General features: G+C 61.1%; 51 protein-coding genes and 2 pseudogenes (1 of these 53 running past the window's edge). 23 read left to right on the top strand and 30 right to left on the bottom strand.

Annotated features, from left to right (window positions below; all coding sequences use genetic code 11):
* Positions 1-673, top strand: partial view of an MFS transporter gene (locus tag KGB29_RS11710; protein WP_154910325.1) — the 3' portion only. The gene continues 608 nt to the left of window position 1, outside the view; only the last 673 of its 1,281 coding nucleotides appear in the window; the start codon falls outside the window, past its left edge; its stop codon occupies positions 671-673.
* Here KGB29_RS11710 and gspM read toward each other — a convergent pair.
* The 24 genes and pseudogenes from gspM to KGB29_RS11590 form a co-directional block, all read right to left on the bottom strand.
* A complete protein-coding gene (gene gspM / locus KGB29_RS11705; RefSeq protein WP_154861175.1) occupies positions 666-1,097 on the bottom strand; it encodes a type II secretion system protein GspM in 432 nt (143 codons plus the stop codon). The genes KGB29_RS11710 and gspM overlap by 8 nt on opposite strands.
* Complete coding sequence (gspL, locus tag KGB29_RS11700; RefSeq protein ID WP_154910324.1) at positions 1,094-2,200, bottom strand: type II secretion system protein GspL; 1,107 nt, start codon at positions 2,198-2,200, stop codon at positions 1,094-1,096. Before gspL ends, gspM begins: the two co-directional genes overlap by 4 nt.
* A complete protein-coding gene (locus KGB29_RS11695; protein WP_150811949.1) occupies positions 2,197-3,048 on the bottom strand; it encodes a type II secretion system protein GspK in 852 nt (283 codons plus the stop codon). The genes gspL and KGB29_RS11695 overlap by 4 nt, the downstream gene beginning before the upstream one ends.
* Positions 3,045-3,587, bottom strand: coding sequence for a type II secretion system protein GspJ (locus KGB29_RS11690; RefSeq protein WP_154910323.1), 543 nt, complete (start codon positions 3,585-3,587; stop codon positions 3,045-3,047). Before KGB29_RS11690 ends, KGB29_RS11695 begins: the two co-directional genes overlap by 4 nt.
* A complete protein-coding gene (gspI, locus tag KGB29_RS11685; protein ID WP_057712337.1) occupies positions 3,580-3,963 on the bottom strand; it encodes a type II secretion system minor pseudopilin GspI in 384 nt (127 codons plus the stop codon). The genes KGB29_RS11690 and gspI overlap by 8 nt, the downstream gene beginning before the upstream one ends.
* Positions 3,956-4,423, bottom strand: coding sequence for a type II secretion system minor pseudopilin GspH (gene gspH / locus KGB29_RS11680; protein WP_154910322.1), 468 nt, complete (start codon positions 4,421-4,423; stop codon positions 3,956-3,958). Before gspH ends, gspI begins: the two co-directional genes overlap by 8 nt.
* Before the next feature lie 3 nt (positions 4,424-4,426).
* Positions 4,427-4,882 (bottom strand): type II secretion system major pseudopilin GspG, encoded by a 456-nt coding sequence (gene gspG / locus KGB29_RS11675; protein ID WP_057712339.1) that lies wholly within the window; start codon positions 4,880-4,882, stop codon positions 4,427-4,429.
* Between the two features lie 3 nt (positions 4,883-4,885).
* Positions 4,886-6,091, bottom strand: coding sequence for a type II secretion system inner membrane protein GspF (gspF, locus tag KGB29_RS11670; protein WP_150811953.1), 1,206 nt, complete (start codon positions 6,089-6,091; stop codon positions 4,886-4,888).
* A gap of 3 nt (positions 6,092-6,094) precedes the next feature.
* Positions 6,095-7,567, bottom strand: a pseudogene (gspE, locus tag KGB29_RS11665) (type II secretion system ATPase GspE).
* A 4-nt stretch (positions 7,568-7,571) separates the two neighbouring features.
* Complete coding sequence (gene gspD, locus KGB29_RS11660; protein WP_154910321.1) at positions 7,572-9,491, bottom strand: type II secretion system secretin GspD; 1,920 nt, start codon at positions 9,489-9,491, stop codon at positions 7,572-7,574.
* A gap of 8 nt (positions 9,492-9,499) precedes the next feature.
* The gene (locus KGB29_RS11655; RefSeq protein ID WP_154910320.1) at positions 9,500-10,042 is read right to left on the bottom strand and encodes a hypothetical protein; all 543 of its coding nucleotides are present in this window, start codon (positions 10,040-10,042) and stop codon (positions 9,500-9,502) included.
* A 4-nt stretch (positions 10,043-10,046) separates the two neighbouring features.
* Entirely contained in the window at positions 10,047-10,595 is a 549-nt protein-coding gene (locus KGB29_RS11650) for a cytochrome b (protein WP_154910319.1), read from the bottom strand.
* Between the two features lie 77 nt (positions 10,596-10,672).
* The gene (gbpA, locus tag KGB29_RS11645) at positions 10,673-12,139 is read right to left on the bottom strand and encodes an N-acetylglucosamine-binding protein GbpA (RefSeq protein WP_154910318.1); all 1,467 of its coding nucleotides are present in this window, start codon (positions 12,137-12,139) and stop codon (positions 10,673-10,675) included.
* A gap of 290 nt (positions 12,140-12,429) precedes the next feature.
* The gene (hemE, locus tag KGB29_RS11640; RefSeq protein ID WP_057712346.1) at positions 12,430-13,497 is read right to left on the bottom strand and encodes a uroporphyrinogen decarboxylase; all 1,068 of its coding nucleotides are present in this window, start codon (positions 13,495-13,497) and stop codon (positions 12,430-12,432) included.
* A 253-nt stretch (positions 13,498-13,750) separates the two neighbouring features.
* A complete protein-coding gene (locus KGB29_RS11635) occupies positions 13,751-15,169 on the bottom strand; it encodes an FAD-dependent oxidoreductase (RefSeq protein WP_007997363.1) in 1,419 nt (472 codons plus the stop codon).
* Positions 15,170-15,201: 32 nt separating this feature from the next.
* Positions 15,202-19,647, bottom strand: coding sequence for a glutamate synthase large subunit (gltB, locus tag KGB29_RS11630; protein ID WP_090452683.1), 4,446 nt, complete (start codon positions 19,645-19,647; stop codon positions 15,202-15,204).
* A 349-nt stretch (positions 19,648-19,996) separates the two neighbouring features.
* Complete coding sequence (locus KGB29_RS11625) at positions 19,997-21,598, bottom strand: AAA family ATPase (protein WP_090452681.1); 1,602 nt, start codon at positions 21,596-21,598, stop codon at positions 19,997-19,999.
* Between the two features lie 10 nt (positions 21,599-21,608).
* Positions 21,609-22,709, bottom strand: coding sequence for a 3-dehydroquinate synthase (aroB, locus tag KGB29_RS11620; protein WP_057712349.1), 1,101 nt, complete (start codon positions 22,707-22,709; stop codon positions 21,609-21,611).
* A 151-nt stretch (positions 22,710-22,860) separates the two neighbouring features.
* Positions 22,861-23,379, bottom strand: coding sequence for a shikimate kinase AroK (gene aroK / locus KGB29_RS11615; protein ID WP_057712350.1), 519 nt, complete (start codon positions 23,377-23,379; stop codon positions 22,861-22,863).
* Between the two features lie 4 nt (positions 23,380-23,383).
* The gene (gene pilQ / locus KGB29_RS11610; RefSeq protein WP_154861180.1) at positions 23,384-25,453 is read right to left on the bottom strand and encodes a type IV pilus secretin PilQ; all 2,070 of its coding nucleotides are present in this window, start codon (positions 25,451-25,453) and stop codon (positions 23,384-23,386) included.
* A gap of 13 nt (positions 25,454-25,466) precedes the next feature.
* Positions 25,467-25,994 (bottom strand): pilus assembly protein PilP, encoded by a 528-nt coding sequence (locus KGB29_RS11605; RefSeq protein WP_150811961.1) that lies wholly within the window; start codon positions 25,992-25,994, stop codon positions 25,467-25,469.
* Entirely contained in the window at positions 25,991-26,614 is a 624-nt protein-coding gene (gene pilO / locus KGB29_RS11600) for a type 4a pilus biogenesis protein PilO (protein WP_154910316.1), read from the bottom strand. Before pilO ends, KGB29_RS11605 begins: the two co-directional genes overlap by 4 nt.
* Positions 26,611-27,177, bottom strand: coding sequence for a PilN domain-containing protein (locus tag KGB29_RS11595; RefSeq protein ID WP_150811963.1), 567 nt, complete (start codon positions 27,175-27,177; stop codon positions 26,611-26,613). The genes pilO and KGB29_RS11595 overlap by 4 nt, the downstream gene beginning before the upstream one ends.
* Positions 27,177-28,241, bottom strand: a complete 1,065-nt coding sequence (locus KGB29_RS11590; protein WP_057712355.1) for a pilus assembly protein PilM — start codon at positions 28,239-28,241, stop codon at positions 27,177-27,179. The genes KGB29_RS11595 and KGB29_RS11590 overlap by 1 nt, the downstream gene beginning before the upstream one ends.
* A gap of 217 nt (positions 28,242-28,458) precedes the next feature.
* On the opposite strand from KGB29_RS11590, the gene KGB29_RS11585 reads away from it, so the two are divergent.
* Positions 28,459-30,897: a penicillin-binding protein 1A gene (locus tag KGB29_RS11585; protein ID WP_411566949.1), complete on the top strand. Its 2,439-nt coding sequence runs from the start codon at positions 28,459-28,461 to the stop codon at positions 30,895-30,897.
* 265 nt (positions 30,898-31,162) lie between these two features.
* Here KGB29_RS11585 and KGB29_RS11580 read toward each other — a convergent pair whose 3' ends face one another.
* From KGB29_RS11580 to rpmE, 3 genes are all read right to left on the bottom strand, one after another.
* Positions 31,163-32,431: a malic enzyme-like NAD(P)-binding protein gene (locus KGB29_RS11580; protein ID WP_008047852.1), complete on the bottom strand. Its 1,269-nt coding sequence runs from the start codon at positions 32,429-32,431 to the stop codon at positions 31,163-31,165.
* A gap of 183 nt (positions 32,432-32,614) precedes the next feature.
* Positions 32,615-33,403, bottom strand: a complete 789-nt coding sequence (locus KGB29_RS11575) for a thermonuclease family protein (RefSeq protein WP_154861186.1) — start codon at positions 33,401-33,403, stop codon at positions 32,615-32,617.
* Positions 33,404-33,438: 35 nt separating this feature from the next.
* Positions 33,439-33,657 carry a 50S ribosomal protein L31 gene (gene rpmE / locus KGB29_RS11570; RefSeq protein ID WP_008047849.1) on the bottom strand — a complete coding sequence of 73 codons (219 nt, stop codon included), beginning with the start codon at positions 33,655-33,657 and terminating at the stop codon, positions 33,439-33,441.
* A 294-nt stretch (positions 33,658-33,951) separates the two neighbouring features.
* Here rpmE and KGB29_RS11565 point away from each other — a divergent pair, with 294 nt between their 5' ends.
* From KGB29_RS11565 to KGB29_RS11520, 10 genes are all read left to right on the top strand, one after another.
* On the top strand, positions 33,952-36,171 hold the full coding sequence (locus KGB29_RS11565) for a primosomal protein N' (RefSeq protein ID WP_090452665.1): 2,220 nt from the start codon (positions 33,952-33,954) through the stop codon (positions 36,169-36,171).
* A 251-nt stretch (positions 36,172-36,422) separates the two neighbouring features.
* Positions 36,423-38,159: an arginine--tRNA ligase gene (argS, locus tag KGB29_RS11560; RefSeq protein WP_102672218.1), complete on the top strand. Its 1,737-nt coding sequence runs from the start codon at positions 36,423-36,425 to the stop codon at positions 38,157-38,159.
* 1 nt (position 38,160) lies between these two features.
* A complete protein-coding gene (locus KGB29_RS11555) occupies positions 38,161-38,874 on the top strand; it encodes an SPOR domain-containing protein (protein ID WP_057712359.1) in 714 nt (237 codons plus the stop codon).
* 233 nt (positions 38,875-39,107) lie between these two features.
* A complete protein-coding gene (gene hslV / locus KGB29_RS11550; RefSeq protein WP_007975582.1) occupies positions 39,108-39,638 on the top strand; it encodes an ATP-dependent protease subunit HslV in 531 nt (176 codons plus the stop codon).
* A 54-nt stretch (positions 39,639-39,692) separates the two neighbouring features.
* On the top strand, positions 39,693-41,030 hold the full coding sequence (gene hslU / locus KGB29_RS11545; protein WP_150811968.1) for an HslU--HslV peptidase ATPase subunit: 1,338 nt from the start codon (positions 39,693-39,695) through the stop codon (positions 41,028-41,030).
* A gap of 213 nt (positions 41,031-41,243) precedes the next feature.
* Positions 41,244-41,615: a gamma-butyrobetaine hydroxylase-like domain-containing protein gene (locus KGB29_RS11540; protein WP_057712361.1), complete on the top strand. Its 372-nt coding sequence runs from the start codon at positions 41,244-41,246 to the stop codon at positions 41,613-41,615.
* Positions 41,616-41,874: 259 nt separating this feature from the next.
* Entirely contained in the window at positions 41,875-43,554 is a 1,680-nt protein-coding gene (gene phaC / locus KGB29_RS11535; protein ID WP_150811970.1) for a class II poly(R)-hydroxyalkanoic acid synthase, read from the top strand.
* Positions 43,555-43,710: 156 nt separating this feature from the next.
* Positions 43,711-44,565: a poly(3-hydroxyalkanoate) depolymerase gene (gene phaZ / locus KGB29_RS11530; RefSeq protein WP_057712363.1), complete on the top strand. Its 855-nt coding sequence runs from the start codon at positions 43,711-43,713 to the stop codon at positions 44,563-44,565.
* Positions 44,566-44,680: 115 nt separating this feature from the next.
* A complete protein-coding gene (gene phaC, locus KGB29_RS11525; protein ID WP_154910315.1) occupies positions 44,681-46,363 on the top strand; it encodes a class II poly(R)-hydroxyalkanoic acid synthase in 1,683 nt (560 codons plus the stop codon).
* A gap of 59 nt (positions 46,364-46,422) precedes the next feature.
* A complete protein-coding gene (locus KGB29_RS11520) occupies positions 46,423-47,043 on the top strand; it encodes a TetR/AcrR family transcriptional regulator (protein ID WP_057712365.1) in 621 nt (206 codons plus the stop codon).
* Between the two features lie 192 nt (positions 47,044-47,235).
* Here KGB29_RS11520 and KGB29_RS11515 read toward each other — a convergent pair whose 3' ends face one another.
* The 3 genes from KGB29_RS11515 to KGB29_RS11505 all read right to left on the bottom strand — a co-directional run bounded on the left by KGB29_RS11515 (position 47,236) and on the right by KGB29_RS11505 (position 49,024).
* Entirely contained in the window at positions 47,236-48,072 is an 837-nt protein-coding gene (locus KGB29_RS11515) for a phasin family protein (RefSeq protein ID WP_154861190.1), read from the bottom strand.
* 10 nt (positions 48,073-48,082) lie between these two features.
* Positions 48,083-48,505 (bottom strand): phasin family protein, encoded by a 423-nt coding sequence (locus KGB29_RS11510; RefSeq protein ID WP_057712367.1) that lies wholly within the window; start codon positions 48,503-48,505, stop codon positions 48,083-48,085.
* A 243-nt stretch (positions 48,506-48,748) separates the two neighbouring features.
* The gene (locus KGB29_RS11505) at positions 48,749-49,024 is read right to left on the bottom strand and encodes a polyhydroxyalkanoic acid system family protein (protein WP_150811973.1); all 276 of its coding nucleotides are present in this window, start codon (positions 49,022-49,024) and stop codon (positions 48,749-48,751) included.
* A gap of 155 nt (positions 49,025-49,179) precedes the next feature.
* On the opposite strand from KGB29_RS11505, the gene ubiE reads away from it, so the two are divergent.
* The 11 genes and pseudogenes from ubiE to KGB29_RS28850 all read left to right on the top strand — a co-directional run bounded on the left by ubiE (position 49,180) and on the right by KGB29_RS28850 (position 57,368).
* Positions 49,180-49,950, top strand: a complete 771-nt coding sequence (gene ubiE / locus KGB29_RS11500) for a bifunctional demethylmenaquinone methyltransferase/2-methoxy-6-polyprenyl-1,4-benzoquinol methylase UbiE (RefSeq protein WP_007975568.1) — start codon at positions 49,180-49,182, stop codon at positions 49,948-49,950.
* Positions 49,950-50,573 (top strand): SCP2 domain-containing protein, encoded by a 624-nt coding sequence (locus KGB29_RS11495; protein ID WP_057712368.1) that lies wholly within the window; start codon positions 49,950-49,952, stop codon positions 50,571-50,573. Before ubiE ends, KGB29_RS11495 begins: the two co-directional genes overlap by 1 nt.
* Positions 50,570-52,174 (top strand): ubiquinone biosynthesis regulatory protein kinase UbiB, encoded by a 1,605-nt coding sequence (gene ubiB, locus KGB29_RS11490; protein ID WP_154910313.1) that lies wholly within the window; start codon positions 50,570-50,572, stop codon positions 52,172-52,174. Before KGB29_RS11495 ends, ubiB begins: the two co-directional genes overlap by 4 nt.
* 81 nt (positions 52,175-52,255) lie before the next feature.
* Positions 52,256-52,657 carry a phosphoribosyl-AMP cyclohydrolase gene (gene hisI / locus KGB29_RS11485; protein WP_007989281.1) on the top strand — a complete coding sequence of 134 codons (402 nt, stop codon included), beginning with the start codon at positions 52,256-52,258 and terminating at the stop codon, positions 52,655-52,657.
* On the top strand, positions 52,650-52,982 hold the full coding sequence (locus KGB29_RS11480) for a phosphoribosyl-ATP diphosphatase (protein WP_007975564.1): 333 nt from the start codon (positions 52,650-52,652) through the stop codon (positions 52,980-52,982). The genes hisI and KGB29_RS11480 overlap by 8 nt, the downstream gene beginning before the upstream one ends.
* A gap of 25 nt (positions 52,983-53,007) precedes the next feature.
* On the top strand, positions 53,008-53,280 hold the full coding sequence (locus tag KGB29_RS11475) for a twin-arginine translocase TatA/TatE family subunit (RefSeq protein WP_057712370.1): 273 nt from the start codon (positions 53,008-53,010) through the stop codon (positions 53,278-53,280).
* Positions 53,281-53,290: 10 nt separating this feature from the next.
* Positions 53,291-53,734: a Sec-independent protein translocase protein TatB gene (gene tatB, locus KGB29_RS11470; RefSeq protein WP_150811974.1), complete on the top strand. Its 444-nt coding sequence runs from the start codon at positions 53,291-53,293 to the stop codon at positions 53,732-53,734.
* Positions 53,731-54,525 (top strand): twin-arginine translocase subunit TatC, encoded by a 795-nt coding sequence (gene tatC / locus KGB29_RS11465; RefSeq protein ID WP_057712372.1) that lies wholly within the window; start codon positions 53,731-53,733, stop codon positions 54,523-54,525. The genes tatB and tatC overlap by 4 nt, the downstream gene beginning before the upstream one ends.
* The gene (locus KGB29_RS11460) at positions 54,522-55,229 is read left to right on the top strand and encodes a 16S rRNA (uracil(1498)-N(3))-methyltransferase (protein WP_102672209.1); all 708 of its coding nucleotides are present in this window, start codon (positions 54,522-54,524) and stop codon (positions 55,227-55,229) included. Before tatC ends, KGB29_RS11460 begins: the two co-directional genes overlap by 4 nt.
* A gap of 222 nt (positions 55,230-55,451) precedes the next feature.
* Positions 55,452-56,513: pseudogene (locus KGB29_RS28855) on the top strand (methyl-accepting chemotaxis protein); the annotation flags it as partial.
* The gene (locus KGB29_RS28850) at positions 56,496-57,368 is read left to right on the top strand and encodes a methyl-accepting chemotaxis protein (RefSeq protein WP_371918066.1); all 873 of its coding nucleotides are present in this window, start codon (positions 56,496-56,498) and stop codon (positions 57,366-57,368) included. The pseudogene KGB29_RS28855 and the gene KGB29_RS28850, both read left to right, overlap by 18 nt.
* Positions 57,369-57,671 lie beyond the last annotated feature (303 nt).

Raw genomic sequence — 57,671 nt, 5'->3', positions numbered from 1 at the left:
GATTGCCGCGGCGGTGTTCTGGAAAATCCTCCCCGAATCGCGCAACTTCCGCGCCCGCTCGCTGCATCCGCGCAGCCTGCTCGACGGTTTCACCATGCACTTTCGCGACGCCGGTCTGCCGCTACTGTTTCTAGAAGCCTTTGTGCTGATGGGCGCGTTCGTCACGCTGTTCAACTACATCGGCTACCGCCTGCTGGCCGCGCCGTACAACATGGAACAGGCCTTCGTCGGGTTGCTGTCGGTGGTGTACCTGTCGGGCATCTACAGCTCGGCGAAAATCGGCTCGCTGGCCGACAGACTCGGCCGCCGCAAAGTGCTCTGGAGCACCATCGCGCTGATGATCGGTGGTCTCGCCCTGACGATGTTTACGCCATTGCCGCTGGTGATCATCGGCATGCTGATCTTTACCTTCGGCTTCTTCGGCGCCCACTCGGTGGCCAGCAGCTGGATCGGTCGCCGCGCCACCAGGGCCAAGGGGCAAGCATCGTCCTTGTACCTGTTCAGCTACTACGCCGGGGGAAGCATCGCCGGTACGGTGGGTGGCGTGTTCTGGCACCTGGGCGGCTGGAACGGGATCGGGTTGTTCATCGGCACGCTGCTGGTGATTGCGCTGCTGATCGCGTTGAAGCTGGCGAAGTTACCGTTGTTGCCGCAGAACACCTCGGCTACTTGAGCACCACCCGCGCCTCCAGGGCATCGTCACGCTTCTCCAGCGTCAGGGTTTGTAGCGCGACGCCATCGCGCTCGATCCCATCGAGCCACTGCATCAAGGGTTGCGCGTTGCCATTGAGGGTCACGCGAAGCAGATCGATTTCACTCTCCATCTGACGGATTTCCAACCCCGCCGCCGTAGCGCTTTCGCTGATGCGCAGCGATAGCGGTTTTTCGCTGTCGACGGGGACATGGCTGCGCGGTAACGCCCGCTGCAGTTGCGCGGCCAGCCCTGCCTGCTGTTGATACTGTCGCTCGACTGTTTCCAGCCGCTGCCGGGTCGGTTGCCAGATCAGGCTGAAAGCCACAACCGCCAACAAAAAAGCCCCCGATACCTGCAGCAGCCGCTGTTCGCGCACGGAAATGCGCCGCCATGCCTGCTTCATGCCTCGTCCTCCACGGTGAGGGTGGCGTGCACCCGGTCAGCGGCTTTGTTCGCGCTGTCGAGCCGGACGGGCGTGCCTTGTTGTCGCCCGCGTTCCCGCAACTGCTCCAGCTCGGTAAAGCCGCTGGAGGTCAGCTGGATTTTCCAGCCTTCGCCTGCTCGAAACTCGATGCGCTGGACCTCGACCGGGCTAGCGCCAATCACCTGCTCAATCAACCGGACCAGCCCGGCAATGCGGGTGTTTTGCGATTCGACAGGCTGGCTTTGCAGGGCCTTGAGTTGCGCGGCCATGTCGACGATGCGGCTCTGTTCAGGGTAGAGCGCCTTGAATCGCAGTTCATTCTGGATTGCGAGGCGGCTGGCTTCGCTGTCAAGTAAGCGGATCCGCGTTTCGCTGGCACCCCAGGTCAACAGCGCCAGCATCAACAACGCCCACCCGCCGGCACGCCAGGGCAGACGCTTGCCCTGTGGGGCGAATGCGCCTTGCAGCAGGTTGATGGCCCGGGTCGGGCGCTGAGTCAGGCATTGGTCGATGACGGCGGGGGACTCACGCTCATCCAGCCATTGCATGTCGTTGGGCAATGACGGAGTGAGCAGCGTCAGGTCGTCTTGCGACATCGCCAGGCGCGCCGACAGGCCTGCACCCAACAACCAGCGCCCGAACCACCAGGCGCCGCACGGCTGATCGCCGGACAACAGATCGGCATCGACGAACACCCCGCGCACCTCAATACCCGCCTCGCGCAGCAAGTCGAGCACGGTGGCCAACCGTTCGCGACCAATGACCATGACCGGGTAGCAGCCGTCACTATCACGAGCGCCAACGCTCAGATGCACAACTTCCAGCGCTTCACTCAGTTGATCTTCCACGGCGTAAGCCATGGCCTGGGCTTCGGGCCTGCGTCGCGAAGGCCATGGCTCGCTGCGAACCCAACTGCACAGTTCCATGGGCAGCAGCACATCGACCGCCTGCCCCTGCAATGCCGAGGCCGCCTGATTCAGTGGCATCGGCTGACGTTGACAGGTTGGCGACCACAGGACGCAGGGCCAGAGGCCGGATGGCGCGTCCTGCCCCTCGGCGGTCAGGTAAAGCCAAGTGTTCATCGCGGTCTCTCGTGGCTACTCATGGGAAGAAAACGTCGTTGCAGCACCGTCAGCTGTCGAGCCTTGGGGTCGTGCCCGACATCCGTGGCCAGGCGCAGTTCGCGCCCGTCCCGGGTCACCTGCACCCTTATCCGATACCAGCGGCTTTGGGTACCAAGTCCGTGATTGCTCAGGCCCTGCCCGGAGAGCAGCGGGTCCTGGGTAAACGCCTGGACGCTCGCCCAGGGCGTGGTTGCCGCCTGATGCGCCAGCGCATCGGCGGTCGCGGCGTCCACCTCGCCGAGTGTTCTCAACAGCAGCGCCGGCGCAGTGTTGATGTTCAAGGCGGTTTCGGTGGGCAGCAGTGCCACCCAGGGCTCCAGCCGCTGCAGCAGGCGAGCGTCAATGCCAGGCAGCAAGCGCAGCTGGCTCAGTTCCTCCAGCGGTCCCACCTGGCTCAGTTGCAGAGGAGGCAGTTCGAGCAGTTCGAGCAGACGCGCCCAACGGTTGAGGGTGACCTGATCCACCTGCCCCTGGCGTAACAACGCATTGAGATTGAAGCGCCCGGCGAGATCATCGATATCGATTCGGATCTGCGCATCTTCAACGTCGAAACCTGGCGCCATGGCCGTCCAGCCTTGAAACCGCTCGACGGGTTTTTCCGCGTCCTGTAACGCGTCGCGCAACAGCAACAACGCCCAGGTTTCCCCGTCCGATGCGAGCTGCCGCAGCTGCATCTGCAGCAACTGTTGCCCACTGCTTTGCAGCGAAAGGTGATGGCTGCGCAACAAGCCGCCGGTGATCAGCAGCGCCAGGCTCATGACCAGCAATACACTGATCAACGCAATGCCGCGTTGGCGCCCGTTCATGGCAATGCACCCGGCATTGGCAACACCCGACGAATCGATTTGAAGCGCCCGGCCGAGATTTGCACCTCCAGCGCCATGAGCGCCTTCGTATCCTGCCCGGCCGACCAATGAGCGACCCAGCCGGACTGGCTGTCGAACAAACGCCAGCGCAACTCACGAACGCCTTCGAGCAGTCTTTGCCGTTGCACGAACTCCGTACCTTCGCCCTGGCTTTCGCGCCACAGCACGCTGCCTTCGAGTCGATAGGTCAGTATCTGGCGCTCACTGCGCGGTTGGTCCAGAGGATTGCGCCAGTGACTGCGCTGGAACTGAAAAAGCGGCGGTGCGAGCACCATCGGCTGCGCAGCGACGTGCAGCAGATCCCGCTCGATCACCGCCATCGCTCGTTGCAGGTTCCTCAGCTCTCGCTCGTGGGCCGCCGTGCCCTGTTGCACTCGCAGCACGCTATCGAACAAGCCCCAACTGGCCAGCCCCAGCACGGCGAAGATGGCCATGGCGATGACCAGCTCCAGCAAGGTGAACCCACACTGCCTACTCATGGCTCGCGGGTATCCAGCCACTGGCACGATACAACGCGTGCGCACTGTTCGCCGGGCTGACCTGAATGTCGACCTGGAGTAAACGCAGATCGCGGGTGACGCTGATGTGCTGTTGCAGCACCCAGTCGCGCTGATCCATGGACACGACCTGTTGTTGCTGGCCGGCCGTCAGGCCGGATTGCAGGCGTAGCTCGTTCAACCGGTTATCCGCCAGCCACGCCGCGAACAGCCGTGTCTCGACGGCGTTGCGCTGTTTCACCGCATATTGACTGGCCGACAGCACGGCTGCCGCCAGTGTCGCGAAGACCGCCAGGGCCACCATGATTTCCAGCAGCGTGAAGCCTCCCATGGACGACAAGGATGACCGGCTAGCCATCGATCGCCACCTCGCCGATGCCATCGCCGGACAGGCTCAACCAGGTCCTGTTGCCGGACTCGAATGTCAGCGTGAAGGCACTGGTTTCATCGTTGCTGAGCAACAGCAACTGCGGCGGTCCTTCTTCGGCGTCCAGCCCTACCGCATAGCCGTCCTGCTGCAAACGTACTCGCACGCTCAGGGGCCAGTCAGTCAGTTCCTTCACCGGCTCCCACCCACGAACTCCCAGATGCATCAGCCGGTAGCCACGGGCACTCAGCCGCAAGCCATACTCCTGGCCCTCGAACACCGCACGCTCACGCAACTGATGAATCACCTGAACCATCGCTTCGGCTTCCTGCCTGACCTCGCGCGCGGGACTGCCCCCACCGACAAAGCTCACCATGCCCAGCAAGACGCCAACCACGACAATCACGATCATCAGTTCCAATAACGTAAACCCCCGACAGCGGTAACCCACGGATCAATGGCCCCAATTGCCGATTTCGGCGGCAAACCCTTCGCCGCCCGCTACGCCATCGGCGCCCAGGGAATACAGGTCGTAAGTGCCGTCTACCGACCGTACACCCGGGTTGAGGTACTGATAAGGCGTGTTCCACGGGTCGACCGGCATGCTCTTGAGGTAGCCCTGAGGGTTCCAGCCACGCGCCACGGGCAGTCCGGAGGGGCGCTTGACCAGCGCTTCCAGGCCTTGCTGGGTCGATGGGTAATGGGCGTTGTCGAGGCGATACATTTCCAGGGCTGTGGCGATGGCCTGAATATCGATTCTGGCGGCAGTGACCTTGGCTTGATCGGGGCGACTCATGAACTGTGGCACCACGATAGCCCCCAGCACGCCGATGATGACTACCACCACCATGATTTCGATCAGGGTAAAACCGCGTTGCGCGCGGGAAAGGTTTTTGCGGACAGGTTGCATGGATCAATTCACCAATTGGTTGAGGCTGAGAATCGGGAGCAGGATGGCCATGACGATCAGCAGCACGACGCCGCCCATCAACACCAGCATGGCCGGCTCGAAGAGGCCCACCACCAGCGCAATGCGCGCGGCGAGGCTGTTTTCCTGTTGTTCGGCGGCCCGGGCCAGCATGCGGTCGAGTTCGCCGGCACGTTCGCCGCTGGCGATCATGTGCAGCATCATCGGCGGGATGTCACCGCTCAGCTCCAGGCCACGGGTGAGCGTTGCGCCTTCGCGGACCGAGCGGGCGACATCGACCATCCGCGCGCGGATGGTCAGGTTGCCGATGACCGCGGCAGCAATTTCCAGGGCGTCCACCAACGGCACGGCACTTTTGCCGAGGATTGCCAGGGTGCTGGCAAACCGTGCGGCTTCCATGGCACGCAGCACTTCACCGAGGACTGGCGCATTCAGCACCCAACGATGCCAGCGCAGACGCCACTGCGGCTGCTGCCAGCTCCAGCGCCACAGGCCGAACAGCGTCGCCAGCACGCTCATCAACAACAGGAAATGGTTGCGCAGGCCGTTGCTCACGCCAATCAGCGCCCGGGTCAGCCAGGGCAACGGCTGTCCGCTGTCGACGAAGATCTTCACCACATCCGGTACCACATAACCAAGCAGAAAACCGACGATTGCCAGGCTGGCCAACATCAGGATCAACGGGTACACCAGGGCCATCTGGATCTTTTGCCGCGAGGCCTGGCGGGCCTGGGTGTAGGCCGCCAGTTGCTCCAGCACATGGCCCAGATGCCCCGAGCGTTCCCCGGCGGCCACGGTGGCGCGAAACAACTCGGGGAAGGCCCTGGGAAACTGCCCCAATGCCGAGGCCAGTGCGTGGCCTTCCATCACCCGGCTCCTGACCGCCCAGAGCAAGCTCGCAACCTTGCGCTTCGAGCTCTGCTTCGCCACCGCATCGAGCGCTTCCTCCAGGGGCAGTCCGGCCTGAACCAGCGTTGACAGTTGCAACGTCAACAACGCCAGATCAGCAGCACTCAGGCGTCCACCTCGCGACTGCTGACCCGCACCGCCGCCCCTGACCTCGGTCAAGACACGCGGCCACAAACCACGTTCACGCAACAACTGTCGCCCATGGCGGGGCCCATCGGCCTCCAGCCGTCCCTTGCAGGATCGTCCCTGGGCATCGCGGGCGCGGTAGTCGAAGGTCGGCACCGGTCAGTTCTCCTGGGTCACACGCAGCAACTCATCGAGACTGGTCAATCCTTCCAGCACCCGCTGGCGCCCGTCCTGGAACAGGCTGCGCGAGACCTTGCGCGTTTCGTCGACGAGGATTTGCTCGCTGGCGCCCTGATGGATCAACGCCGAGACGGCGGGTGTGACGCTGATCAGTTCATAAATCCCGATGCGTCCGCGTTAACCGTGCTGGCACTGTTCACAGCCCGAGGCCTTGAACAGGGTGTGCGGCGTGCTCGTGTCGAGCCCAAGACGCTGGCAGGCCGCCGCATCGGCGAGGTACGAAACCTTGCAATGGGGGCACAAGGTGCGCAACAGACGCTGGGCCAGAACGCCCACCAGCGAGGACGCCAGCAGATAGGCATCGACGCCCATGTCTACCAGCCGCGTGACCGCGCCGGCCGCGCTGTTGGTGTGCAAGGTCGAGAGCACCAGATGCCCGGTCAAGGACGCCTGGACAGCGATTTCGGCTGTTTCGCGGTCACGGATTTCGCCAACCATCACCACGTCCGGGTCCTGGCGCAAGATCGCCCGCAGGCCCCGGGCGAAGGTCATGTCGACCTTCGGATTGACCGGCATCTGGCCGACACCCGGCAGGTGGTATTCGATCGGGTCTTCGACCGTCAGGATGTTGCGGGTCTGGTCGTTCAGGCTGCTCAGGGCGGCGTACAGGCTGGTGGTCTTGCCGGAACCGGTCGGCCCGGTCACCAGCACAATACCGTGGGGCTTGCCCAACAGATGGCGCAGGGCCGCGAGGATATCGTCCGGCATGCCCAGCCGGTGCAGATCCAGGCGCCCGGCCTGCTTGTCGAGCAAACGCAGTACCACCCGTTCGCCGTGGGCCGAAGGCAGCGTCGAGACCCGCACATCGACTTCATGCCCGGCCAGGCGCAAGGCCATTCGCCCATCCTGGGGTACGCGTTTTTCCGCGATGTCCAGGCGCGCCATGACCTTGATCCGCGACACCAGCAGTGTCGCCAGTTCGCGCTTGGGCCTGAGCATTTCACGCAGTTGGCCATCCACCCGCATACGCACCGACAGGTACTGTTCGAAGGTTTCCAGGTGCACATCCGAGGCATGCTCACGCACCGCTTCACCGAGCAGCGCGTTGATCAGGCGAATGATCGGCGCGTCGCCCTGTTGCTCCAGCAGGTCGGCGGTTTGCGGAACCTGATCGACCAGGCTGAGCAAGTCCAGTTCTTCGTCCAGCCCTTGGGCAACTTGCTCCACCGCACTGCGCCCCTCGCGATAGGCCGCCGCCAGGCGCGAGGCGTACTCATCGGCCCCGACGATTTGAAATGGCAACGCCCGTCCGCACACCCGGCGCGCTTCCGCCAATGCGGTGAGCGGCGCATCACTACGCAGGGCAAGGCGCAGGGCGTCGCCGTCATGCTCCAGCAACACGCCAAAACGCCGGGCGAAGCCGAAGGGCAATTGCTCGCAGAGTTCGCTCATGGATTCACTGCGCCTTGCCGCGCAAATCGAATATTGGCGCGTCGGTGGCCGGTTCGAACAACCCGCGCGCCTCGGATGGCAGCAACAACGAGTTGTTTTCCCCTGCCCCTGATTTGCTCAAGTCACGCAGCGCGTTGTAACGCTGCTGGCTGACCTGGGACAGGTCTTCCTTGCTGCGCACGATGGTCGGGCGCAAGAACACCATCAGGTTGCTTTTGGTCTGGGTGTCGCGGCTCCAGCGGAAGATCGCGCCGAGGTAGGGAATGTCCCGCAACAGCGGCACGCCGCTTTTCTGGGTACGCACGCTGTCCCTGATCAGGCCGCCGATCACGATGATTTCGCCATCGTCGGCGAGGATGGTGCTCTTGAGCGCTCGCTTGTTGGTGATCAGGTCCGAGGAATCAATGCCCGACACCGAAGGCGCGATGTCCGACACCTCCTGCTCGACCTCCAGGCGTAACGTCGAGCCTTCGTTGATGTAAGGCTTGATCTTCAGGCTGATGCCGACGTCCTTGCGCTCGACGGTGGTGAACGGATTCTCCGCGCCGTTGCTGTTGGTGGCATAGGAGCCGGTCTTGAACGGCACGTTTTGGCCGACGATGATTTCGGCTTCCTGATTGTCCAGGGTCAACAGGCTTGGCGTGGACAGCAGGTTGCTGTGGGTGTTGCTGGCCAGGGCCGAAACCAGCGCACCGAAGCGGTCGCCGCCCAGTTGCAGGATCGCCCCTTCCGGCGCCGATCTTTTCTCGTCGAACTTCAGCCCGCCGATGATCGGAATGTCGGTGCCGGGAAAGTTGATGAAGCCCTTGGCGTCACCCGTGTTGAGGTTCCACTGCACGCCGACGGCCTCGGCGATGTCGCCGGAGATTTCGACGATGGCGGCATGGATCAACACCTGGGCCCGTGGCTGGTCCAGCTGACGCACGATGTTTTCGATGGTCCGCACCTGCGCGGGTTCGGCGATCAGCACCAGCGCGTTCTGGCTTTCGTCGGCCTTGATCATGAAGCTTGCACCGCCAGACGTGTCCTTGGCGCTGCCGACGACGGAAGTCTGCTTTCTGCCCTGCCCCATCGACTCCAGAATCTCGGCCAACTGCTTGGCATCGCTGTGACGCAGGCGAATCACCCGGGCATTGTCGAGGGTCGTGGTGGCCGGCGTATCGAGACCTCGGGCCAGCTCGATCAAGCGCTGGCGGACGACCGGCGGACCGATGAAAATCAGGCGATTGGTCCTGGTGTCGGCCAGCACCTGTATGGCTGACTCGGCATTGCGCTTGCCCATGGTGGCCTCGATTACCGGCGCGACATCGCCCGCCTGGGCATGCTTGAGCTGAACCACCGCATGCAGGTTGTTCTGACCGGAATCCAGCTCACGGATCACCCGGGCGATGCGCTTAACATTGGCAGCCGTATCGGTCAGTACCAACGCGTTGGCCGACACCGAGGGGCCAACATAACCATTGGCAGAGACCAATGGCCGCACCAACCCGGCAATATCGGTGGCGCTACCGGTGTTCAAGCCGATGACTTCGGTTACGAACTGCGACGCCGTGGTGGTTTTTACCGTGCCCTGGCCGGCCCGTGTCCTGGCCTCGGCAACCGGGGTGATGAGAATCCGGTCGCCCTCATCGATCACTGTGAAGTTATGGGCATCGAGCACCGAATAGAACAACCGGCGCACCCCTTCACGATCGAGGGCCTGCCGGGACATGACGGTGATTCGACCGGAGACTTTGGGGTCCAGTACCACGGTGGTCCCCAGAATGTTGGAGATCTCTTCGACGATGTCGCGCAGCTCTGCGTTGTTCATCGCCAGTTGCCATTTTTCTTCCTCGGCCTGAAGTGTGCCGTGGGAAAGCGTTAGCGCCATGGCGACGAAAAAAAGCACCGGTCGCAGTGCTTGTGCACCGAGAAAGCTATTCATGAAGTTGATCACTCTGTCGGCCCGGCAAGCGGGCTAAAAAAACGCGGAGAAACGTTCGGCACTTGCGGCTTGCCGTGGGGGGCGAGCCGTTGCAGGAAACCCGTGACGGGAGGCTGGAGCGTCAACAATGCCTCTCGGCCCTTGCTCCACAACACCGCGTGATCGGGCTCAACGCGACGCAAGATGCTGCCACCGGGCAAGCGCTCGCCGACCTGGTAGATGCGCGCGCCTTGCGAGTCTGCCAGCAACACCCGGGACAAGCCGTGAGTGACGACGAAGCTTGCCTTCAAGGTCAGCGGTTCCGCGCTCGGCAGCAATTCGGCACCCGTCGTCAGACCGAGCACCGTTGCAACCGCCGTTGCGTCGAGCGCTTGACGGGGTACGGGAGCGGTTCGCGAGGTTTCGACCGGTGCTGGCAGCACCAACTGTTCGCGATAGCGCCACTCCTGCCAGCCCAGGAACGCCCCATAGGCCAGCGGCACAACCAGCAGGCTCGCCTTGCTCAAAAGCAAGGCAAGTCCGGTCAAGCGTTCGCGCGAAAACATCACCATGGCCTCACTCAAGTCGCCCGGACCCAGGCTTGCCACACAGGCGCAAAGACATCCGTCGCAGCACCCGGTGGTTGCAGGCCTCATGCACGATGACGGCGCCGATGTGCGCGACCAGCAGCAGCGACAGCACCACACATACCCACGTGTGAACCGTGACGAACAGAGCGATCAGTTGTGGATCGCTTAACGGCTGATCGATCTCGATCACCCCGAATACATCGATCGGGCGATCCATCATCAACACGCCGGTCACCAGAACGGCACCGACGAAGAGGTAAATCAATGCGTGGGCAAACAATGCGAGCACTTCGACAAGCGACAACGACTTCATGCCCGAAAAACGGGTATGAGTGAAAAACAGAAACAGGCGCCACAGGTAAAACGGTATGAACACTGTCGTCAGCGAAACATTGAAGAACGCAACCGACTCCTTGATGTGCGCTGACACCTCGAAACCGGCCACAAGAAAACCAGACAGCAAGGTCCACAGGATCACCGCGGCAGACAACCAATGCAGCAGCACGCGCTGTCTGGAATAACCCGAAACAGTCATTTTCAACTCGATCAACGTCAGAAGAATAAAGCTTCAGGCGATCGGCTACCGATCGCCTGAAGTGCTACAAGGGGGACTTACAACTTGTTCCACGCCATGTGCCAGTGAGCACCGACACCTGGTTCAAAACCGTTGGCTGTGGGGCTGTACTGCTTGCAGTAACCCGACTCGGGGAATGGCTTGCACTCAAAGACTTCGTTGGTCTTCGGTTGCAGAACCTTGGTACCGGCGGTGTAGTCGCCGAGGCCTTCAGGGAACACGAAATCGTATTCGACGCCGGCACCTTCGCCAGTCAGTTGGGTGGTCTGGGTGTCCTGACGGGTGGTGCGGCCATCCAGGGTGGTGCCGACCAGGGTCAGGGTGTGCGCACCCGGGTTGCTGCGTACATCCATGGACAGCCAGGTGGAGCCGCTGGCCACTTGTGCCGACGTGGTGCCTACCGGCTTGTTGTTCTGGTCGAGCAAGGTCGCTTCGACGTTCATCGGACGGTTCGAGGTCATGCTGAACTCGACCTTGGCCCGGCCTTTATCCAGAACGTATTCGGCTTGCTGCGAGGCCACCGACATGCGCGCAGCGGCGTCGTCCTTCATGTCCAGCTGCACTTCGTAGCGGACTACCCCGCTTTCTTTTTGTGCGTAAAGGCTGTTGGCGCCTTTGACCGGCTCGACATTACCGCTCTCGTCACGGATACCGGCGCGAACGAGGGTGTGGGTCTGGTTGATTTTTTCTGCCAGCTTGAACGACCAGTTTTGCGGCGACCCTTCTTCAGCGTTGTCGATGCTGATTTCGACGCTATAGTCCGGGCTCTCGCCATTGGCGGAGAACGCGCGGGCCTTGACCTTGTCGCCCACCAGCAACGCGGCTGATGGTGCAATGCTGCCCACTGAGGACCAGCCACCCGGCAGATCCGGTTCGGCCAGGATGTTCACGTCTGCCGCGTTGTAAAACGCTGCATCGGTGTCACCGACAGTCCAGATGGCCAGGACGACGTGATGGCCGGACTTGTCTGCCGGTAGGGTGCAGTTGTGCTTGTCACTGGACTCGGGACGCTGATTGCCGCCGTCGACGGTGCAGAACGGCGTGCTTTCAAAGGTGGCGCGCTTGAGCGACTCATTCGGGTTCCAGCCGTTGCGGGTAATGAAATACTCGTGCTTGGTGGCTGGGTGAACCGCGGTGTAACGCCATTGGAAATCGATGTTGCGGTCCTTGATTTCCGTCAGGTGCCAACGGGTGGCGGACTGCGCATCCATGGCAGAGAACAGCGAGTGACCACCGCTGGCGATCTTGCCATCGACCGGTCCCTGCAAGGGAGCACCGCCGACGCCGGCCGGAAAGCCTTTGAAGGTTTCACCAACACTCTGCGGCTCGTACTGGGCGCCACCGCAGTTGGTGTTCAAGCCTTTCTGGCAAGCCAGCGCGCGCGAAGGCGGCACTTCCAGATAGCCATGGGCGGAAACGGTTTGAGAGGCCAGCATTGCCGATAACAGGATCATCGATGAAGTGCAGGCGGTTAATGCACTTCTCTTTTCAAACTTGATTTTCATGATGTATTCCAGACTGCTTATCGAAAACAGGGCGCCTTGTGGGCGCCCCTGTTCACTTCGTGATTGTTCGGCGATACGCCGGACAAGGGCCTGGAACCTTACGGGGGTGGAAGAAAATTCTATGTAGGAGTAATCGCCGAACGAGGCAGGAACAGTCTCTCCATTCCTCGATCCGACAAAGAAAGAAAACATTCTTACAACAAGTGATGCTTTATCGATTGAGCTTTTGAACGGCACAAAAAAACCTGTCCGGCACGAGGCGGGACAGGCTTTGTCGAAACGGGCAATCGCTATTCGTGATACTGCGCCGACAACTCATGCACCGCGCGCAGGAAGGCGCCAGCGTGTTCCGGATCGACTTCCGGCGTGATGCCATGGCCGAGGTTGAACACATGGCCGCTGCCCTTGCCGTAGCTGGCCAGAATACGCCCGACTTCCGCGCGGATGGCTTCCGGCTTGGCGTAGAGCACGGTCGGGTCCATGTTGCCTTGCAGTGCGACCTTGTCGCCGACACGGGCGCGGGCGCTGCCGATGTCGCAGGTCCAGTCCAGGCCCAGTGCATCAGCACCAGCGTCGGCGATGCTTTCCAGCCACAGACCGCCGCTCTTGGTGAACAGGATCACCGGCACCTTGCGGCCTTCGTGCTCGCGGATCAGGCCGCTGACGATTTTCTTCATGTAGGCCAGGGAGAACTCCTGGTACGCCGCCGCCGAGAGGGCGCCGCCCCAGCTGTCGAAGATCTGCACCGCTTGCGCACCGGCCATGATCTGGCCGTTGAGGTAGCTGGTGACCGTCTGCGCGAGCTTGTCCAGCAGCAGGTGCAGGGCTTGCGGATTGTCGTAGAGCATGGTTTTAGTCTTGCGGTAGTCTTTCGACGAACCGCCTTCGACCATGTAGGTGGCCAGTGTCCATGGGCTGCCGGAGAAGCCGATCAGCGGCACACGGCCGTTCAGTTCGCGGCGGATGGTGCTGACCGCGTCCATCACATAGCCCAGGTCTTTGTGCGGATCAGGAATCGGCAGGGCCTCGATGTCGGCCAGGGTGCTGACGACTTTCTTGAAGCGCGGACCTTCACCGGTTTCGAAGTACAGGCCTTGGCCCATGGCATCGGGGATGGTCAGGATGTCGGAGAAGAGAATCGCCGCGTCCAGTTGTGGATAGCGGTCGAGCGGCTGCATCGTGACTTCGCAAGCGAACGCCGGGTTCATGCACAGGCTCATGAAATCACCGGCCTTGGCACGGCTGGCGCGGTATTCAGGCAGGTAGCGACCGGCCTGACGCATCATCCACACGGGGGTGACGTCTACGGGTTGCTTGAGCAGGGCGCGCAGGAAACGGTCGTTCTTCAGGGCAGTCATGTCGGCATCCGGAAAAAAAGTGAGGGCATTTTCTCAGAGCGCGACGCAAAAGGCACGGATGCAGGTCAGCCTTTTGTCTATCAGGTCAATTTGTCGCAATGTAAACGCGGTTTTCGCAATACCACGAAACAACTGTGGGAGCGGGCTTGCTCGCGAATGCGGTGTGTCAGGCAACAAAACTGTCGACTGACACTCCCTCTTCGCGAGCAAGCCCGCTCCCACATTTGGACTGCATTCCATTTCTGGAAAGTGGTTACACGCCCAGATAATCCAGGATCCCTTCAGCCGCATTGCGGCCTTCGAAGATCGCCGTCACCACCAGGTCAGAACCGCGAACCATATCGCCACCGGCAAAGATCTTCGGATTGCTGGTCTGGTGCTTGTACTGACCTTGCTCAGGCGCCACCACGCGGCCCTGGCTGTCGGTCTGGATTTCGAACTGTTCGAACCACGGTGCCGGGCTCGGACGGAAACCGAAGGCGATAACCACGGCGTCGGCCGGGATGATCTCTTCGGAGCCCGGGATCGGCTCGGGGCTGCGACGGCCACGGGCATCCGGCTCGCCGAGACGGGTCTCGACCACCTTCACGCCTTCGACCTTGTCTTCACCGACAATGGCGATCGGCTGGCGGTTGTAGAGGAACTTCACGCCTTCTTCCTTGGCGTTCTTCACCTCTTTGCGCGAGCCCGGCATGTTCGCTTCGTCACGACGATAGGCGCAGGTCACCGACTTGGCGCCCTGGCGGATCGACGTACGGTTGCAGTCCATCGCCGTGTCGCCGCCGCCGAGTACCACAACCTTCTTGCCTTTCATGTCGACGAAATCTTCCGGCGACTTTTCAAAGCCAAGGTTGCGGTTGACGTTGGCGATCAGGAAGTCCAGGGCGTCGTACACGCCCGGCAGGTCTTCACCGGCAAAACCGCCCTTCATGTAGGTGTAGGTGCCCATGCCCATGAATACGGCATCGTATTCTTCGAGCAGTTGCTCCATGGTCACGTCCTTGCCCACCTCGGTGTTGAGGCGGAACTCGATGCCCATGCCGCTGAAAACTTCGCGACGATTGCTCAGCACGGTCTTTTCCAGCTTGAACTCGGGGATACCGAAGGTCAGCAGACCGCCGATTTCCGGGTTCTTGTCGAACACCACCGGGGTCACGCCACCGCGCACCAGCACGTCGGCACAACCCAGGCCCGCCGGGCCCGCACCGATGATCGCGACACGCTTGCCGGTCGGCTTGACCTTGGACATGTCCGGGCGCCAGCCCATGGCGAACGCGGTGTCGGTGATGTACTTCTCCACCGAACCGATGGTCACCGCGCCGAAGCCGTCGTTGAGGGTGCAGGCACCCTCGCACAGACGGTCCTGCGGGCACACCCGGCCGCAGACTTCCGGCAGGGTGTTGGTCTGGTGCGACAGCTCGGCGGCCTGGAGGATGTTGCCCTCGGCCACCAGTTTCAGCCAGTTGGGAATGAAGTTGTGCACCGGGCACTTCCATTCGCAATACGGGTTACCGCAACCCAGGCAGCGGTGGGCCTGGTCGGCCGACTGCTGGGGTTTGAAGGGTTCGTAGATTTCCACGAACTCTTTCTTGCGTTGACGCAACAGTTTCTTCTTCGGATCCTTGCGCCCGACCTCGATGAACTGGAAGTCATTATTCAGACGTTCAGCCATTTTAAAACCTCATCAAACTCTTCAGGCGCATATCACTGCGGGTTGGCACGGGTGCTGGAAAGCAACGTTTTCAAGCTGGCAGCCTTCGGCTTGACCAACCAGAAACGGCGCAGGTAATCATCGAGGTTCTCGGCGAGTTCACGACCCCACTCGCTGTCGGTTTCCTCGACGTACTCGTTCAGCACGCGTTGCAGGTGGCTACGGTAGGCTTCCATCGCCTCGCCGCTGATCCGCTGGATTTCCACCAGTTCGTGGTTGACCCGGTCAACGAAGGTGTTGTCCTGGTCGAGCACGTAGGCGAAACCGCCGGTCATGCCAGAGCCGAAGTTGTAACCGGTCTTGCCCAGTACGCAGACGAAACCACCGGTCATGTACTCGCAGCAGTGATCGCCAGTGCCTTCCACGACGGTGTGGGCACCGGAGTTACGCACGGCGAAACGCTCGCCCGCGGTGCCGGCGGCAAACAGCTTGCCGCCAGTGGCGCCGTACAGGCAGGTGTTGCCAATGATGGCACTGTCCTGAGTGCGGTAGACACTGCCCTTCGGCGGAACGATCACCAGCTTGCCGCCGGTCATGCCCTTGCCGACGTAGTCGTTGGCATCGCCTTCGAGGTACATGTGCAGGCCGCCGGCGTTCCACACGCCGAAGCTCTGCCCGGCCGTGCCTTTGAAGCGGAACGTGACCGGCGCGTTGGCCATGCCCTGGTTACCGTGCTTGCGCGCGATTTCGCCGGAGATCCGCGCGCCGATGGAACGGTCGCAGTTGCAGATATCCAGGTCGAATTCGGCGCCGCTCAGGTCGTTGATCGCCGAAGTGGCCATGTCGACCATTTTCTCGGCCAGCAGGCCCTTGTCGAACGGCGGGTTGCGTTCAACGCCACAGAACTGCGGCTTGTCCGCCGGCACGTGGTCGCTGCCCAGCAATGGAGTCAGGTCCAGGTGATGCTGCTTGGCGGTCTGGCCTTCGAGGACTTCCAGCAGATCGGTACGGCCGATCAGTTCTTCGAGGGAACGCACGCCCAGCTTGGCCAGCCACTCACGGGTTTCTTCGGCGACGTAGGTGAAGAAATTCACCACCATGTCGACGGTACCGATGTAGTGATCCTTGCGCAGCTTCTCGTTCTGGGTCGCGACGCCGGTGGCGCAGTTGTTCAGGTGGCAGATGCGCAGGTATTTGCAGCCCAGGGCGATCATTGGCGCAGTGCCGAAGCCGAAGCTTTCAGCGCCGAGGATTGCCGCCTTGATCACGTCGAGGCCGGTTTTCAGGCCGCCGTCGGTTTGTACCCGGACTTTGCCGCGCAGGTCGTTGCCACGCAGGGTCTGGTGGGTTTCGGCCAGGCCGAGTTCCCACGGAGCGCCCGCGTATTTGATCGAGGTCAGCGGCGATGCACCGGTACCGCCATCGTAACCGGAGATGGTGATCAAGTCCGCGTAGGCCTTGGCCACGCCGGCGGCGATGGTGCCGACGCCCGCTTCCGCTACCAGCTTCACCGAGACCAGCGCCTGCGGGTTGACTTGTTTCAGGTCGAAAATCAGCTGCGACAAGTCTTCGATCGAGTAGATGTCGTGGTGCGGCGGCGGCGAAATCAGGGTCACGCCCGGCACTGCATAACGCAGCTTGGCGATCAGGCCGTTGACCTTGCCGCCTGGCAGTTGACCGCCCTCGCCTGGCTTGGCGCCTTGGGCAACCTTGATCTGCAGTACTTCAGCGTTGACCAGGTATTCCGGGGTTACACCGAAACGACCGGTCGCCACCTGCTTGATTTTCGAGCTCTTGATGGTGCCGTAACGCGCCGGGTCTTCGCCGCCTTCGCCGGAGTTGGAACGCGCACCGAGGCGGTTCATGGCTTCGGCCAGGGCTTCGTGAGCTTCCGGCGACAGGGCGCCCAGGGAGATACCGGCGGAGTCGAAGCGCTTGAGCACCGATTCCAGCGGTTCGATCTCGCTCATATCCAATGGAGTGTCGAGGGTTTTGACTTTCAGCAGGTCGCGGATCATCGACACCGGACGGTTGTCCACCAGCGACGTGTATTCCTTGAACTTGCTGTAGTCGCCCTGCTGCACAGCGGCTTGCAGGGTGTTGACCACGTCCGGGTTGTAGGCGTGGTACTCGCCACCGTGGACGAACTTCAGCAAACCACCCTGCTGGATCGGCTTGCGCGGGCTCCAGGCTTCGGTGGCCAGCGCTTTCTGCTCGGCTTCGATGTCGACGAAACGCGCACCCTTGATGCGGCTCGGCACGCCCTTGAAGCTCAGGTTGCAGACTTCCTCGGACAGGCCGATCGCTTCGAACAGTTGTGCTCCGCGATAGGAGGTGATGGTCGAGATGCCCATCTTCGACAGGATCTTGAGCAGGCCCTTGGTGATGCCTTTACGGTAGTTCTTGAACACCTCGTAGAGGTCGCCCAGCACTTCACCGGTACGGATCAGGTCGCCCAGCACTTCGTAGGCCAGGAACGGATAAACGGCAGAGGCGCCGAAACCGATCAACACGGCGAAGTGGTGCGGATCGCGAGCGGTCGCGGTTTCCACCAGGATGTTGGAGTCGCAACGCAGGCCTTTCTCGGTCAGGCGATGGTGCACGGCGCCGGTAGCCAGGGAAGCGTGGATTGGCAGCTTGCCCGGAGCAATGTGACGGTCACTCAGCACAACCTGGGTGCGACCGGCGCGCACGGCTTCTTCAGCCTGATCGGCCACGTTGCGGATTGCCGCTTCGAGGCCGACGCTTTCGTCGTAGTTGAGGTCGATGATCGCGCGCTCGAAGCCTGGGCGATCGAGGTTCATCAGCGAGCGCCACTTGGCCGGAGAAATGACCGGCGAGCTGAGGATCACGCGCGAGGCGTGTTCCGGCGACTCCTGGAAGATGTTGCGCTCGGCACCGAGGCAGATTTCCAGCGACATGACGATGGCTTCACGCAGCGGGTCGATCGGCGGGTTGGTCACCTGCGCGAACTGCTGGCGGAAATAGTCGTACGGCGTGCGCACGCGCTGGGACAGCACGGCCATCGGCGTGTCGTCGCCCATCGAGCCTACGGCTTCGTAGCCTTGCTCGCCGAGCGGACGCAGCACCTGATCGCGCTCTTCGAACGTGACCTGGTACATCTTCATGTATTGCTTGAGCTGATCGACGTCGTAGAACGCCGAACCGTGGTCGTTGTCTTCCATGGTCGCCTGGATGCGCAGGGCATTCTTGCGCAGCCATTGCTTGTACGGGTGACGGGACTTCAGACGGTTGTCGATCGCATCGGTGTCGAGGATCTGACCGGTTTCGGTGTCCACGGCAAAGATCTGGCCCGGGCCAACGCGGCCCTTGGCGATCACGTCTTCAGGCTGGTAGTTCCAGACGCCGATTTCCGAAGCCAGGGTGATGAAACCGTTCTTGGTGGTGACCCAACGCGCCGGACGCAGACCGTTACGGTCGAGCAGGCACACCGCGTAGCGACCGTCGGTCATTACCACGCCGGCCGGGCCGTCCCACGGTTCCATGTGCATCGAGTTGTATTCGTAGAACGCACGCAGATCCGGGTCCATGGTCTCGACGTTCTGCCACGCAGGCGGAATGATCATCCGCACGCCACGGAACAGGTCGATGCCACCGGTGACCATCAGCTCCAGCATGTTGTCCATGCTCGAGGAGTCGGAACCGACGCGGTTGACCAGCGGGCCGAGTTCTTCCAGGTCCATCAAGTCGTTGGTGAACTTGGTGCGACGAGCCACGGCCCAGTTGCGGTTGCCGGTGATGGTATTGATCTCGCCGTTGTGCGCCAGGAAGCGGAACGGTTGAGCCAGTGGCCATTTCGGCAAGGTGTTGGTGGAGAAGCGCTGGTGGAACACGCAAATCGAGGTTTGCAGGCGCTCATCGCTCAGGTCCGGATAGAAGGCGGTCAAGTCCGCCGGCATCATCAGGCCTTTGTAAATGATGGTCTTGTGGGAAAAGCTGCAGACGTAGTGGTCGGTGTCGGCGGCATTGGCCACGGACGAGCGACGACGGGAGGTGAACAGCTTGACGGCCATGTCCTGATCGCTCAGGCCTTCACCACCGATGAACACTTGCTCGATCTGCGGCAGGCGCTCAAGGGCGAGGCGACCGAGGACGCTGGTGTCGATCGGCACTTTGCGCCAGCCGACCAGTTGCAGACCGGCGGCCAGGATCTCGCGGTTCATGTTCTCGCGAGCGGCTTCGGCCTTGACTGGGTCCTGGTTGAAGAAAACCATGCCCACAGCGTATTGCTTGGGCATTTCGACGCCGAAGGTTTCCTGGGCGATGGCTCGCAGGAACACGTCCGGCTTTTGAATCAGCAGACCGCAACCGTCACCGGTCTTGCCGTCGGCATTAATCCCACCGCGGTGGGTCATGCAGGTCAGGGCCTCGATGGCCGTTTGCAAAAGGGTATGACTGGGCTCGCCCTGCATATGGGCAATCAGGCCGAAACCGCAGTTATCCTTGAATTCATCTGGTTGGTACAGACCTGCTTTCATAGACACTTTCTCACCAGGCTGCTTCTCGCGAAGCAAATTTCTTTTCAATTCAACCACTTACCAACCGCGCCGAACGTACGCCGGCTTTGCGGGGGCAAAAGGGAGGTCATTGTACACACCGACACAGAGGCTCACAAATTTGACGACGAAATGTCGCAAATCTATGTCGCATTTGTGAAAGGTTTAAAGCGATCTGCTGTGCTAGTCAAAACTTTTTTTAATTCTGACCGCAACGACTCAAAGACTACTGTGACGCAGACACCACAAGGCACGCAGCCCGGAAGGTTGCGCGCACTTGTAGAAATTTTGAGGTGCTTGGAGAGGCGGCCTGGGTAAGGCCGCCGAATCTTCAGCGAGTTGTTGCCAGTTCCTGTTGGACGCTGGCGACAGTGCGAGGCCAAGGTTTACCAGCCTGAACCTTCGCTGGCAAGGCCTTGATGGCGGAAACGGCTGCATCACGATTGGCGAAGTTGCCGTAGGTGATCACGTAGAGCGGCTTGCCATTGAGGACTTTCTTGAAATAACGGTACTCGCCGCCCTGCTCCTTGACGAAGCTTTGTGCGGCGGTTTCGGAGCTGGTGCCGAGGATTTGCACTACATAGTTACCCGGTGCCTGTCCGGCGTACCAGGTGCCGCCAGCGGCCTTGGCCGCCGGAGCCGGTTTCTCGGCAGGCTTGGCCGCCGCAGCAACGGCTGGCTTGGCTGGCGCTGGTGCAGGCTTGGCCACTGGAGCAGGCGCTGGTACAGGCGCTGGCTTGGCGGTGGCGACCTGAGTCGGCGCAGGCGTCGGCTTGGCCGCTGGTGTCGGCGCAGGGCCGGCAGGAACGCCCACAGGCGGCGCAGTGGTGGTCACGGTCGGCGGAGTGGCGCTGGAGCCTTCAACCGGCACCCCGTCGTCACCTTCGGTAATGCCACCTGCCGCTTCAGCCAGCGGACCGCGCATCACCGGTTGCGAGTTACCGACCAACGGCAATGGCATCGGCTGCGTGTTGCCAGCGAATTCTACGGCCGGAGCGCCGCCATTCGCTGTTGGCTGACCCTGGCCAAGCGGCAGTTGCGCCTGTTCATTGGCCGGCGCACCGGTGGTCGGTGCCTTGTTGCGACCTGGAATCAACCAGGCGGCAGCTACCGCGACCACGACCACGGCGGAAATCGCCAACACGTGTTTCTTCGGCATATTGAACCCCATTTTTGGACGCTTGACCGCTGAGCGGCTGGCGATCATGGCTTCGATCATTGCATCGCGGGCGACCTGATTGATGCTGCCAGGCCAACCTTCGGAGCTTTCGTGAATATCAGAGATCTGATCCGCGGTGAAAAGTTCGATACCGCGACCAGCGCCTTCGAGCCGCTGCTCCAGATATTCGCGGGTTTCCTCTTCGGTGTAGGGCTGTAACTCGATGACGTGGAAACGCTCTTCCTCGAGATGCAAAGCCTCAAGCTGAGCAATCAGCGAGGTCTCACCGAACAGGAACACATGCGGGCGGCCTTCCGGCGCACCGGCAGCCAGGACCATCAGAGCCTCAAGGGCGGACTCGTCGAGTTGTTCGGCGTCATCGACCAGCAGATAGACTTCCTGCCCGGTCAGTGCAAGCTGCACCACCTGGGCCAGAATAGCGTCGGCATCAGCCTGGCCGACGTTCAACGCCTGGGCCACCTGACGCAATACCCCGGCCGCATCGCCGGCACCGCGGGCAGAAACCACCACGCTTTGTACCGATTGCTTGTTGGTGCTGGCGACCAGAGCCTGACGCAACAGGGTCTTGCCACTGCCTTCTGGGCCAGTGACCACCAGCAGCAACTGACTGTAACGGGCCAGGTGATGCAGTTGTCCCAGCACGGGTTTGCGCTGGGCCGGGAAAAATTTGAAGCCAGGCACCCGTGGAGCAAAAGGGTCATGACTCAACTGGTAATGGCCGAGGAAGGCCTCGTCGGCATGCAAACTAGTCATTGTGTTCTTATTAACCTTTAAGCTGAGCCAGGGCGCGGTAGTCTGCCCCCAGCGTGGCCTGTAGAACCTCTTTCGGATAATCGTCGGTCACCACCGCTTCACCCATGTGGCGCAGCAGCACCAGGCGTAAACGACCGTCGATCACTTTTTTGTCAATGGACATATGTTCGAGGAAATCGGCTTCTGTCATTTCTTCTGGCGGAACGACCGGCAGCCCCGCACGCTGGAACAGACGAATGCCGCGATCGCGTTCCTGCTCGCTGATCCAGCCGAGGCGCGCGGACATTTCCAGCGCCATTACGGTGCCAGCAGCCACTGCCTCACCATGAAGCCACACACCATAGCCCATGTGGGTTTCAATGGCGTGGCCAAAAGTGTGGCCTAGGTTCAGGGTGGCACGAACGCCTGTCTCTTTCTCATCGGCACCGACCACTGCCGCCTTGGCCGCACAGGAACGCTCGATGGCATAGGTCAGGGCTTGCTGGTCCAGATTGCGCAGGCGATCGACATTGTCTTCGAGCCAGGTCAGGAACGGCTCATCACAGATCAGCCCGTACTTGATGACTTCGGCCAGCCCGGCGGACAGCTCGCGCGCCGGCAGGGTATTGAGGCTGGCGGTATCGATCAGCACCACGTTCGGCTGATAGAAGGCGCCGACCATGTTCTTGCCCAGCGGATGGTTGATCCCGGTCTTGCCGCCCACCGAGGAGTCGACCTGCGACAGCAGCGTGGTCGGAACCTGGATGAAATCGACGCCGCGCTGGTAGCAGGCGGCGGCAAAGCCGGCCATATCACCGATCACACCGCCGCCAAGGGCGATCACCGTGGTGCGGCGGTCATGCCGGGCGGTCAGCAGACCGTCGAAAATCAGTTGCAGGGTTTCCCAGGTCTTGAAGGCTTCGCCGTCGGGCAGTACCACGGAAATCACCGAGAACTGCGCCAGGCTGCGGGTCAGACGCTCGAGATAGAGCGGCGCAACAGTCTCGTTGGAGATGATCGCTACTTGCCGTCCGCGAATGTGCGGGGCCAGCAGCTCGGGCTGATCCAACAAACCTTCGCCAATATGAATCGGGTAGCTGCGCTCGCCTAGATCGACCTTGAGTGTCTGCATGTGTCCCCACAGTGAAGATGGAATCAGGCGTACTGCCTTGAGTTAACGAATATCCACGGCCTCTGCTGGTGTGACGCCGTTCGGTAGCCATCCGCCACAACCTCGAACGGTCATGGCGGGACGCCGAGGATAGCGCATTTCGCGCGGCGCTTTAACGGGGTGGCAACTGCTGCAGACGCTCTAGAATGTCGAGTACGACCATTCGTGGCGGCCGCTCATCGGTTTCGACCACCAGGTCGGCAATTTCCCGATAAAGCGGATCGCGGATCGCCAGCAGATCCCGCAGGGTCTTGGCCGGATCGGCGGTGCGCAGCAATGGCCGATTGCGGTCGCGGGACGTGCGGCCGACCTGCTGCTCGACTGACGCATGCAGATAAACCACCCGCCCACCGGCATGCAGTGCCCGACGATTGGCTTCGCGCATAACCGCGCCCCCGCCTGTCGCCAGCACCACACCGTCGCAATCGCACAGCTCGGCAATCATTGCCTGCTCGCGATCACGAAAACCCGGTTCGCCTTCCTTATCGAAGATCCAAGGGATATTGGCGCCCGTGCGCAATTCAATTTCCTTATCGGAATCTTTGAATGGCAGGCGCAGCTCTTTGGCCAGCAACCGGCCGATGGTGCTTTTTCCAGCCCCCATCGGTCCAACAAGAATCAAATTTCGCACAGAATCAATGACTCACAGCAATCGCCCGATTATTCATGATACGCGGAGTGAGGAATACCAACAGCTCGGATTTTTTCTCCGAAACCACATCACGCCGGAAAAGGCGGCCAAGATACGGCACATCGCCAAGAAATGGCACCTTATCTACAACCTTGCTCTGAGTATTTGAGAAAACACCACCAATGACGATGGTCTCGCCATCGTTGACCAGGACCTTGGCGTTGACTTCGTTTTTCTTGATGGGGGGTACATCCTGAACCTTGTTCAGGTAGTCCGGTTCGTCCTTGGTCACCTTGACTTCCATGATGATCCGGTTGTCGGGCGTGATCTGCGGCGTCACCTCCAGCGACAGCGACGCCTCCTTGAACGACACCGAAGTCGCGCCGCTGGAACTGGCTTCCTGATAGGGAATTTCCGTGCCCTTGAGGATTTTGGCGGTTTCCTTGTCGGACGTGACCACCTTGGGCTGCGAGACGATTTCCCCGTTGCCGGTTTTCTCCATGGCCGTCAGCTCCAGGTCCAGCAAGACGTTATCGGTGATGAAGGCGATGCCGATTCCCGAGGTGTTGTTGGCTACGCCCATGTCGACGAACGGTGAGTTGGTGCTGGTACTGCCGGGCGTGCCAATGGTCGATGACCCATTGAGTCCATTACTGACGCCGGAGGTGTTCCAGTTGCCCTTGTTCTGTATCGAACCACCCCAGCGCACCCCGAGGCTTTTGTCATAGTCGACGTTGGCTTCGACAATGCGCGCCTCGATCATCACCTGACGCACAGGGATATCCAGCTGCGTGACGATCCTGCGCAGCTCATCCAGCCGGTCCTGGGTCTGGTAGGCAATGATGTTGTTGGTGCGTTCATCGACGGTGATTGATCCCCGTTCGTCGGGTTTCGCTTCGGCACTGGTCACCGACTGGAAGAGCTTGGCGATATCCGCCGCCTTGGCGTAATTGACCTGCAACAGCTCCCGACGCAACGGCGCCAGATCGGCAATCTGCTTCTGCGATTCGAGCTCCTGACGCTCACGGGCAGCAATTTCATCGGCCGGCGCAACCAGCAGGACATTGCCGACCTTGCGCTTGTCCAGCCCCTTGGTTTTCAGCACCAGATCCAGCGCCTGATCCCACGGCACGTTCTGCAAGCGCAGGGTAATTCCCCCCTGGACCGTGTCGCTGGCCACCAGATTGAGGTTGGTGAAATCGGCGATCAGTTGCAGCACCGAGCGCACATCGATGTCCTGGAAGTTCAGCGATAGCTTCTCGCCACTGTAGGCCTGTTGCCCGGCATTGCGTTTTTGCAGTTCGTCGACCGTCGCCGGGCGAACGCTGACCGTGAGCTTATTGTCAGTCTGATAGGTCGAGTAATCGAACGTGCCGCCGGGCTCAATGCTGATGGTGGCTCGATCGCCGCTCGCGCTGGCATTGACGAACTGCACGGGCGTGGCGAAATCCTTCACGTCCAGGCGCACGCGCAATCGCTCGGGCAATAAGGTCTTGGCAAATCCGACGATGATCCTGCCTTCGCGCTCTTGTATGTCGGGCGCAATCGATGGATCCGACAAGTCGATCACCACGTTGCCTTCGCCCTGGGTCCCCCGCTGGAAATCCACACCCCGAATGGCCTTGCCCGCCGTCGCAACGGCTCGTGCCGGAACCGGCGTTGCTACCGCCGCCGGCCTGGATATCGACGGTTTGACTCCCTGCCCGACAACAACCAGCAGATTGTTACCTTCTATTCGCGAGTCGTACGGGGCCGGCTGGGTCAGGTTGATGATCAATCGCGTACGGTCCCGGGCTTCCACCACCGTCGCACTTCGGGCATTTCCACTGCCCAGATCGTGAGTCTTGCTCGCCAGCTGACTGGCGACACCCGGCAAATCCAGGGCAATCCGGGCTGGCGAATCCGTCGTGTAGCCGTGGGGCACCGGGGGCGGCGCATCGAACGACAACTTCAACTCGACACGGTCACCCGGCAGCGCTGCGACATCCAGCGCCTTGAGATTGGCCGCTTGTACCATCGGCGACAACAACGCTATCCATAGCGAAAGGCCGACGGTGGAAAGAATCCTGTTCATTATTGGAGTTCCACTATGAGTGCTCTTTCAAAGGGATGGTCCGGGGACGCTCCAGCCACGCACCCTGACCATCGGGGACAATTTCAACCATATCGACTTGAGAGCCACTGATCGCAACGATCCGTCCGTGGTTACGCCCCAGGTAATCGCCGACTTTCAGCCGGTGCACCCCACCCGCCCCGCGCAGCAGGGCATAGGAGCCCGTTGCATTGGAAAGGGTGCCGACCATTTCAAACTGCTCGATGTTGAAGCCTTCGAGGTATTGCTTGACCCGACCCGGGTCGGGCTTGACGTTACCCGAACCCCGCCGCCGGGCCGCCAGATCGGTGCTGATCTGCGGCGAAAACGGGCTGCGCAGATTCGCCGCGTTGTAAGTGAATGCAGGGTAAGACTGGAATACTGGCGTTGGTTCAATCTTCCCCGGCCCGTGCAGGCGCATTTCGTTCATGTACGCGTCCAGATCGGTGTAGTCATCCCCCCCGCCACAACCGGACAGGGCAGACAGCAATACCACCACCGAAAAACTACGTGCCGGGCTCATTGATGCTGTCCCTTGTCGTTGTAGCGGTAGGTCTTGGCGAGGATGGTCAAGCGCAGTTTCGGACCACCCTCAGGGCTGACAGGAGCCAGATCGAAATCGTGCAAGGTAACGATTCGTGGCAACCCGGCCACACCACTGACGAAGGTGGCCAGGTCGTGGTATTCCCCGGTGACCGTGATCTGGATCGGCAGTTCGATGTAGAACGGCTGGGCCACCTCCGGCAGCAACTTGATCTCTTCGAACTCCAGGCCACTGTCGAGGCCCGTACGTGTGATGTCTTCGAGCAGGCCGGGCACTTCGGTATCGCTGGGCAATTGCCGCAACAGCACGACGAAGGTGTTCTCCATCTCTTTCAACTGCCGGGTATAGAGATCCAGGTTCGCCGCCATGCGGGCCTTGCTGGCGAACTGCTCCTTGAGTGTCGACTCTTCCTCGCGCTTGAGATCGAGCTGGCTCACAAGGTCGCGGGTGGAAAAGTTATAGCCAAAGGCCAGCACCAAAAACACGAGCAAGGCGGCCACCAGACACTTGATCGCCGGCGGCCAGGAACCCATGTTGCTGGTATCCAGATCATTGATGTCGATCTTGCGCAGCCCTTCGAACCATTCGGACAGACTCATTTGCCCCCCTCCGGTGTTGCGGGTTGAGTCTGGCGGACGGTCAACTGGAAGACGTTTGCCTGTTCCAACTGGCCGGCAGCCGTGGCCTTGACTTCGGTCAGGCTCGGCGCATCGAACCAGTCTGATGCCTCGAGGTTGCGCATCAATTCTGAAACGCGGTTGTTGGATTGTGCGGCACCGGTGATGGACAAGGTCTTTGCGGTCATTTTCACTTCGGTGAAATACACGCCATCGGGCAGGGCTCGCGCCAACTGGTCAAATATTCGCCCGCTGATTTGGCGATTGCCTTGCAGGCCCTGGATGACACCCATGCGCTCGACCAATTGCTGACGGCGCGCCTTGAGATCATTGATCTGGCTGATTCGCTCATCGACCACGGCGACTTGTTTGCCGATGTAATCATTACGGGCGACTTGCTGGTCGATGGCACCGCTAATGACCTGGTTCGCAACCAGCACCGCCCCCATCGCGCCCACCATTGCCGCCACCAGGACCAGCAGGAAGCGCTTGCGGCGGACTTCACGTCGCTCCTCGCGCCAGGGTAAAAGGTTGATCCGTGCCATTAGTCGAAGCTCCTGAGGGCCAGACCGCAGGCGATCATCAACGCCGGGGCATCACTCGCCAGGGCAGCGCCATTGACCTTGCTGCCCAGAGTCATTTCGCAAAACGGGTTCGCGACCTGGGTCGGCGTGCCCAATTGCTGCTCGATCAAACGGTCCAGCCCCGGGATCGACGCCGTACCGCCGGCCAGCAGGACATGGTCGACGGCGCTGTACTGGCCGGAAGCAAGGAAGAAGTGCAACGAGCGCGACACCTGCTGCACCAGCGCCTCTCGAAATGGCTGCAAGACCTCAGCGGCATAGTCATCCGGCAACCCGCCCTTCTTTTGCGCCAGCCCCGCCTGCTCCAGCGTCAGGCCGTAGCGACGCTGGATTTCCTCGGTCAGTTGCCGACCGCCGAACAGTTGTTCGCGGGTGTAGATAATCCGCCCGTTGTGCAGCACGCTCAGGGTGGTCATGGTGGCGCCGATGTCCACCACTGCGACCGTCAAAGGTTTCTCGGAAACCGCGAGTCGACTGGCCAGAAGTTCGAATGAACGCTCCAGCGCGTAGGCCTCGACATCGACCACGCGGGCGGTCAGCCCCGCCAGGGCCAGGGCGGCCTCGCGGACTTCGACGTTTTCCTTGCGACAAGCGGCGAGCAGCACGTTGACGCGCTCGGGATTACGCCCGGAGGTGCCCTGGACTTCAAAGTCGATCGCGACTTCGTCCAGGGGATAAGGAATGTACTGGTCAGCTTCGATTTTCAGCTGGCTTTCCATTTCGTCTTCGCAAAGACCGGCATCCATCTCGATGGTCTTGGTGATCACCGCTGAGCCCGCCACGGCCACGGCCACGTTCTTGAGGGCGGTTCTGGCCTTGGCCAGCGCGCGAGTGAGGGCCAGCCCCACACCTTCGAGCTCGGCGATATTCTTTTCGATCACCGCGCCGACCGGCAATGGCTCGACCGCATAGGCCTCGACCCGGTAGCGCTCACCCTGACGGCTCAACTCAAGAAGTTTCACCGAGGTGGAACTGATGTCGATTCCCAGCAGCGTATTGGATTTTTTCTTGAAGAGTCCTGGCACTACCAATTCCCTATGACTTTCCGTGAGTTACGGACTCTGCAATGTCCATTGCGTTCAATCCACCCGTCTTGACAGCAGCGCCAGCCACGCTCCCGATCAGAAAAATGCTTATAATGCCCAGCGTTTTTTTCCGCTTTTGCTCAAGCGCGGGTCGTTCTCGATTAGCCTGAACCCTGTTGCCCAATTCATTTTTTACCCTGGATATCCAAAAGCCTTGATTCGTCTGCTGAAGTTTTTCGGTTGGTCCATCGTCGCGGTTTTCTGCGGACTCCTTCTGGGTCTGAGCGGGGCGTACCTTTACCTTAGTCCCGGACTACCGTCCGTGGAGGCGCTGAGAAGCATCCAGTTGCAGATCCCTTTGCGGGTCTACAGCAGCGATAACAAGTTGATCGCAGAATTTGGCGAAATGCGCCGTACACCGATCCGTTTCGCCGACATTCCCCCCAATTTCATCAATGCGTTACTAAGTGCTGAAGACGACAATTTCGCCAACCACTACGGCGTCGATCCGAGCAGCCTGATGCGTGCCGCGACCCAACTGGTCAAAAGCGGACACATCCAGTCCGGCGGCAGCACGATCACCATGCAGGTGGCGAAGAACTTCTTCCTGACCAGCGAACGCAGCTTTTCACGCAAGACCACCGAGATCCTGCTGGCCCTGCAGATCGAACAGCAGCTGACCAAGGACGAGATCCTCGAGCTGTACGTCAACAAGATCTATCTGGGTAACCGCGCCTACGGCATCGAGGCGGCGGCGCAGGTCTATTACGGCAAATCGATCCGCGATGTCAGCCTGGCGCAGATGGCGATGATCGCTGGCCTGCCCAAGGCGCCGTCGCGCTTCAACCCGCTGGCCAACCCGGCGCGCAGCAAGGAGCGTCGCGACTGGATCCTGGGGCGCATGTACAAGCTCGGAAAAATCAGCGAGGCCGACTACACCGCTGCAGTCAACGAGCCACTGAACGCCAGCTATCACGTGCCGACCCCGGAAGTGAACGCCCCGTACATCGCCGAAATGGCCCGTGCCGAAATGGTCGGGCGTTACGGTAGCGATGCGTATACCGAAGGCTTCCGCGTCACGACCACGGTACCGAGCGACCTCCAGGAGCTGGCCAACACCGCGGTCCACGAAGGCCTGATGACCTACGACCAGCGTCACGGCTATCGCGGGCCAGAGTCGCGGCTGCCGGGCAAGACCCGCGAGGCCTGGGCAACCGAGCTGACCAAACAACGCATCATCAGCGGCCTGGAACCGGCCATCGTGACCCAGATCGACAAGACCGGCCTGCAGGTACTGACCCGCACCGGTCAGGAACACGTGAACTGGGACACCATGAAGTGGGCCCGGCCGTTCCTGAACACCAACAGCATGGGCGCCAACCCGAAACAACCCTCGGACGTGGCCCAGGTCGGCGATCTGATTCGCGTGCAGCGTCAGCCGGACAATTCGCTGAAGTTCAGCCAGATCCCGCAGGCCCAGGGCGCTCTGGTGTCCCTGGACCCACAGAACGGCGCCATTCGTTCGCTGGTGGGCGGCTTCGCCTTCGAACAGAGCAACTACAACCGCGCATTGCAGGCCAAGCGCCAGCCGGGCTCGAGCTTCAAACCGTTCGTCTACGCCGCCGCACTGGATAGCGGCTACACCGCCTCCAGCCTGGTGAACGACGCACCGATCGTGTTCGTCGACGAGTACCTGGACAAGGTCTGGCGCCCGAAGAACGACACCAACACCTTCCTCGGCCCGATTCGCCTGCGTGAAGCGCTGTACAAGTCGCGCAACTTGGTGTCGATCCGCTTGCTGCAAGCGATGGGCGTCGGCAAGACCATCGACTACATCACGCGCTTCGGTTTCAACAAACAGGACTTGCCACCCAACCTGTCCCTGGCGCTGGGCACCGCGACCCTGACGCCCATGGAAATCGCCACCGGCTGGAGCGCCTTCGCCAACGGCGGCTACAAGATCACCCCGTACATCATCGACAAGATCGAAAGCCGCAACGGCGACACGCTGTTCGTCGCCAACCCGCCGAGCGTGCCTCAGGGCGGCGCTGCCAGCGATGGCATTGCCGTGCCAACCGCCCAAGCCTTCACGGTCAACGCAACGCCGGGCGAGGCACCGGGCACTACGCCGACACCACAAGCACCCGCCGTGGCCGAACGCATCGTTGATGGGCGCACCACGTACATCCTCAACAGCATGCTTGAGGATGTGATCAAGCTCGGCACCGGTCGCCGCGCGCTCGCCCTGGGCCGCCCTGACATTGCCGGCAAGACCGGTACGACCAACGAATCCAAGGACGCCTGGTTCTCCGGCTACAACGCCGATTACGTGACGACCGTGTGGACCGGCTTCGATCAACCGGAAAGCCTGGGTCGCAAGGAATTCGGCGGCACCGTCGCGCTGCCGATCTGGATGAACTACATGGGCGCCGCGCTCAAAGGCAAACCACCGCATACTCAATCGGAGCCCGAAGGCATCCTCAGCCTGCGAGTCGATCCGATCAGCGGTCGCGCAGCCAGCCCGGGCACCCCGGGGGCCTACTTTGAACTGTTCAAGGTCGAAGATACGCCACCGTCCGGGAACGAGCTGGGTAACGGTCTGGCACCTGGCAGCCCACTGCCGGCGGATGAAGCGGCGCCGATCGATTTGTTCTGATCACGGCAATATTAAAACGCCCTGCCTTCGAGAGAAGAGCGGGGCTTTTTATTGCCTGCCGGTTTTGATGTTGGCCGACCCGGCCTCTTCGCGAGCAAGCCCGCTCCCACAGGATTGGAGGCGAACACAAACCTGTACTCACCCTCGTCCAATGTGGGAGCGGGCTTGCTCGCGAAGAGGCCATCAAAAACCCCACAAAACCTTCAGGCACAAAAAAGCCCCGACTCTCACAAGCCGGGGCTTTTCGTTGAAGCGCTACAACGGCTTAGCCGTTGAACACGTCATCCACGCTTTTGAGCGGGTAGTTCTTCGGATACGGCAGGGTCGCCACGCCGGTCTCGATGGCAGCTTTGGCCACAGCATCGGAGATCAGGGTGATCAGACGGGCATCCATTGGCTTCGGAATGATGTACTCACGACCGAATTCCAGCTTGATGCCGCCGTAGGCGTCGCACACTTCCTGAGGCACCGGCAGCTTGGCCAGTTCACGCAGGGCGTTGGCCGCAGCCACTTTCATTTCTTCGTTGATGCGCTTGGCGCGAACGTCCAGGGCACCGCGGAAGATGAACGGGAAGCCCAGTACGTTGTTGACCTGGTTCGGGTAGTCGGAACGACCGGTGGCCATGATCACGTCGCTACGGGTAGCGTGCGCCAGCTCCGGGGAGATTTCCGGATCAGGGTTCGAGCAGGCGAACACGATCGGGTTAGGCGCCATCGACAGCAGGCCTTCAGCGCTCAGCAGGTTCGGGCCGGACAGGCCTACGAACACGTCAGCGCCTTGCAGGGCGTCAGCCAGGGTGCGCTTGTCGGTCGCGTGAGCGAACACAGCCTTGTACTGGTTCAGGTCGTCACGGCCGGAGTGGATCACGCCGGTGCGGTCGACCATGTAGATGTTTTCGATGTTGGCGCCCATGCTCACCAGCAACTTCATGCAGGAGATGGCGGCAGCGCCGGCACCCAGGCAGACGATCTTGGCTTCCGGCAGGGTTTTGCCAGCGATTTCCAGGGCGTTGATCATGCCGGCGGCGGTCACGATAGCGGTGCCGTGCTGGTCATCGTGGAATACCGGAATATCGCACTGCTCGATCAGAGCGCGCTCGATTTCAAAGCACTCTGGTGCCTTGATGTCTTCCAGGTTGATGCCACCGAAGGTGATGGAGATGCGCTTGACGGTGTCGATGAAGGCTTGCGGGCTTTCGGAGTCGACTTCGATGTCGAAAACGTCGATGCCGGCGAAGCGCTTGAACAGTACGCCTTTGCCTTCCATCACTGGCTTGGAAGCCAATGGGCCGAGGTTACCCAGACCGAGAATCGCGGTGCCATCGGAAATGACTGCAACCAGGTTGCCTTTGCCGGTGTACTTGTAGGCCAGTTCAGGATCGCGGGCGATCTCGCGTACTGGTTCGGCTACGCCCGGGCTGTAGGCCAGCGACAGGTCGCGAGCGGTAGCAGTGGCCTTGGTGAGCTCGACACTCAGCTTCCCTGGACGAGGATTGGCGTGATATTCGAGAGCGGCAGTTTTCAGATCAGACATTTTGGCATTCCGCTTTTTACTGTTGGACAGACTGGTCAGCGAGGATACGCGCCTCGCAAAGTCCCCACAAGACTGACTGGTCACCCCTGTCAAGCGCCCGGCCCTACGACTTTGGGCCAAGAGCCACGGCATACAAGGGTTAGACTGTTCACAATCAGCGCAAAAAATGTCTACAATTTTTTATCACTGCACGACTTGAAACATCGCCGGGTCGGTCAAGGGCAACATCCAGCGCGCCTGACCTTCTTTCAGTCCGCCACGTCGCGAACGATCCAGTACCCACCCGCGCGCCTCGATCTGCTTGCCTTCGAGCCTTTCCAGCAAGCCCGCATCAAACCGCCCCAGCAGATTGGGTGCAACGCGCAATACAACCGAATCCTGTAACTCGATCCAAACCCCGCCGCGATTGCGTTGAACCTTGCTCACACGACCGCTGAGCACGGCGAACCCGGAAGTGCTGATCTGCTCCGCCTTCAGTACAGGCGACTGGCGCCATACACCGAGCCCGGCCTGTCGAGCGCTGGTTTCTGCAGCTTGCTGACAGGTGACCAGATCGACATTCGGCGCCACGGCCACCTGAAAACCCAGGCCTTCGGCGAGCATTTGCGCTTCGAGGTTGGCGCCATCGGCACCGTAGACATGAGCCAGGGTGCGGCCGTAATGGTCCTTGCCTTCTTTGCCAGGCAGCAAACCAACCTGACCGTCGCTAGCCGCTACCAAGGCTTCGAGTCGCTTGCGCGCGACCACAGCGAACGGTTCGTCGGAACGGCCATTCTTGCCCAGTTCCGGCGTATTCAAGCCGATCATGCGCACACTGCGGCCATCGCTCAGGCGCAGGGTGTCGCCGTCCACCACCCGCTGCACCGCGACAGGCGCCAGGCCGCTGGGTGTCGGGCAAAATGCCTGGGCGCCGGATAGCCAAATCGCGGACATAAAAAAGGCGCCCGCGAGGGACGCCTTCTTCATCAGCATGGAAAAACCGCAACGGCTTCCCAAGTTGATTGGCCTTAGGCCTTTTTCGCGCCGAAAGCACCGAAACGGTCGGCGAAGCGCTGTACGCGGCCGCCAGTGTCCAGAGTCTTCTGCTTACCGGTGTAGAACGGGTGGCATTCGTTGCAAACGTCGATCGCCAGGGCTTTGCCGAAGGTCGAACGGGTTTCGAACTTGTTGCCGCAGCTGCAGGTAACAGCAACTGCTGGGTATTCTGGATGGATATCAGCTTTCATGGTGTCTTCCTCAGGCTAGCGTGCCGCCACCCAACACTATTGTTGAATACCGCACGTAATTAGGCCGCGGATTCTACCAGACAATGCCAATCACGCAAGCTGTCCCTGAGACCGACCGTCTGCTAGGCTCCCGGCCTCAAGCGCATTCCCATGTGGGAGCGGGCTTGCTCGCGAAAGCGGTGTGTCAGGCGATAAATGCGTTGACTGACACTCCTTCTTCGCGAGCAAGCCCGCTCCCACAATTGATCTGCGTCCACTCCTTCTTTTGTTGCCTGCTAATCGAGATCCCCCCGCGTGCCCGACGCCATTTTGCGCCTCGCCCTGCCTTCGCCGCTGCGCCGCCTGTTCGACTACCGCGCTCCGGCCGGCGTCCTGCGCGCCCAGTTGCACCCCGGCATGCGCCTGCGGGTACCGTTCGGCCGACGGGAGATGATCGGTATTCTGGTGGAAGTCACCGACACCAGCGAAGTGCCGGTCGAGAAACTCAAGCCGGCCCTGGCCCTGCTCGACGCTACGCCACCGCTGCCGCCCGCGCTGTTCAAGCTGTGCCTGTGGACGTCCCAGTATTACCAGCACAGCCTCGGCGACACTTTGAGCTGGGCGCTGCCGGTTTTGCTGCGCCAGGGTGAATTAGCCGAAGCACGCCAGGAGCGCTTCTGGTCCGCCGCGCCGGGGGCCAGCCTCGACGATCCGCGCATCGCCCGCGCCCCGCGCCAGCGTGAAGCCCTGGCCACGCTGGCCCAACATCCCCATGGCGTCGCCCATCAATTGCTGAGCAAACTGATGCTGAGCAAGGACAGCCTGGATTTGCTGCTGGCCAAGGACCTGGTGCAGGTCGAGATCCGCCGGCACGCCCCTGGCGCACGCCACGAACACTGGCTGGCGCAACCGGAACTCCCCCTAAACCCGGAGCAACGCGCCGCCTATGAGGCGATTCGCGCCGGCTTCGACAGTTATCACGCGTTCCTGCTGGCCGGCGTCACCGGCAGCGGCAAGACCGAAGTCTATCTGCAGTTGATCCGCGAAACCCTCGAGGCCGGCAAGCAGGCGCTGGTGCTGATCCCGGAAATCAACCTCGGCCCGCAGACCCTGGCGCGCTTCGAACAGCGTTTCAATGCCCGTATCGCGCTGATCCATTCGGCGGTCAATGACCGCGAACGCCTCGAGGCCTGGCTGGCCGCGCGGGACGGTGAGGCCGACATCATTATCGGCACCCGCTCGGCCCTGTTCACTCCGATGAAGAACCCCGGTCTGATCATCATCGACGAAGAGCACGACGGCTCCTATAAACAGCAGGAAGGTTTGCGCTACCACGCCCGCGATCTGGCATTGGTGCGGGCGCGACAGGAAAACATTCCGATTGTCCTCGGCTCCGCCACCCCTTCGCTGGAAAGCCTGCACAACGCCTACACCGGCCGCTACGGGCTGCTGCGCTTGAACGAGCGAGCCGGCGGCGCCAAACAGCCGCGCTTTCTGCGTCTGGACGTGAAAAGCCGCCCGCTGGACAGCGGCATTTCCGGGCCGATGCAACAAGCCATCGGCCAGACTCTGGCCGCCGGACAGCAAGTCCTGGTGTTCCTCAACCGCCGCGGCTTCGCCCCGACCCTGCTGTGCCATGACTGTGGCTGGATGTCCGAGTGCCAGCGCTGTGATGCGCGAATGACCGTGCACCAGCGTTACGGCGAGTTGCGCTGCCACCATTGCGGCTACGTCGAACGCGTGCCGCGCCAGTGCCCGAAGTGCAACAAGGTCGATCTGCGCCCCGTTGGCGCCGGCACCGAACGGGCCGAGGAGCGCCTGGCGATTCTGTTCCCGGACTATCCGGTGCTGCGGGTCGACCGCGACAGCACATCGCGCAAGGATGCGATGAACCAGTTGTTCGCGACCATTCAAAAAGGCCAGCCGTGCATCCTGATCGGCACGCAGATGCTTGCCAAAGGTCACCACTTTCCACGGGTGACGCTGGTGTCGATCCTCGACGCCGACGGCGGCCTGTTCTCCGGTGACTTCCGCGCCAGCGAGCGCATGGCTCAATTGATCGTGCAGGTCGCCGGCCGCGCTGGTCGCGCCGAGGAGCCGGGCAAGGTGATTATCCAGACGCACCTGGCCGACCATCCACTGCTGGTGCAATTGACCGAGCAAGGCTATTTCGCCTTTGCCGAACAGGCCTTGAGCGAACGCCGCGCGGCCGGTCTGCCGCCGTTTGCGCACCTGGCGCTGCTGCGGGCCGAGGCGCATAAACCGGGTCAGGCCGAAGGCTTCCTGGATGAGGCTTGCAGCGAGGCGGAGCGTTTGCTGGCCGAGCAGAATCTGACCGGGATCGAGTTATTGGGACCGGTCCCGGCACCGATGGAGCGCCGGGCCGGGCGTTATCGTGCACAGCTGTTGGTACAGGCCACGGCGCGAGCACCCTTGCATCGATTGCTGGCCAGTTGGTTGCTGGTGCTGGAGCAGATGCCGAGCGGGCGGGCGGTGCGTTGGTCCTTGGATGTCGACCCCGTAGATCTATATTGATTTTGAGATCGCTTTCGCGAGCAAGCCCGCTCCCACAATGGTTCTCGGGTGGAACTAAATTTTGTATCCACCTCAAAACCTGTGGGAGCGGCGGTGCGACGATTCGACTTGCTCGCGAAGAGGCCCTAATTGTCACCACACATCCACATCCTGCCTGCTAAGGTTGGCAAGCCCGTCTTCGCAACGGATAATGCCCAGTTTTTCCACCAGCGCATGATGCGCCGCCGCACCTGCGGTCGAAAGAGAAGACCATGAAAGACACCATTCGCCAGCTGATCCAACAAGCCATCACCCAACTCGTCAACGAAGGTGTGTTGCCTGAAGGCCTGTCGCCGGCGATCCAGGTGGAAAACTCCCGCGACAAGAAGAACGGCGATTTCGCCAGCAACATCGCCATGATGCTGGCCAAGCCCGCCGGCATGAAGCCCCGCGACCTGGCGGAAAAAATCATCGCCGCCCTGCCGGCTGACGAAAATGTCGCCAAGACCGAAATCGCCGGCCCGGGCTTCCTGAACTTCTTCCAGAACACCGACGCCCTGGCCGCACGCCTGGACGCGGCCCTGGCCGACACCCACATCGGCGTGCGCAAGGCCGGCCCGGTGCAGCGCACCGTGGTCGACCTGTCGGCGCCGAACCTGGCCAAGGAGATGCACGTCGGTCACCTGCGCTCGACCATCATCGGCGACGGCGTGGCCCGCGTGCTGGAGTTCCTCGGCGACACCGTGATCCGTCAGAACCACGTCGGCGACTGGGGCACCCAGTTCGGCATGCTGATGGCTTACCTGCAGGAAAACCCGATCACCAGCGACGAGCTGTCGGACCTGGAGAACTTCTACCGTGCCGCCAAGCAACGCTTCGACGAATCCGAAGAGTTCGCCGACCGTGCCCGTGGCCTGGTGGTCAAGTTGCAGGCCGGCGACGCCGATTGCCTGGCCCTGTGGACCAAGTTCAAGGACATCTCGCTGTCCCACTGCCAGAAGATCTACGAACTGCTCAACGTTAAACTGACCATGGCCGACGTGATGGGCGAAAGCGCCTACAACGACGACCTGATCAACGTGGTCAACGACTTGAAGGCCGCAGGCATGCTGGTCGAGAGCAACGGCGCCCAGTGCGTGTTCCTCGACGAGTTCAAGAACGCCGACGGCGACCCGCTGCCGGTGATCATCGTCAAGGCTGACGGCGGCTACCTCTACGCCACCACCGACCTGGCGGCCGTGCGCTACCGCAGCGGCAAGCTCAAGGCCGATCGTGCGCTGTACTTCGTCGACCAGCGTCAGGCCCTGCACTTCCAGCAAGTGTTCGCCGTGGCGCGCAAGGCCGGTTTCGTGACCCATCCGATGGAAATGGAACACATGGGCTTCGGCACCATGAACGGCGCGGACGGTCGTCCGTTCAAAACCCGTGATGGCGGCACCGTGAAGCTGATCGACCTGCTGACCGAAGCCCAGGAGCGCGCCTACACCCTGGTCAAGGACAAGAACCCGGAACTTGCCGAAGCCGAGTTGCGCAACATCGCCAAGGTGGTGGGCATCGGCGCAGTGAAGTACGCCGACCTGTCCAAGCACCGCACCAGCGACTACAGCTTCAACTTCGACCTGATGCTCAACTTCGAAGGCAACACCGCGCCGTACCTGCTGTACGCCTACACCCGCGTGGCCGGCGTGTTCCGCAAGCTCGGCAAGGACTTCAGCGAAGTCGAAGGCCAGATCGTCCTCGAAGCGGCGCACGAACATGAACTGGCGGCGAAGCTTGCGCAGTTCGGTGAAATCCTGAACAACGTGTCCGAAAAAGGCACCCCGCACATCCTTTGCACTTACCTGTACGACGTCGCCGGCCTGTTCTCCAGCTTCTACGAGAACTGCCCGATCCTCGCCGCCGATACCCCGGCACAAATGCAGAGCCGCCTGCGCCTCGCCGCGCTGACCGGACGCACCCTCAAGCAAGGCCTGGAACTCTTGGGCCTGGAAACTCTGGAGCGTATGTAAGTTGGCTGCCAAGAAAAAACCTGCACCCAAGCGTGGCGCCAGCCGTTACCAAGCTCCTGCAAAGCAACCGATTCCGGGTTGGTTGTGGATGGTCATCGGCCTCACGGTCGGTGCGTTCCTTGTGTTCTTGATGAAACTGGAGCCGGGCAAGGGCAGCGACACGGTCAAGCGTGAAAAGGTCGAGCAACAGCAACAGCAGAAAGCCAGCAAGATCGCCGAGGCCAACAAGACCCCGCCGAGCCCGACGCAACCGGTGAAGCCGAAGTACGACTTCTACACCTTGCTGCCGGAATCGGAAGTCATCGTGCCGCCGGATGCCGTGCCGGAAAAAACCCTGCCGACGCCGCAAGTGCCTGCCATCCCGACCACGCCGGTCACCCCGGCCGAAGCGGCGAAGATCGACACCGCACGGGCCCAGGCTGCCTTGGCCGGGATTACTCCGCCTCCTGCACCACCGGTCAAGGCTGCGCCTGTGACGAAGTTTTTCCTGCAGGCTGGCTCGTTCCGCAAAGAGACTGATGCGGACAAGGTGCGGGCGCAGATCATCCTGCTGGGCCAGGCCGTGGCGGTTGAGTCCGGCACGGTGAAAGACGAAACCTGGTATCGGGTTCTGGTCGGTCCGTTCAGCAACCGCGAGCAACTGACCACCGCGCAGAAACAATTGGCGGGCGCAGGCTTCAGCAATTTGTTGTTACAACAACGCCAGAGCCGCTGATCGATTGCCCCAGACACCGCGTCATCGTTCTTCGCGAGCAAGCCCGCTCCCACATTCGACCGCATTCCAATGTGGGAGCGGGCTTGCTCGCGAAGGCGCCCTGGTAAACACCACAGACTCCATCTGACTCACACCGCTCGTCCCCCGCCGCGTCCTACAGTTGAAATCCACTCCAGCACCCCCATATGAATGGGCATAAGGCATTTTCGCCCCGCTGCGTGGAGACTCTTCCCTTGACCACCATCGTTTCAGTTCGCCGCCACGGCAAAGTCGTCATGGGCGGCGACGGCCAGGTTTCCCTTGGTAATACCGTGATGAAAGGCAACGCGAAAAAAGTTCGCCGCCTGTACCACGGTCAGGTCATCGCCGGTTTTGCCGGTGCCACCGCCGACGCCTTTACCCTCTTCGAACGTTTCGAAGGCCAGCTTGAAAAACACCAGGGTCACCTGGTGCGCGCCGCCGTCGAGCTCGCCAAAGAATGGCGCACCGACCGCTCCCTGAGCCGCCTTGAAGCCATGCTCGCGGTCGCCAACAAGGACGCCTCCCTGATCATCACCGGCAACGGCGATGTGGTTGAGCCCGAAGACGGCCTGATCGCCATGGGTTCCGGTGGCGCCTACGCCCAGGCCGCGGCCAGCGCGCTGCTGAAAAAAACCGACCTGTCAGCCCGGGAAATCGTCGAAACCGCCCTCGGTATCGCCGGCGACATCTGTGTATTCACCAACCACACCCAGACCATTGAGGAGCAGGACTGCGCCGAGTAAGCCCGTGCAGCCATCGCACCACGGCTCATTCTTGCTTGAGGTCCACTGAATATTATGTCCATGACTCCCCGTGAAATCGTCCACGAACTCAACCGCCACATCATCGGCCAGGACGATGCCAAGCGCGCCGTCGCCATTGCCCTGCGCAACCGCTGGCGCCGCATGCAGCTGCCTGAAGAGCTGCGCGTTGAAGTAACGCCGAAGAACATCCTGATGATCGGCCCGACCGGCGTCGGTAAAACCGAGATCGCCCGTCGCCTGGCCAAACTGGCCAATGCACCGTTCATCAAGGTCGAAGCGACCAAGTTCACCGAAGTCGGCTATGTCGGCCGCGACGTCGAATCGATCATTCGTGACCTGGCCGATGCTGCGATCAAGCTGCTGCGCGAGCAGGAAATCGTCAAGGTTCGCCACCGCGCCGAAGACGCCGCCGAAGAGCGCATCCTCGACGCCCTGCTGCCACCGGCACGCATGGGCTTCAGCAGCGACGACGCCCCGACTGCCGACTCCAACACCCGCCAGCTGTTCCGCAAGCGCCTGCGCGAAGGTCAGCTGGATGACAAGGAGATCGAAATCGAGGTCGCCGAAATGACCGGCGTCGATATCTCCGCGCCACCGGGCATGGAAGAAATGACCAACCAGTTGCAAAGCCTGTTTGCCAACATGGGCAAGGGCAAGAAGAAAGCCCGCAAGCTCAAGGTCAAGGAAGCGCTCAAGCTGGTGCGCGACGAAGAAGCCGGTCGCCTGGTCAACGATGAAGAGTTGAAGGCCAAGGCCCTGGAAGCGGTCGAGCAGCACGGCATCGTGTTCATCGACGAAATCGACAAGGTCGCCAAGCGTGGCAATTCCGGTGGCGTCGATGTGTCCCGCGAAGGCGTGCAGCGCGACCTGCTGCCGCTGATCGAAGGCTGCACCGTCAACACCAAGCTGGGCATGGTCAAGACCGACCACATCCTGTTCATTGCTTCGGGTGCGTTCCACCTGAGCAAGCCGAGCGACCTGGTGCCCGAGCTGCAAGGCCGTCTGCCGATCCGTGTCGAACTCAAGGCCCTGACCCCTGAGGATTTCGAACGCATCCTCAGCGAGCCTCACGCCTCGCTCACCGAGCAATACTGCGCTCTGCTGAAAACCGAAGGCCTGGGCATCGAGTTCCAGCCGAGCGGCATCAAGCGCATCGCGGAGATCGCCTGGCAGGTCAACGAGAAAACCGAAAACATCGGTGCCCGTCGCCTGCACACCCTGCTCGAGCGCCTGCTCGAAGAGGTGTCGTTCAGCGCCGGCGACCTGGCCAGCGCCCATGACGACAAGGTGATCCAGATCGACGCCGACTACGTCAACAGCCACCTGGGCGAATTGGCGCAGAACGAAGACCTGTCCCGTTATATCCTGTAAGCCATACTTACAGCGATAGAGATCCTGTGGGAGCGAGCCTGTGGCGAGGGGGCTTGCCCCCGTTGGGGCGCGAAGCGCACCTAAAACCAGCCACCGCGATCCTGAATCAGAATGCGGTGATCGGTTTTACGACTGCTTCGCAGTCGAACGGGGGCAAGCCCCCTCGCCACAGGCTCGCTCCCACAAGGTTCTGCACAAGACGGACATCTGGCCATGATCCCCACCGACATCAAGCTGCACAAAGCCTCGAAAACCCTGACGCTCAAATACGCGTCCGGCGAGGAGTACACCCTGCCCGCCGAGTTCTTGCGCGTGCACTCTCCTTCCGCCGAGGTCCAGGGCCACGGCAAACCCATCCTGCAATTTGGCAAGATCAACGTAGGACTGACCAAGGTAGAACCCGCCGGTCAGTACGCACTGAAATTGACCTTCGACGACGGCCACGACAGCGGCTTGTTCACCTGGGAATATCTGTACGAGCTGGGGCGACGTTATGACGCACTCTGGGAAGATTATCTGGCCGAGCTAAAAGCCGCCGGAAAAACCCGCGACCCGAACGAATCCGTCGTCAGACTGATGCTCTAATCCGAGCCTCTTGCTCTTTAGAGGGCATTTTCTAATTTCATCTGTTTGAATGCTCCGCTCCAGGGCCGCCGATTGGCCTGCTTGCGAAAAAAATTAAACTCGGGTAACCAATGGAACTGGCAAGTTCCCTGCAGTGCTCTCTGCATTAAAAAAGCAGCGATGCAGTATTAACGGTCACCCCGAGCAGTAGTACCTGGCATTGGCTGTGTGACTACACAGCAGGACCCGGTACTCGTCTCAGGACAATGGAGCGTCGTAGATGAGTAACAAGAATAACGATGACTTGAAGAGTCAAGCCTCGGAAAACACCTTGGGGCTGAATCCTGTCGTTGGACTGCGTGGAAAGGATCTACTGGCTTCTGCTCGAATGGTGCTCAGGCAGGCCATCAAGCAACCGATTCACAGCGCCAGGCATGTCGCTCATTTCGGACTGGAACTCAAGAACGTGCTGCTCGGCAAATCCGAGCTGCTACCGACCAGCGATGACCGTCGTTTCGCGGATCCGGCCTGGAGCCAGAACCCGCTCTACAAACGTTATCTGCAAACCTACCTGGCGTGGCGCAAGGAACTCCACGACTGGATCGACGACAGCAACCTGCCGGCCAAGGACGTCAGCCGCGGGCACTTCGTGATCAACCTCATGACCGAGGCCTTCGCGCCGACCAACACGGCGGCCAACCCGGCGGCGGTCAAGCGCTTCTTCGAAACCGGTGGCAAGAGCCTGCTCGACGGTCTCTCGCACCTGGCCAAGGACCTGGTGCATAACGGCGGCATGCCGAGCCAGGTCAACATGGGTGCATTCGAGGTCGGCAAGACCCTTGGTGTGACCGAGGGCGCGGTGGTCTTTCGCAACGACGTGCTGGAGCTGATCCAGTACAAGCCGATCACCGAGCAGGTGCATGAACGCCCACTGCTGGTGGTACCGCCGCAGATCAACAAGTTCTACGTTTTCGACCTGAGCCCGGAAAAGAGCCTGGCGCGGTTCTGCCTGCGCAACAACATGCAGACCTTCATCGTCAGCTGGCGCAACCCGACCAAGGAGCAGCGCGAGTGGGGCCTGTCGACCTACATCGAAGCGCTCAAGGAAGCGGTTGATGTGGTCACCGCCATCACCGGCAGCAAAGACGTGAACATGCTCGGTGCCTGCTCCGGCGGCATCACCTGCACCGCGCTGCTGGGCCACTACGCGGCAATCGGCGAGAACAAGGTCAACGCCCTGACCCTGCTGGTCAGCGTGCTCGACACCACCCTGGACAGCGACGTAGCCCTGTTCGTCGACGAGCAAACCCTGGAAGCCGCCAAGCGCCAGTCGTACCAGGCCGGTGTACTCGAAGGTCGCGACATGGCGAAAGTCTTCGCCTGGATGCGCCCCAACGACCTGATCTGGAACTACTGGGTCAACAACTACCTGTTGGGCAACGAGCCGCCGGTATTCGACATTCTGTTCTGGAACAACGACACCACCCGGTTGCCCGCCGCGTTCCATGGCGACCTGATCGAGATGTTCAAAAGTAACCCGTTGACCCGTGCCGATGCACTGGAAGTGTGCGGTACGCCGATCGATCTGAAGAAGGTCACCGCCGACATCTTCTCGCTGGCCGGCACCAGCGACCACATTACCCCGTGGCGCTCCTGCTACAAGTCGGCGCAACTGTTCGGGGGCAACGTTGAATTCGTGCTGTCCAGCAGCGGACACATCCAGAGCATTCTGAACCCGCCGGGCAATCCGAAATCGCGCTACATGACCAGCACTGAAATGCCCGTCAATGCCGATGACTGGCAGGAAGAGTCGACCAAGCACGCCGACTCCTGGTGGCTGCATTGGCAGGCGTGGCAGGCACAGCGTTCGGGCAACCTGAAAAAAGCACCGGCAAAACTGGGCAACAAGGCCTACCCGGAAGGGGAAGCCGCACCGGGCACTTACGTGCATGAGCGGTAACTGACACACCTCGCCCTACTGTGGGAGCGGGCTTGCTCGCGAAAGCGATAGATCATTCAACATTGATGTCGATTGACCTGACGCATTCGCGAGCAAGCCCGCTCCCACAAGGGGATCGAGGAAGAATTTGAGAAAGCGACCCACAGGGCCAGAAGCATGCCGCAACCCTTCATTTTCCGTACCGTCGATCTGGATGGCCAGACGCTCCGCACGGCGGTACGCCCCGGCAAGCCTCACTTGACGCCCCTGCTGATTTTCAACGGCATCGGCGCCAACCTGGAGCTGGTGTTCCCGTTCATCGCGGCACTGGACCCGGACCTGGAAGTCATCGCCTTCGACGTACCCGGCGTCGGCGGTTCGTCGACACCAAACCGGCCGTATCGTTTTCCGAGCCTTGCGAAGCTCACAGCGCGGATGCTCGACTATCTCGACTACGGACAGGTCAACGTCATCGGCGTGTCCTGGGGGGGCGCCCTGGCTCAACAGTTCGCCTACGACTATCCGGAGCGCTGCAAGAAACTCGTGCTGGCGGCAACGGCGGCGGGTGCGGTGATGGTACCGGGCAAGCCGAAAGTGCTGTGGATGATGGCCAGCCCGCGACGCTACATCCAACCGTCCCACGTGATCCGCATTGCGCCGATGATCTACGGCGGCGCTTTCCGTCGCGACCCGACGCTGGCCGCGAGCCATGCGGCCAAGGTGCGTTCAGCGGGCAAGCTCGGATACTACTGGCAGCTGTTCGCCGGCCTCGGCTGGACCAGCATCCACTGGTTGCACAAGATCCGCCAGCCGACCCTGGTACTGGCCGGCGACGATGACCCGCTGATCCCGTTGGTCAACATGCGCTTGCTGGCCTGGCGGATCCCCAACGCCCAGTTGCACATCATCGATGACGGGCATTTGTTCCTGATTACCCGGGCCGAAGCGGTGGCCCCGATCATCATGAAATTCCTGGAGGAGGAGCGCCAGCGCGCGGTGATGCATCCGCGTCCGGCGCCATTGGGCAGCTAAACCGCTGCGTCAGCGGCCGGCAGGACGCCACGCCGCGCAACAACCCGTTACAGCGTCTATGGTGTTCTGGTTCGGTGTGTTTGTTTTTAGCCTGAAGACGAAGGAGTGTTGACTCATGCGCGAGAAACCAGCGAGGGATTCCTTACCGACTCCCGCCGCGTTCATCAATGCACAGAGTGCGATTACCGGCCTGCGCGGTCGGGATCTGTTATCGACCCTGCGTAGTGTGGCCGCCCATGGCTTGCGCAATCCGGTGCACAGTGCCCGACATGCCCTCAAACTCGGCGGCCAACTTGGTCGTGTGCTGCTGGGCGAAACCCTGCACCCGACCAACCCGCAGGACGCTCGCTTCACCGATCCGGCATGGAGCCTCAACCCGTTTTATCGGCGCAGCCTGCAGGCTTATCTTAGCTGGCAGAAACAGGTCAAGAGCTGGATCGACGAGAGCGACATGAGCCCGGACGACCGCGCCCGTGCCCACTTTGCGTTCACCTTGCTCAACGACGCCGTATCACCCTCCAACACCCTGCTCAATCCACTGGCGGTCAAGGAGCTCTTCAATTCCGGCGGTAACAGCCTGGTACGTGGCATCAGCCATTTGGTGGACGATCTGCTGCACAACGACGGCCTGCCCCGGCAAGTCACCAAGCAAGCATTCGAGGTTGGCAAGACGGTCGCCACCTCCATCGGAGCCGTGGTGTTTCGCAACGAACTGCTGGAGTTGATCCAGTACAAACCGATGAGCGAAAAGCAGTATTCCAAGCCCCTGCTGGTGGTGCCGCCACAAATCAACAAGTACTACATTTTCGACCTGAGCCCCCACAACAGCTTCGTCCAGTACGCGCTGAAAAACGGCCTTCAAACCTTCATGATCAGCTGGCGCAACCCGGATGTGCGTCACCGCGAATGGGGGCTCTCGACCTACGTAGAAGCCGTAGAAGAGGCCATGAATGTCTGCCGGGCGATCACCGGCGCACGGGAGGTCAACCTGATGGGCGCTTGCGCCGGCGGTCTGACCATCGCCGCGCTGCAAGGACACCTGCAGGCCAAACGGCAGCTGCGCAGGGTGTCCAGCGCAACTTACCTGGTGAGCCTGCTCGACAGCCAGATGGACAGCCCCGCAACGCTGTTCGCCGACGAACAGACTCTGGAAGCCGCCAAACGCCGCTCCTATCAGAAAGGTGTACTGGACGGCCGCGACATGGCCAAGGTCTTCGCCTGGATGCGCCCCAACGATTTGATCTGGAGCTACTTCGTCAACAACTACCTGTTGGGCAAGGAGCCACCGGCGTTCGACATTCTCTACTGGAACAACGACAACACGCGCCTGCCGGCCGCCCTGCATGGTGACCTGCTGGACTTCTTCAAGCACAACCCGCTGACTCACCCGGGCGGCCTGGAAGTGTGTGGCACGCCGATCGACTTGCAGAAGGTCACCGTCGACAGCTTCAGCGTCGCCGGCATCAACGATCACATCACGCCGTGGGACGCGGTGTATCGCTCGACGCTGTTGCTCGGTGGCGAGCGGCGCTTCGTGCTGTCCAACAGCGGCCATGTGCAGAGCATCCTCAACCCGCCGAGCAACCCGAAAGCCAACTACGTCGAGAACGACAAATTCAGCAGCGACCCACGGGCCTGGTACTACGACGCCAAGCGTGTCGATGGCAGTTGGTGGACCCAATGGCTTGGCTGGATTCAGGAACGCTCCGGTGCGCAGAAGGAAACCCACATGGCGCTCGGCAACCAGAACTATCCACCGATGGAGGCAGCACCCGGTACTTACGTGCGCGTGCGCTGACGTTCAACGAGCCACGGCCACTGTCGGCCGTGGCAAGACCCGATCATTAAGAAGACTGGATGAAAACCCGCGACCGGATCCTCGAATGTGCCCTGCAGTTGTTCAATCAGAAGGGCGAACCGAATGTCTCCACCATGGAAGTTGCCAATGAGATGGGCATCAGCCCGGGCAACCTCTACTACCACTTCCACGGCAAGGAGCCTCTGATTCTCGGGCTGTTCGAGCGTTTCCAGGGCGAACTGGCTCCCTTGCTCGATCCACCGGCCGATGCCGAACTGGCACCCGAAGAATACTGGCTGTTCCTGCACCTGATCGTCGAACGCCTGTCCCACTACCGGTTCCTGTTCCAGGATCTGTCGAACCTCGCCGGGCGCCTGCCGAAACTGGCCAAGGGCATTCGCAATCTGCTCAATGCACTCAAGCGCACACTGGCGTCGCTGCTGGCACGATTGAAGGCGCAAGGGCTGCTGGTCAGCGATACCCAGGCACTGGGGCAACTGGTGGAGCAGATCACCATGACGTTGCTTTTCTCACTGGACTATCAGCGGATTCTTGATCGTCAGGGCGAGGTGCGATTGGTGGTTTACCAGATCATGATGCTGGTGGCGCCGCACCTGCTGCCATCGATGAAGGCTGCGACCGAACAGATGGCGATGGAGTACCTGGAAGACCACGAATAACCCTGACACCCACCAACCCTGTGGGAGCGAGCTTGCTCGCGATGGCGGCGAATCAGCCAACATCAATGTTGAATGTGATGGCCTCATCGCGAGCAAGCTCGCTCCCACATTGGGCTTGTGTCGGTCAGAGATTCGCACACAAACAAAAACGCCCGACCTTCACAGGCCGGGCGTTTTCTTGAGCCCTGAAAATCAGGACTGACTGGTTGGCGTCGATGGAGCTGGCGCGACAGTCGGGGTGACCGCAGGGGTCGGTGCGGTAGCGGAGTTCGAAGCGCTGACCGGAGCTGCCGGCGTTGCCGGTTTGGCAGCTGCCACTGCTGGTTTTGGCGCGGCGGCCTTTGGAGCTGCCGGCTTTTTCACCGCTGGTTTTTTCGCCGCAGCGGGTTTGGCCGCTGCAGTTTTCGCAGCTGGCTTGGCGGCCGGTTTAGCCGCTGGTTTGGCGGCGGCTTTTGCAGCCACCGGCTTGGCTGCAGGTTTGGCTGCGGCCGGTTTGGCGGCTGCAGTTTTAGCCGCAGGCTTGGCAGCAGGTTTAGCCGCTGCTTTTGCCAGTGGCTTGGCTGCGGTTTTGGCAGCAGGTTTGGCTGCCGCGGTTTTCGCCGCAACAGGCGCAACCTTGGCACCGGTCAGTTTTTCGATTTGCTTGGTCAGGGTTTCGACCTTGCTGTGCAGTGCCTTGACCTCGTTGCGGCTCGGTACGCCCAGACGCGAAATGGCGCTGTTCAGACGCTTGTCGAAAGCACCTTCCAGCTCATCCCACTTGCCCAGTGCGCGATCTTTCACGCCGCTGATGCGCGACTTGGCCGAAGAAGCGGAGTCCTTGGCGGCGTCGACAGTCTTGCCAACAGCGCTCTTGGTGAGCTTCTCGGCTTTCTCGCCGTCCTTAACCAATGCATCGAAGAGTTTGCTGCCGTCAGTGTCGATCTTCGAGTACACGCCTAAACCAGCCAGCCAGATTTTTCGGGAGTAATCTTCAACCTTCCCGATCCACGAGCTGCCTTCTTTTTCGGTTTTCTTTTTAACAGCCATCCCGTTCTCCTTAAGATTTACGCGCGACACGTTCGAGCAATGCCGTCAGCTCATCGAGCTTAGCAGAGAGTGTCTCAACGTCATGTTTAGACGGAATACCGATACGATTCAAGGTACTTGCGACACGCGTGTCGAACGCCTTCTCGACCTTGTCGAGTTGAACCTCGACCTTGCCTTTGAAAGTGCTGACTTCACTCTTGGCTTCATCGATCTCGGCATTGGCCGCTTCAAGCTTCTCAGCGACTACCTTTTTGCCTTTCTTTTCAACAACCTGACCAGCCTTGATCAGCTCCTGAAAGTACTCGCTGCCCTCTTGGCCGACCTTGGCGTAGGCACCCAGGCCTGCCAGCCAGATCTTGCGGGCATAGGATTTGACGTCGCCCAGCGTGCCGGTCGACGGGTCGATTTTTTTCTTCAAAATAACTTTGGCCATGGTGCACCTCACGCGCAGAAGGTTTGAGGAACTGCCCGGGAAAGTGTCGGGCTCTGGCACAAAGTAGGGAGAAAAATTAGAAACGGCACCCTAACAACTGACATAAACAGCAGAGGCACCACAAAACAAATGTGGGAGCGGGCTTGCTCGCGAAGGCAGTGTGTCAGTCGACATAAATGCTCAATGACATACCGCTTTCGCGAGCAAGCCCGCTCCCACAGGAGATGTGATTTCATTCGGAAATCAGGCCAGGGCCTTGTCGAGTGCCTTTTCGATTTCCGCTTTGATCATGCCGCTCATGGCCGACATCATCAGGCCCAGTTCCACGTCGACCTTGATCGAATCTTCACTGACATGCACCGCACCCTTCACACCCGAGCGCTTGAGGTTGAGGGTGTCGCCGGACCACTGCGGCTCCAGGCCATACTGATCGGAAAGTTTCTGCGCCAGCTTGTCGGCCTTCTCGCGAGCTGCTTCCTTACCCAGGCCATGGGCACGTTCAACACTAATACGGGCCATCAAATGACTCCTGCTTTATGGATGCTTTCCCGAGGCATCTTGACCTCTGCTGCGTCAAAACGTCCCGATGGTTGCCCATCTTACCTTCAGCCTTGCCAAGACAAAGCATGCCTTGGGGATTAGAATGTCGCGCATTCTCTTTTGGTGACAGCGATATGACTGATCAGCGCAAAGGCAGCGATGCCGAACCCACCACTCACTTCGGCTTCAAAAACGTTCCGGAAAGCCAGAAAGCGGAAAAAGTCGCTGAGGTTTTCCACTCGGTAGCCGCCAAGTACGACCTGATGAACGACCTTCTGTCGGGCGGCATGCACCGTCTGTGGAAGCGTTTCGCGATCGAACTGTCGGGCGTTCGTGCCGGTAACCGCGTGCTCGACATCGCCGGCGGCACTGGCGACCTGACCAGAAAATTCTCGCACCTGGTAGGCCCTACCGGCCAGGTCGTGTTGGCCGACATCAACGAATCCATGCTCAAGGTCGGTCGTGACCGCCTCCTGGACCTCGGTGTGGCCGGCAACGTCGAATTCGTCCAGGCCGACGCGGAAAAACTGCCGTTCCCGGACAACCATTTCGACTGCGTGACCATCGCCTTCGGCCTGCGCAACGTGACCCACAAGGAAGATGCCCTGCGCTCGATGCTGCGCGTGCTCAAGCCGGGCGGCCGCTTGTTGGTACTGGAGTTCTCCAAGCCGACCAACGCACTGATGTCCAAGGCCTACGATGCTTACTCGTTCGCCTTCATGCCGCTGATGGGCAAGCTGATCACCAACGACTCGGAAAGCTATCGCTACCTGGCCGAATCGATCCGCATGCACCCGAACCAGGAAACCCTGAAGTCGATGATGGTCGAGGCCGGTTTCGACCGCGTGACCTATCACAACATGACCGCAGGCATCGTTGCCCTGCACCGCGGCATCAAGCCCTGATGCTGCTCGCCGGCCTGCTCGCCAGCGTTGAACTCGGCCTGAACCGGGTGCTGCGTCTCGACAGCACGGCGCTGCCGCGGCTGGCGCATTTGACCGGCAAAGTGATTGCCGTCGATTGCCGCAGCCCGGTGCTGCAACTGTTCATCCTGCCCAGCGACGAAGGCCTGATGCTCGCCTCCCAGTGGGAAACCGGCGCCGACTGCACCTTGCGTGCACCGGCCTCGAGCCTGTTGAAACTGGCGATGAGCAAGGACAAGACCTCGGTCCTGCACGCCCCTGAAGTCGAACTCGACGGCGACAGCGGCGTGCTGCTGGAACTGGCGGCGATCCTCCAGGACCTGGAGCTGGATTGGGAGTACGAACTCTCGCGCTGGCTGGGACCTGTGGCCACGCAACTGGTCGGCGGTCACCTGCGCAGCCGCGCCCGCTGGTATCAGCAAGGGTTCGCCAGCCTCAACCAGAACCTGGGCGAATACCTGGCCGAAGAATCGCGCACCCTCGTCGGTCAGCGCGAAGCCGAAGCGCGATTCAGTGAACTGGACCAGATCAAGCTTGATCTTGAACGTCTCGAGGCGCGTTTCGAGCGCCTTTCCCGATCCCTCGACCCAAGCGATAACGCATGAAGCTGCTTGCCGTCCGCCGTCTGTTGCGCATCCAGCGCGTCGTGATCCGCTACCGCCTCGATGACCTGCTGTTCGCCCTGCCGCTGCCCTGGTTCTTACGGGCGCTGCGTTACGCCTTGCCGTGGCGCTGGTTTCCGCGCAAGACCCTGGACCTGAGCCGTGGCGCGCGTTTGCGCCTGGCGTTGCAGGACCTGGGGCCGATCTTCATCAAGTTCGGGCAGATCCTGTCCACTCGCCGCGACCTGTTGCCCGAGGACATCGCCGACGAACTGATGAAGCTGCAGGACCGCGTACCGCCATTCGACTCGCAAGTGTCGGTCAAGCTGATCGAAGAACAGCTGGGCAAGAAAATCAGCGAAGTCTTCAGCCGTTTCGACGTCGAACCGCTGGCCTCGGCCTCGGTGGCGCAGGTGCACGCCGCGCAACTGAAAACCGGTGAAGAAGTGGTGGTCAAGGTGATCCGCCCGGGCCTCAAACCGGTGATTGCCCAGGACCTGGCGTGGCTGTTCATCCTCGCCCGCGCCGCCGAAAAACTCTCGGCCGATGCGCGCCTGCTGCACCCGGTGGACGTGGTCAGCGATTATGAAAAAACCATCTACGACGAACTCGACCTGCTGCGCGAGGCGGCCAACGCCAGCCAGTTGAAGCGCAACTTCGACGGCTCGCCGCTGCTGTACGTCCCGCAAGTCTATTGGGACTGGTGCCGGCCGAAAGTGCTGGTGATGGAACGCATCTACGGTATTCAGGTTACCGATCTGGCGACTCTGGCCGACCAGCGCACGGACATGAAAATGCTCGCCGAGCGTGGCGTGGAGATTTTCTTCACCCAGGTGTTCCGCGACAGTTTCTTCCACGCCGACATGCACCCCGGCAACATTTTCGTCAGCACCGTGAATCCGTGGAGCCCGCAGTACATTGCGATCGACTGCGGCATCGTCGGCAGCCTGACCCCGGAAGACCAGGATTACCTGGCGCGCAACCTGTTCGCCTTCTTCAAGCGCGATTACCGTCGCGTGGCGCAGTTGCACATCGATTCGGGCTGGGTGCCGGCGGAAACCAAGCTCAACGAATTCGAAGCGGCGATCCGTACCGTGTGCGAGCCGATCTTCGAAAAACCGTTAAAAGATATTTCCTTCGGTCAGGTGCTGATGCGCCTGTTCCAGACTGCGCGCCGCTTCAACATGGAAGTGCAGCCACAGCTGGTCCTGCTGCAAAAAACCCTGTTGAACATCGAAGGCCTGGGCCGTCAGCTGTACCCGGACCTCGATCTGTGGAACACCGCTCAGCCATTCCTCGAACGCTGGATGCGCGAGCGGGTCAGCCCCAAAGCCCTGCTCGGCAACGTGCACAGCCAGTTCGAACAGATCCCGCACCTGGCCAACATGGCCCGCGACCTGCTCGAACGCATGTCCCAACCCCACGCCTACGACCCGCCGCCACCGTGGCATCGACGCCGTGACGACTGGTTCCTGCGCCTGCTCGGTACGGCCCATCTGGCCGGTGGCGCCGTCCTTGCCGCTGGCGGACCGCTGAACCAGTTGGCCTATTGGCCGGCGGGAATCATGATGGCGGTCGGTTTGTATCTGGTCGTGCGCCGATAGCCAGTTGTGTGAACGACTGGCACACTGTTTGAACGCCTGAGCTCGGCTATTGAAGTGTCGAGCCCGCTGTCGGAGTCGAAGATGAAAAACTGGCTGGACGAGATCAAGTGGGACGCTGACGGCCTGGTGCCGGCCATTGCCCAGGATCACAAGACCGGGCGCGTCCTGATGATGGCCTGGATGAACCGCGAAGCACTGGAACTGACCGCTGCCGAGAACCGTGCCATTTACTGGTCACGTTCCCGTGGCAAGCTGTGGCGCAAGGGCGAAGAGTCCGGCCACGTGCAAACCCTGCACGAGATGCGCCTGGACTGCGACGCCGACGTCATCATCCTGATGGTCGAACAGATCGGTGACATCGCCTGTCATACCGGCCGCCAGAGCTGCTTCTACCGCGTCTATGAGAACGGCGACTGGACAACCGTCGACCCGGTCCTGAAAGATCCGCACGCCATCTATTCCGCAGGGCACAAACATGAGTGACACTCTCACCCGCCTCGCCGAGGTACTGGAGGAGCGCAAAGGCGCCGCCGCCGACAGCTCGTATGTCGCCAGCCTGTACCACAAGGGCTTGAACAAGATTCTGGAAAAAGTCGGCGAAGAGTCGGTCGAAACCATCATCGCCGCCAAGGACGCCGCCGTCAGCGGCGACTGCAGCGATGTGATCTACGAAACCGCCGACCTGTGGTTCCACAGCATGGTCATGCTCGCCCAATTGGGGCAGCATCCACAGGCTGTACTCGATGAACTGGACCGTCGTTTCGGTCTCTCCGGACACGCCGAGAAAGCCTCGCGCCCGTCCGCCTGAATAACTATTAGAGAGGAGCAGCAGCATGGGCATTTTTGACTGGAAACACTGGGTCGTCATCCTGGTTGTCGTGGTACTGGTGTTCGGCACCAAGAAACTGAAAAACCTCGGCACTGACGTCGGCGAGTCGATCAAGGGCTTCCGCAAAGCCATGAACGACGATGAAAAACCGGCCGACCCGAACGCGACCCCGGCCCAACCGGTTCCTCCGGTTCAGCCACAGGCATCCGTGAACCAGCCGCACACCATCGACGTGCAGGCACAGAAAGTCGAAGAGCCGATCCGCAAAGACGTGTGAGCACTGACTAATGTTTGGTATCAGCTTCTCTGAACTGCTGCTCGTCGGCCTCGTCGCCCTGCTGGTGCTGGGTCCCGAGCGCTTGCCGGGCGCTGCGCGCACCGCCGGCCTGTGGGTCGGGCGCCTGAAGCGCAGCTTCAACGCAATCAAACAGGAAGTTGAACGTGAAATCGGTGCCGACGAGATTCGTCGGCAACTGCACAACGAGCACATCCTGTCGCTTGAGCAGGAGGCGCGGAAAATCTTCACGCCGACCCAGCAGGAGCCGACGCCGGTGGAACATGTGGGTACGCAGACGATTCTTGCGCCTGCCGCGGCTGTCGACCCGACACCTGCTCCGACGGCGGAACCTGCGCCTGTTGTGGCAGCGATGCCGGTTGAACCCGTTGCTCCAGCCGCCGCGCCGACAACGCCAGCGCCCAATGACACCACTTTGCCGCCGCGAGCCCCATGAGCGATCTCCCTGAAAACGACCAGCACATGCCGCTGGTTTCGCACCTCACCGAGTTGCGTACCCGTCTGCTGCGCTGCGTAGCGGCGATCTTCATCATCTTTGCCGGGCTGTTCGCCTTCACCCAGCAGATCTACACCTTCGTCTCCACGCCGTTGCGCGCATACCTGCCCGCTGGCGCGACGATGATTGCCACTGACGTGTCGTCGCCGTTCCTGACGCCACTGAAGCTGACGATGATGGTCTCGCTGTTCCTGGCCATTCCGGTGATCCTGCACCAGATCTGGGGTTTCATCGCCCCCGGCCTGTACAAGCATGAAAAGCGCATCGCCGTGCCCTTGCTGGTCTCCAGCATCTTTCTGTTCTACGCCGGCATGGCCTTCGCCTATTTCCTGGTGTTCCCGCTGATCTTCAAGTTCTTCGCTGCCGCCACCCCGGCCGGCGTGGAAATGATGACCGACATCACCAGTTACCTCGATTTCGTCATGACGTTGTTCTTCGCCTTTGGCGTAGCGTTCGAGATTCCGGTGGCCGTGGTGCTGCTGGTGTGGATCGGCGTGGTCGATGTCAAATACCTGAAGAAAATCCGTCCGTACGTGATCATCGGCTGCTTCGTGGTCGGCATGATCCTGACGCCGCCGGACATCTTCTCGCAGACCCTGCTGGCCGTTCCGATGTGGCTGTTGTTCGAGATCGGCATCCTGTTCGGCAGCCTGATCAGCAAGCGCGGCGACCACCCGGAAGACCAACCGGCTGACGATCACAACGACCAGCCGCCAGCGACCCAAGCGTGAACCTGCTGCTCCTCGAAGAGGCCGATTTCATTGCGGCCGACCGCGCGATCCTGCGTGATCGCCGGTTGACCCACATGCAGGAAGTCCACCGCTGCGAAGTCGGTGACAGCATGCGCGTCGGGCGAATCGGCGGCTTGATGGGTTCGGCCGAAGTACTGCGCCTGGACGCCGACGAAGCGGAATTGCGCGTCACCCTCGACCAGCCACCACCGGCCAAGCTGCCATTGACCCTGGTATTGGCCCTGCCAAGGCCCAAGATGCTGCGCAGGGTGTTCCAGACCGTGGCGGCCATGGGTGTGCCACGGGTCGTGCTGGTCAACAGCTATCGCGTCGAGAAGAGCTTCTGGCAGACCCCGTTCCTGGAGCCAGAGGCGATTCGCGAGCAGTTAATCCTCGGCCTGGAACAGGCGCGGGACAGCGTGTTGCCGGAAGTCGTGATCGAGAAGCGCTTCAAGCCCTTCGTCGAAGACCGTCTGCCCGCGATGACCGAAGGCACCCTCGGCCTGGTGGGGCATCCGGGCAATTACCCGCCCTGCCCTCGCGCACTCAGCGAACCGGTGACCCTGGCCATCGGCCCAGAGGGTGGCTGGATTCCCTACGAGATCGACCTGCTGGGCAAATCCGGTCTGCAACCGGTGCAACTGGGCGAGCGCATCCTTCGCGTCGAAACCGCCGTGACCGCGCTGCTGGCACGCCTCTTTTAAATCCAGACACTGTCCCTGTGGGAGCGAGCTTGCTCGCGATAGCGGATTAACAGTCGACATCCATGTTGCCTGACACAACGCCATCGCGAGCAAGCTCGCTCCCACAGGTCAACATTTGCCACAGATGATCACTTGCCCGTACATCGGGAGTCACCTACAGAATCCAGCCCTCCTGCCGATACACCCCCCATAAAACCAAATTGTGGTCCGGGGAGTTTCAGCATGTACCAATGGCTAGCCGAGAATCTGGGAAACGTCAGCGTCAAACGCAAGCTGGGGATCGGCTTCGGTCTGGTGCTGCTGCTGACCCTGCTGATCACCTTCACCGGCTGGAGCGGCCTGAGCGGCGTGACCAGCCGCGGCGATAAGCTGGGGTTCATCGCCAGCCTCAACGACCTGACCAAGGACCTGCGCATTGCACGCCAGGATTACGAAATGCGTCGCGGCGAACAAGGTCCCGGCGCCGTCAACGATCTGTTGGGCAAACTCGAAAGCGGCCTGCAGACCGCCCGAGGCCTGATCGAGCAACCGGCCGATACGGCCATGGTCGATCAACAACTGGCCGCTGTCGCCGAATACCGCCGCGCCTTCAACGACATGACCCAGGCCGGCGCCCAGCGTGAAGACGCCCGCAGCAAACTCGGCGCCACTGCCGACAATGCCGTGGCCCGCGTCGCCGAAGTGGAAAAATCCATGCTGCAAGGTGACAGCGTAGCGGCGTTCAACAGCGTGATCGACCTGAGCAAACTGATCCAGCAAGCGCGCTTCCAGGTTCGCGGCTACACCTACAGCGGTAAGAGCGAAGCCGAACAGCCAGCCCTCGACGCGATCGACAACGCCCTGAAGAACCTCGAGAGTTTGCCGACCAAACTGCCCGAAGAACACATCGCCAACCTGCAACAGGCAACTGACTCGCTGAAGGCCTATCGCGCCGCCGTCAGCCAGTTCCGCGACTCCCAGGTGGCCAGCGCCAAGGCCCTGGCACGCATGTCCACCCAAGGCGACATCCTGTTGGACATGAGCCAGAAACTCACCGTCTCGCAAACCGTCGTGCGTGACACCGACGCCGCCCATGCCAAGAACATGCTGACCCTCGCCACCGTGCTGGCCATCGCCTTCGGCCTGCTGGCCGCCTGGGCGATCACCCGACAGATCATCATTCCATTGAACCAGACCCTGATCGTGGCCCAGCGCGTCGCCAGTGGCGACCTGACGCACAACCTGACATCGCAGCGCCGCGACGAACTCGGCCAGTTGCAGCGGGCCATGCAAAGCATGACCCAAGGTCTGCGCGAACTGATCGGCGGCATCAGCGATGGCGTCACGCAGATCGCCAGCGCCGCTGAAGAGCTGTCTGCCGTCACCGAGCAGACCAGCGCCGGGGTCAACAGTCAGAAGGTCGAAACCGATCAGGTCGCAACCGCCATGAACGAAATGGCCGCCACCGTGCAGGAAGTTGCGCGCAACGCCGAAGAAGCCTCCGAAGCCGCCGTCGCCGCCGATCAGCAGGCCCGGGAGGGCGACAAAGTCGTCGGCGAAGCCATCGCCCAGATCGAACGCCTGGCCGCGGAAGTCGGTCACTCCACCGAGGCCATGGGCGAACTCAAGCGCGAAAGCGACAAGATCGGCAGCGTGCTCGACGTGATCAAGTCCGTGGCCCAGCAAACCAACCTGCTGGCTCTCAACGCCGCGATTGAAGCCGCCCGTGCCGGTGAGGCCGGGCGCGGTTTTGCCGTGGTCGCCGACGAAGTCCGCAGCCTGGCCCAGCGCACACAGAAGTCCACCGAAGAGATCGAGGAACTGATCGTAGGCCTGCAAAACGGCACCCAGCAAGTGGCGACCATCATGGACAACAGCCGCACCCTGACCGACAGCAGCGTCGAACTGACCCGCCGCGCCGGTGGCTCACTGGAAAGCATCACCCGCACGGTGTCGGCGATCCAGGCGATGAACCAGCAGATCGCCGCGGCTGCCGAACAGCAAAGCGCCGTGGCGGAGGAGATCAACCGCAGTGTGCTGAATGTGCGTGACGTGTCGGATCAGACCTCGGCAGCCAGTGAAGAGACCGCGGCGTCCAGCGTTGAGCTGGCGCGGTTGGGGACGCATTTGCAGATGCTGGTGGGCAAGTTCAGGGTTTGAGGTGATCCGTATGCCTCGGCCTACTAAAGACCGAGGTGATGCCTTCGCGGGCAAGCCCGCTCCCACAGGGGCTCGACAGTGTTGCGTTAATCGCATGAACGTCAAAGTGAAAGCGATCGACCAGACGCTGCAGTTACAGAATCGGGTGCAAGCTCAAGAACAAACTTCAAGCCATAAAAATGTATGGTCAGCCCATCTCCTGCAACCCCATGGGCTGTTTTCGGTAAAGCTGGCTTGCGCTAATGTATCCGGGCTCGTAGTGAGCGTTGCGCTAACAACGCTCGGCCCTCGATGAGTAGCCGC

Source organism: Pseudomonas sp. BF-B-30 (assembly GCF_019956305.1).
Classification (GTDB): Bacteria; Pseudomonadota; Gammaproteobacteria; order Pseudomonadales; family Pseudomonadaceae; genus Aquipseudomonas; species Aquipseudomonas jessenii.
Note: the sequence above shows the minus strand (reverse complement) of the source record. Positions and strands in the feature narration are given on the sequence as shown.

What these genes read in the sequence shown, in the direction of transcription:
- gspM (WP_154861175.1), bottom strand. Translation starts at nt 1,097, where the DNA reads ATGAAGCAGGCATGGCGGCGCATTTCCGTGCGCGAACAGCGGCTGCTG.
- gspL (WP_154910324.1), bottom strand. Translation starts at nt 2,200, where the DNA reads ATGAACACTTGGCTTTACCTGACCGCCGAGGGGCAGGACGCGCCATCC.
- KGB29_RS11695 (WP_150811949.1), bottom strand. Translation starts at nt 3,048, where the DNA reads ATGAACGGGCGCCAACGCGGCATTGCGTTGATCAGTGTATTGCTGGTC.
- KGB29_RS11690 (WP_154910323.1), bottom strand. Translation starts at nt 3,587, where the DNA reads ATGAGTAGGCAGTGTGGGTTCACCTTGCTGGAGCTGGTCATCGCCATG.
- gspI (WP_057712337.1), bottom strand. Translation starts at nt 3,963, where the DNA reads ATGGCTAGCCGGTCATCCTTGTCGTCCATGGGAGGCTTCACGCTGCTG.
- gspG (WP_057712339.1), bottom strand. Translation starts at nt 4,882, where the DNA reads ATGCAACCTGTCCGCAAAAACCTTTCCCGCGCGCAACGCGGTTTTACC.
- gspD (WP_154910321.1), bottom strand. Translation starts at nt 9,491, where the DNA reads ATGAATAGCTTTCTCGGTGCACAAGCACTGCGACCGGTGCTTTTTTTC.
- KGB29_RS11655 (WP_154910320.1), bottom strand. Translation starts at nt 10,042, where the DNA reads ATGGTGATGTTTTCGCGCGAACGCTTGACCGGACTTGCCTTGCTTTTG.
- KGB29_RS11650 (WP_154910319.1), bottom strand. Translation starts at nt 10,595, where the DNA reads ATGACTGTTTCGGGTTATTCCAGACAGCGCGTGCTGCTGCATTGGTTG.
- gbpA (WP_154910318.1), bottom strand. Translation starts at nt 12,139, where the DNA reads ATGAAAATCAAGTTTGAAAAGAGAAGTGCATTAACCGCCTGCACTTCA.
- hemE (WP_057712346.1), bottom strand. Translation starts at nt 13,497, where the DNA reads ATGACTGCCCTGAAGAACGACCGTTTCCTGCGCGCCCTGCTCAAGCAA.
- KGB29_RS11635 (WP_007997363.1), bottom strand. Translation starts at nt 15,169, where the DNA reads ATGGCTGAACGTCTGAATAATGACTTCCAGTTCATCGAGGTCGGGCGC.
- gltB (WP_090452683.1), bottom strand. Translation starts at nt 19,647, where the DNA reads ATGAAAGCAGGTCTGTACCAACCAGATGAATTCAAGGATAACTGCGGT.
- KGB29_RS11625 (WP_090452681.1), bottom strand. Translation starts at nt 21,598, where the DNA reads ATGACTAGTTTGCATGCCGACGAGGCCTTCCTCGGCCATTACCAGTTG.
- aroB (WP_057712349.1), bottom strand. Translation starts at nt 22,709, where the DNA reads ATGCAGACACTCAAGGTCGATCTAGGCGAGCGCAGCTACCCGATTCAT.
- pilQ (WP_154861180.1), bottom strand. Translation starts at nt 25,453, where the DNA reads ATGAACAGGATTCTTTCCACCGTCGGCCTTTCGCTATGGATAGCGTTG.
- KGB29_RS11605 (WP_150811961.1), bottom strand. Translation starts at nt 25,994, where the DNA reads ATGAGCCCGGCACGTAGTTTTTCGGTGGTGGTATTGCTGTCTGCCCTG.
- pilO (WP_154910316.1), bottom strand. Translation starts at nt 26,614, where the DNA reads ATGAGTCTGTCCGAATGGTTCGAAGGGCTGCGCAAGATCGACATCAAT.
- KGB29_RS11595 (WP_150811963.1), bottom strand. Translation starts at nt 27,177, where the DNA reads ATGGCACGGATCAACCTTTTACCCTGGCGCGAGGAGCGACGTGAAGTC.
- KGB29_RS11580 (WP_008047852.1), bottom strand. Translation starts at nt 32,431, where the DNA reads ATGTCTGATCTGAAAACTGCCGCTCTCGAATATCACGCCAATCCTCGT.
- KGB29_RS11575 (WP_154861186.1), bottom strand. Translation starts at nt 33,403, where the DNA reads ATGCTGATGAAGAAGGCGTCCCTCGCGGGCGCCTTTTTTATGTCCGCG.
- rpmE (WP_008047849.1), bottom strand. Translation starts at nt 33,657, where the DNA reads ATGAAAGCTGATATCCATCCAGAATACCCAGCAGTTGCTGTTACCTGC.
- argS (WP_102672218.1), top strand. Translation starts at nt 36,423, where the DNA reads ATGAAAGACACCATTCGCCAGCTGATCCAACAAGCCATCACCCAACTC.
- hslU (WP_150811968.1), top strand. Translation starts at nt 39,693, where the DNA reads ATGTCCATGACTCCCCGTGAAATCGTCCACGAACTCAACCGCCACATC.
- KGB29_RS11540 (WP_057712361.1), top strand. Translation starts at nt 41,244, where the DNA reads ATGATCCCCACCGACATCAAGCTGCACAAAGCCTCGAAAACCCTGACG.
- phaC (WP_150811970.1), top strand. Translation starts at nt 41,875, where the DNA reads ATGAGTAACAAGAATAACGATGACTTGAAGAGTCAAGCCTCGGAAAAC.
- phaZ (WP_057712363.1), top strand. Translation starts at nt 43,711, where the DNA reads ATGCCGCAACCCTTCATTTTCCGTACCGTCGATCTGGATGGCCAGACG.
- phaC (WP_154910315.1), top strand. Translation starts at nt 44,681, where the DNA reads ATGCGCGAGAAACCAGCGAGGGATTCCTTACCGACTCCCGCCGCGTTC.
- KGB29_RS11520 (WP_057712365.1), top strand. Translation starts at nt 46,423, where the DNA reads ATGAAAACCCGCGACCGGATCCTCGAATGTGCCCTGCAGTTGTTCAAT.
- KGB29_RS11515 (WP_154861190.1), bottom strand. Translation starts at nt 48,072, where the DNA reads ATGGCTGTTAAAAAGAAAACCGAAAAAGAAGGCAGCTCGTGGATCGGG.
- KGB29_RS11510 (WP_057712367.1), bottom strand. Translation starts at nt 48,505, where the DNA reads ATGGCCAAAGTTATTTTGAAGAAAAAAATCGACCCGTCGACCGGCACG.
- KGB29_RS11505 (WP_150811973.1), bottom strand. Translation starts at nt 49,024, where the DNA reads ATGGCCCGTATTAGTGTTGAACGTGCCCATGGCCTGGGTAAGGAAGCA.
- ubiE (WP_007975568.1), top strand. Translation starts at nt 49,180, where the DNA reads ATGACTGATCAGCGCAAAGGCAGCGATGCCGAACCCACCACTCACTTC.
- KGB29_RS11495 (WP_057712368.1), top strand. Translation starts at nt 49,950, where the DNA reads ATGCTGCTCGCCGGCCTGCTCGCCAGCGTTGAACTCGGCCTGAACCGG.
- ubiB (WP_154910313.1), top strand. Translation starts at nt 50,570, where the DNA reads ATGAAGCTGCTTGCCGTCCGCCGTCTGTTGCGCATCCAGCGCGTCGTG.
- hisI (WP_007989281.1), top strand. Translation starts at nt 52,256, where the DNA reads ATGAAAAACTGGCTGGACGAGATCAAGTGGGACGCTGACGGCCTGGTG.
- KGB29_RS11480 (WP_007975564.1), top strand. Translation starts at nt 52,650, where the DNA reads ATGAGTGACACTCTCACCCGCCTCGCCGAGGTACTGGAGGAGCGCAAA.
- KGB29_RS11475 (WP_057712370.1), top strand. Translation starts at nt 53,008, where the DNA reads ATGGGCATTTTTGACTGGAAACACTGGGTCGTCATCCTGGTTGTCGTG.
- tatB (WP_150811974.1), top strand. Translation starts at nt 53,291, where the DNA reads ATGTTTGGTATCAGCTTCTCTGAACTGCTGCTCGTCGGCCTCGTCGCC.
- tatC (WP_057712372.1), top strand. Translation starts at nt 53,731, where the DNA reads ATGAGCGATCTCCCTGAAAACGACCAGCACATGCCGCTGGTTTCGCAC.
- KGB29_RS28850 (WP_371918066.1), top strand. Translation starts at nt 56,496, where the DNA reads ATGCAAAGCATGACCCAAGGTCTGCGCGAACTGATCGGCGGCATCAGC.